The sequence below is a fragment of the Caryophanon tenue genome (assembly GCF_001700315.1).
In the GTDB taxonomy this organism is placed as follows: domain Bacteria; phylum Bacillota; class Bacilli; order Bacillales_A; family Planococcaceae; genus Caryophanon; species Caryophanon tenue.
Map to the genome: position 1 here is coordinate 173,014 of NZ_MASJ01000003.1, position 57,671 is coordinate 230,684.

54 protein-coding genes (2 of these 54 only partly in view) are annotated in these 57,671 nt (G+C 40.3%); 37 read left to right on the forward strand and 17 right to left on the reverse strand.

Annotated elements, in window-relative coordinates; all coding sequences use genetic code 11:
- From A6M13_RS03990 to A6M13_RS04055, 14 genes are all read left to right on the forward strand, one after another.
- Positions 1-56: the end of a Ppx/GppA family phosphatase gene (locus tag A6M13_RS03990; protein WP_066543068.1), read on the forward strand. Its footprint begins 1,468 nt before the window's first position; 56 of the gene's 1,524 nt are visible here — the last part of the coding sequence; the start codon falls outside the window, past its left edge; its stop codon occupies positions 54-56.
- 20 nt (positions 57-76) lie between these two features.
- Positions 77-2,257 carry an RNA degradosome polyphosphate kinase gene (locus A6M13_RS03995; protein WP_066543069.1) on the forward strand — a complete coding sequence of 727 codons (2,181 nt, stop codon included), beginning with the start codon at positions 77-79 and terminating at the stop codon, positions 2,255-2,257.
- Positions 2,258-2,611: 354 nt separating this feature from the next.
- Positions 2,612-3,067, forward strand: coding sequence for a cyclic-di-AMP-binding protein CbpB (gene cbpB / locus A6M13_RS04000; RefSeq protein WP_066543073.1), 456 nt, complete (start codon positions 2,612-2,614; stop codon positions 3,065-3,067).
- A 109-nt stretch (positions 3,068-3,176) separates the two neighbouring features.
- A complete protein-coding gene (locus A6M13_RS04005) occupies positions 3,177-4,064 on the forward strand; it encodes a transcriptional regulator CcpC (protein ID WP_066543075.1) in 888 nt (295 codons plus the stop codon).
- Positions 4,065-4,182: 118 nt separating this feature from the next.
- Positions 4,183-4,899, forward strand: a complete 717-nt coding sequence (dapD, locus tag A6M13_RS04010) for a 2,3,4,5-tetrahydropyridine-2,6-dicarboxylate N-acetyltransferase (protein WP_066543077.1) — start codon at positions 4,183-4,185, stop codon at positions 4,897-4,899.
- 59 nt (positions 4,900-4,958) lie between these two features.
- Positions 4,959-6,074 carry an N-acetyldiaminopimelate deacetylase gene (locus A6M13_RS04015; RefSeq protein WP_066543079.1) on the forward strand — a complete coding sequence of 372 codons (1,116 nt, stop codon included), beginning with the start codon at positions 4,959-4,961 and terminating at the stop codon, positions 6,072-6,074.
- Between the two features lie 141 nt (positions 6,075-6,215).
- Positions 6,216-8,567 carry a hypothetical protein gene (locus A6M13_RS04020; RefSeq protein ID WP_066543081.1) on the forward strand — a complete coding sequence of 784 codons (2,352 nt, stop codon included), beginning with the start codon at positions 6,216-6,218 and terminating at the stop codon, positions 8,565-8,567.
- A complete protein-coding gene (locus tag A6M13_RS04025; RefSeq protein ID WP_066543083.1) occupies positions 8,560-9,489 on the forward strand; it encodes an ABC transporter ATP-binding protein in 930 nt (309 codons plus the stop codon). The genes A6M13_RS04020 and A6M13_RS04025 overlap by 8 nt, the downstream gene beginning before the upstream one ends.
- Positions 9,486-10,310 (forward strand): ABC transporter permease, encoded by an 825-nt coding sequence (locus tag A6M13_RS04030; RefSeq protein ID WP_066543085.1) that lies wholly within the window; start codon positions 9,486-9,488, stop codon positions 10,308-10,310. The genes A6M13_RS04025 and A6M13_RS04030 overlap by 4 nt, the downstream gene beginning before the upstream one ends.
- Before the next feature lie 12 nt (positions 10,311-10,322).
- Entirely contained in the window at positions 10,323-11,636 is a 1,314-nt protein-coding gene (locus A6M13_RS04035; protein WP_066543087.1) for a hypothetical protein, read from the forward strand.
- Positions 11,629-12,609 carry an AAA family ATPase gene (locus tag A6M13_RS04040; protein WP_066543089.1) on the forward strand — a complete coding sequence of 327 codons (981 nt, stop codon included), beginning with the start codon at positions 11,629-11,631 and terminating at the stop codon, positions 12,607-12,609. The genes A6M13_RS04035 and A6M13_RS04040 overlap by 8 nt, the downstream gene beginning before the upstream one ends.
- Positions 12,606-13,460 (forward strand): DUF58 domain-containing protein, encoded by an 855-nt coding sequence (locus A6M13_RS04045; protein ID WP_066543091.1) that lies wholly within the window; start codon positions 12,606-12,608, stop codon positions 13,458-13,460. Before A6M13_RS04040 ends, A6M13_RS04045 begins: the two co-directional genes overlap by 4 nt.
- The gene (locus tag A6M13_RS04050; RefSeq protein ID WP_066543093.1) at positions 13,460-15,169 is read left to right on the forward strand and encodes a vWA domain-containing protein; all 1,710 of its coding nucleotides are present in this window, start codon (positions 13,460-13,462) and stop codon (positions 15,167-15,169) included. The genes A6M13_RS04045 and A6M13_RS04050 overlap by 1 nt, the downstream gene beginning before the upstream one ends.
- A complete protein-coding gene (locus tag A6M13_RS04055; RefSeq protein WP_066543095.1) occupies positions 15,150-17,714 on the forward strand; it encodes a VWA domain-containing protein in 2,565 nt (854 codons plus the stop codon). Before A6M13_RS04050 ends, A6M13_RS04055 begins: the two co-directional genes overlap by 20 nt.
- A 50-nt stretch (positions 17,715-17,764) precedes the next feature.
- Here the strand turns inward: A6M13_RS04055 and A6M13_RS04060 are convergent, their stop codons facing one another.
- The 6 genes from A6M13_RS04060 to A6M13_RS04085 form a co-directional block, all read right to left on the reverse strand.
- The gene (locus tag A6M13_RS04060; protein WP_066543097.1) at positions 17,765-18,946 is read right to left on the reverse strand and encodes an MFS transporter; all 1,182 of its coding nucleotides are present in this window, start codon (positions 18,944-18,946) and stop codon (positions 17,765-17,767) included.
- A 236-nt stretch (positions 18,947-19,182) separates the two neighbouring features.
- Positions 19,183-20,259, reverse strand: coding sequence for an ABC transporter substrate-binding protein (locus A6M13_RS04065; protein WP_066543099.1), 1,077 nt, complete (start codon positions 20,257-20,259; stop codon positions 19,183-19,185).
- Positions 20,260-20,264: 5 nt separating this feature from the next.
- Positions 20,265-21,059 (reverse strand): ABC transporter permease, encoded by a 795-nt coding sequence (locus A6M13_RS04070; protein WP_066543101.1) that lies wholly within the window; start codon positions 21,057-21,059, stop codon positions 20,265-20,267.
- Entirely contained in the window at positions 21,059-21,862 is an 804-nt protein-coding gene (locus tag A6M13_RS04075) for an ABC transporter permease (protein WP_066543103.1), read from the reverse strand. The genes A6M13_RS04070 and A6M13_RS04075 overlap by 1 nt, the downstream gene beginning before the upstream one ends.
- Positions 21,852-22,949 (reverse strand): ABC transporter ATP-binding protein, encoded by a 1,098-nt coding sequence (locus A6M13_RS04080; RefSeq protein ID WP_066543105.1) that lies wholly within the window; start codon positions 22,947-22,949, stop codon positions 21,852-21,854. Before A6M13_RS04080 ends, A6M13_RS04075 begins: the two co-directional genes overlap by 11 nt.
- A gap of 12 nt (positions 22,950-22,961) precedes the next feature.
- Entirely contained in the window at positions 22,962-23,504 is a 543-nt protein-coding gene (locus A6M13_RS04085; protein ID WP_066543107.1) for a helix-turn-helix domain-containing protein, read from the reverse strand.
- Between the two features lie 284 nt (positions 23,505-23,788).
- Here A6M13_RS04085 and A6M13_RS04090 point away from each other — a divergent pair, with 284 nt between their 5' ends.
- Complete coding sequence (locus tag A6M13_RS04090) at positions 23,789-24,448, forward strand: potassium channel family protein (protein WP_066543109.1); 660 nt, start codon at positions 23,789-23,791, stop codon at positions 24,446-24,448.
- Between the two features lie 39 nt (positions 24,449-24,487).
- Here the strand turns inward: A6M13_RS04090 and psiE are convergent, their stop codons facing one another.
- The 3 genes from psiE to A6M13_RS04105 form a co-directional block, all read right to left on the reverse strand.
- Complete coding sequence (psiE, locus tag A6M13_RS04095; RefSeq protein WP_066543112.1) at positions 24,488-24,946, reverse strand: phosphate-starvation-inducible protein PsiE; 459 nt, start codon at positions 24,944-24,946, stop codon at positions 24,488-24,490.
- Positions 24,947-25,106: 160 nt separating this feature from the next.
- The gene (gene rnjA, locus A6M13_RS04100; protein ID WP_066543115.1) at positions 25,107-26,774 is read right to left on the reverse strand and encodes a ribonuclease J1; all 1,668 of its coding nucleotides are present in this window, start codon (positions 26,772-26,774) and stop codon (positions 25,107-25,109) included.
- A 5-nt stretch (positions 26,775-26,779) separates the two neighbouring features.
- The gene (locus A6M13_RS04105) at positions 26,780-26,989 is read right to left on the reverse strand and encodes a DNA-dependent RNA polymerase subunit epsilon (protein WP_066543117.1); all 210 of its coding nucleotides are present in this window, start codon (positions 26,987-26,989) and stop codon (positions 26,780-26,782) included.
- A 367-nt stretch (positions 26,990-27,356) separates the two neighbouring features.
- Here A6M13_RS04105 and A6M13_RS04110 point away from each other — a divergent pair, with 367 nt between their 5' ends.
- Positions 27,357-28,130 (forward strand): Cof-type HAD-IIB family hydrolase, encoded by a 774-nt coding sequence (locus A6M13_RS04110; protein WP_066543119.1) that lies wholly within the window; start codon positions 27,357-27,359, stop codon positions 28,128-28,130.
- A gap of 136 nt (positions 28,131-28,266) precedes the next feature.
- Here the strand turns inward: A6M13_RS04110 and def are convergent, their stop codons facing one another.
- Positions 28,267-28,821: a peptide deformylase gene (gene def, locus A6M13_RS04115; RefSeq protein ID WP_066543121.1), complete on the reverse strand. Its 555-nt coding sequence runs from the start codon at positions 28,819-28,821 to the stop codon at positions 28,267-28,269.
- A 300-nt stretch (positions 28,822-29,121) separates the two neighbouring features.
- On the opposite strand from def, the gene pdhA reads away from it, so the two are divergent.
- From pdhA to A6M13_RS04165, 10 genes are all read left to right on the forward strand, one after another.
- A complete protein-coding gene (gene pdhA / locus A6M13_RS04120; protein WP_066543123.1) occupies positions 29,122-30,231 on the forward strand; it encodes a pyruvate dehydrogenase (acetyl-transferring) E1 component subunit alpha in 1,110 nt (369 codons plus the stop codon).
- Between the two features lie 3 nt (positions 30,232-30,234).
- A complete protein-coding gene (locus A6M13_RS04125; protein ID WP_066543125.1) occupies positions 30,235-31,212 on the forward strand; it encodes an alpha-ketoacid dehydrogenase subunit beta in 978 nt (325 codons plus the stop codon).
- A gap of 17 nt (positions 31,213-31,229) precedes the next feature.
- On the forward strand, positions 31,230-32,576 hold the full coding sequence (locus A6M13_RS04130) for a dihydrolipoamide acetyltransferase family protein (RefSeq protein ID WP_066543127.1): 1,347 nt from the start codon (positions 31,230-31,232) through the stop codon (positions 32,574-32,576).
- Positions 32,577-32,580: 4 nt separating this feature from the next.
- Complete coding sequence (gene lpdA, locus A6M13_RS04135; protein WP_066543129.1) at positions 32,581-33,990, forward strand: dihydrolipoyl dehydrogenase; 1,410 nt, start codon at positions 32,581-32,583, stop codon at positions 33,988-33,990.
- 353 nt (positions 33,991-34,343) lie between these two features.
- The gene (locus A6M13_RS04140; RefSeq protein ID WP_066543136.1) at positions 34,344-35,234 is read left to right on the forward strand and encodes a LysR family transcriptional regulator; all 891 of its coding nucleotides are present in this window, start codon (positions 34,344-34,346) and stop codon (positions 35,232-35,234) included.
- 105 nt (positions 35,235-35,339) lie between these two features.
- A complete protein-coding gene (locus A6M13_RS04145) occupies positions 35,340-35,915 on the forward strand; it encodes a DUF4126 domain-containing protein (RefSeq protein WP_066543139.1) in 576 nt (191 codons plus the stop codon).
- Positions 35,916-35,951: 36 nt separating this feature from the next.
- Positions 35,952-36,734, forward strand: coding sequence for an SDR family NAD(P)-dependent oxidoreductase (locus tag A6M13_RS04150; RefSeq protein ID WP_066543141.1), 783 nt, complete (start codon positions 35,952-35,954; stop codon positions 36,732-36,734).
- Between the two features lie 217 nt (positions 36,735-36,951).
- The gene (locus A6M13_RS04155) at positions 36,952-37,329 is read left to right on the forward strand and encodes a CidA/LrgA family protein (protein WP_066543143.1); all 378 of its coding nucleotides are present in this window, start codon (positions 36,952-36,954) and stop codon (positions 37,327-37,329) included.
- Positions 37,326-38,009 carry an LrgB family protein gene (locus tag A6M13_RS04160; RefSeq protein ID WP_066543144.1) on the forward strand — a complete coding sequence of 228 codons (684 nt, stop codon included), beginning with the start codon at positions 37,326-37,328 and terminating at the stop codon, positions 38,007-38,009. The genes A6M13_RS04155 and A6M13_RS04160 overlap by 4 nt, the downstream gene beginning before the upstream one ends.
- A 363-nt stretch (positions 38,010-38,372) precedes the next feature.
- Positions 38,373-38,792, forward strand: coding sequence for a hypothetical protein (locus A6M13_RS04165; protein WP_066543145.1), 420 nt, complete (start codon positions 38,373-38,375; stop codon positions 38,790-38,792).
- Between the two features lie 49 nt (positions 38,793-38,841).
- On the opposite strand, the gene A6M13_RS04170 is transcribed toward A6M13_RS04165, so the two are convergent.
- Positions 38,842-40,311, reverse strand: coding sequence for an aminotransferase class I/II-fold pyridoxal phosphate-dependent enzyme (locus A6M13_RS04170; RefSeq protein ID WP_066543146.1), 1,470 nt, complete (start codon positions 40,309-40,311; stop codon positions 38,842-38,844).
- Between the two features lie 146 nt (positions 40,312-40,457).
- Here A6M13_RS04170 and A6M13_RS04175 point away from each other — a divergent pair, with 146 nt between their 5' ends.
- Positions 40,458-41,429, forward strand: coding sequence for an NAD(P)H-dependent flavin oxidoreductase (locus A6M13_RS04175; RefSeq protein ID WP_066543147.1), 972 nt, complete (start codon positions 40,458-40,460; stop codon positions 41,427-41,429).
- An 8-nt stretch (positions 41,430-41,437) separates the two neighbouring features.
- Complete coding sequence (locus tag A6M13_RS04180) at positions 41,438-41,731, forward strand: UPF0223 family protein (protein WP_066543151.1); 294 nt, start codon at positions 41,438-41,440, stop codon at positions 41,729-41,731.
- Between the two features lie 47 nt (positions 41,732-41,778).
- Here A6M13_RS04180 and A6M13_RS04185 read toward each other — a convergent pair whose 3' ends face one another.
- Together A6M13_RS04185 and A6M13_RS04190 are read right to left on the reverse strand one after the other, a co-directional pair.
- Positions 41,779-42,690: a ferrochelatase gene (locus A6M13_RS04185; RefSeq protein ID WP_066543153.1), complete on the reverse strand. Its 912-nt coding sequence runs from the start codon at positions 42,688-42,690 to the stop codon at positions 41,779-41,781.
- A 132-nt stretch (positions 42,691-42,822) separates the two neighbouring features.
- Positions 42,823-43,452, reverse strand: a complete 630-nt coding sequence (locus A6M13_RS04190; protein WP_066543156.1) for a YktB family protein — start codon at positions 43,450-43,452, stop codon at positions 42,823-42,825.
- A gap of 143 nt (positions 43,453-43,595) precedes the next feature.
- On the opposite strand from A6M13_RS04190, the gene A6M13_RS04195 reads away from it, so the two are divergent.
- Positions 43,596-43,793: a hypothetical protein gene (locus tag A6M13_RS04195; protein ID WP_066543158.1), complete on the forward strand. Its 198-nt coding sequence runs from the start codon at positions 43,596-43,598 to the stop codon at positions 43,791-43,793.
- 135 nt (positions 43,794-43,928) lie between these two features.
- Positions 43,929-44,723, forward strand: a complete 795-nt coding sequence (locus A6M13_RS04200) for an inositol monophosphatase family protein (RefSeq protein ID WP_066543159.1) — start codon at positions 43,929-43,931, stop codon at positions 44,721-44,723.
- A gap of 112 nt (positions 44,724-44,835) precedes the next feature.
- Here the strand turns inward: A6M13_RS04200 and A6M13_RS04205 are convergent, their stop codons facing one another.
- A complete protein-coding gene (locus tag A6M13_RS04205; RefSeq protein ID WP_066543161.1) occupies positions 44,836-45,075 on the reverse strand; it encodes a DUF5325 family protein in 240 nt (79 codons plus the stop codon).
- Positions 45,076-45,211: 136 nt separating this feature from the next.
- On the opposite strand from A6M13_RS04205, the gene typA reads away from it, so the two are divergent.
- A complete protein-coding gene (typA, locus tag A6M13_RS04210; RefSeq protein ID WP_066543163.1) occupies positions 45,212-47,062 on the forward strand; it encodes a translational GTPase TypA in 1,851 nt (616 codons plus the stop codon).
- Positions 47,063-47,264: 202 nt separating this feature from the next.
- Positions 47,265-47,558, forward strand: a complete 294-nt coding sequence (locus A6M13_RS04215; RefSeq protein WP_083998236.1) for a YlaH-like family protein — start codon at positions 47,265-47,267, stop codon at positions 47,556-47,558.
- 74 nt (positions 47,559-47,632) lie between these two features.
- On the opposite strand, the gene A6M13_RS04220 is transcribed toward A6M13_RS04215, so the two are convergent.
- Both A6M13_RS04220 and A6M13_RS04225 read right to left on the reverse strand, forming a co-directional pair.
- On the reverse strand, positions 47,633-47,836 hold the full coding sequence (locus A6M13_RS04220) for a YlaI family protein (RefSeq protein ID WP_066543168.1): 204 nt from the start codon (positions 47,834-47,836) through the stop codon (positions 47,633-47,635).
- 14 nt (positions 47,837-47,850) lie between these two features.
- The gene (locus A6M13_RS04225) at positions 47,851-48,348 is read right to left on the reverse strand and encodes a hypothetical protein (RefSeq protein ID WP_066543170.1); all 498 of its coding nucleotides are present in this window, start codon (positions 48,346-48,348) and stop codon (positions 47,851-47,853) included.
- Positions 48,349-48,527: 179 nt separating this feature from the next.
- On the opposite strand from A6M13_RS04225, the gene A6M13_RS04230 reads away from it, so the two are divergent.
- Genes A6M13_RS04230 through A6M13_RS04240 form a run of 3 tightly spaced genes read left to right on the forward strand, consistent with a single transcriptional unit; the run spans position 48,528 to position 53,595 of the window.
- Positions 48,528-48,809, forward strand: a complete 282-nt coding sequence (locus A6M13_RS04230; protein ID WP_066543172.1) for an Fpa/YlaN family protein — start codon at positions 48,528-48,530, stop codon at positions 48,807-48,809.
- A 58-nt stretch (positions 48,810-48,867) separates the two neighbouring features.
- Positions 48,868-50,160, forward strand: coding sequence for an FtsW/RodA/SpoVE family cell cycle protein (locus tag A6M13_RS04235; protein ID WP_245669230.1), 1,293 nt, complete (start codon positions 48,868-48,870; stop codon positions 50,158-50,160).
- Positions 50,161-50,163: 3 nt separating this feature from the next.
- Positions 50,164-53,595: a pyruvate carboxylase gene (locus tag A6M13_RS04240; RefSeq protein WP_066543173.1), complete on the forward strand. Its 3,432-nt coding sequence runs from the start codon at positions 50,164-50,166 to the stop codon at positions 53,593-53,595.
- A 362-nt stretch (positions 53,596-53,957) separates the two neighbouring features.
- Here A6M13_RS04240 and A6M13_RS04245 read toward each other — a convergent pair whose 3' ends face one another.
- Positions 53,958-54,947: a COX15/CtaA family protein gene (locus tag A6M13_RS04245; RefSeq protein ID WP_066543178.1), complete on the reverse strand. Its 990-nt coding sequence runs from the start codon at positions 54,945-54,947 to the stop codon at positions 53,958-53,960.
- 691 nt (positions 54,948-55,638) lie between these two features.
- On the opposite strand from A6M13_RS04245, the gene coxB reads away from it, so the two are divergent.
- Positions 55,639-56,727 (forward strand): cytochrome c oxidase subunit II, encoded by a 1,089-nt coding sequence (coxB, locus tag A6M13_RS04250; protein WP_066543180.1) that lies wholly within the window; start codon positions 55,639-55,641, stop codon positions 56,725-56,727.
- A 45-nt stretch (positions 56,728-56,772) separates the two neighbouring features.
- Positions 56,773-57,671, forward strand: partial view of a cytochrome c oxidase subunit I gene (gene ctaD, locus A6M13_RS04255; protein WP_066543182.1) — the start only. Its footprint extends 994 nt past the window's final position; the window shows 899 of its 1,893 coding nt (coding positions 1-899); the start codon lies at positions 56,773-56,775; its stop codon lies beyond the right edge, outside the window.

The following is a 57,671-nucleotide window of genomic DNA, read 5'->3' on the forward strand; positions in this document are numbered from 1 at the left end:
AAAAAAAGCATATTGAGCGTGTCTTTAAAAAGCCTGTTACATTAGTATTTCAATGATAAAAAGGAGCGAAATTAGTATGACGACAGAACACGATGTATTTGACGAAAATACACAACAACTATCAACTTATCATTCTCCGTTAGCGGATTTACCATATGAAGAAATGTTAGAGGAAATTTCAAAGCCGATTTATTACAATAACCGTGAATTGAGCTGGCTTGCATTTAATGAGCGTGTGTTAGAGGAAGCGGAAGATGTTTCAAATCCTTTGCTAGAGCGTTTGAAGTTTTTAGCCATTTTTAGCTCAAACTTAGATGAGTTTTTTATGGTACGTGTTGCCGGTTTACAAGACCAAGTACGTATGGGCTTCCACAAACCTGAAAATAAATCTGGCTTAACGGCAAAAGAGCAACTTGCGAAAATTGCTGTGCGTACACAAGACCTTGTGAAGCGTCAGGCAGAAGTTTATGAAGGCTTAATGACAAATGAGTTAACGAAATCAAATGTCTTTATGCGCGGTATGAAAGATTTAACAGAGGAACAATTGACGTACGTCAATACGTATTTTGAAGAGACGATTTTCCCTGTACTCACACCGATTGCAGTTGATGCATATCGTCCGTTTCCGACATTACTAAGTCGTACATTAAATATTTTAGTTGTACTCGATCAAACAAATGATTATGAAAATTTAGAACGCGTAGCCATTGTACAAACACCATCTGTATTAGGTCGCTTTATTAAACTACCAAATGACGGCTCTACAAAAGAATATATTTTGTTGGAAGATGTTATTACAGCCAATATAGATAAATTATTTTTCGGTTATACGGTCAAAACGGCGCAAGCGTTCCGTTTAACACGTAATGCGGACTTAACGATTCACGAAGAAGGCGCACAAGATTTACTGGTAGAAATCGAAAAAGAATTAAAGAAACGTAAATGGGGTGCAGGTAGCCGCCTTGAAGTACGTGAAGGTGAAATTAGCGATGAAGTACTTGCTTATTTACTGGATGAATTTGAAATTAGTCGTGATGATGTTTATAAAATCGACGCACCGCTTGATTTAACGTTTTTATTTGGCTTTGTGAAAAAGATTTCAGAAGGGTTGGAGCATTTAGAGTATGAAAGCTTTATTTCACCGCCCCCTGCCGATTTAGCGTCGGATGAAGATTTATTTGAAAAGGCATTAGTACAAGATTTATTTTTCCATCATCCATATGAATCATTTGCACCGATTGTTGATTTTGTTGAAAAAGCGGCAACAGACCCTAGCGTATTAGCGATTAAACAAACATTGTATCGTGTAAGTGGCAACTCACCAATTATTCATGCACTGAAAACTGCCGCTGAAAACGGGAAGCAAGTAACGGTACTTGTTGAATTAAAAGCGCGTTTTGATGAGGAAAATAACGTACATTGGGCACGTGAGCTAGAGCAAGCAGGCTGCTTAGTGATTTACGGTATGAACAGCTTAAAAACGCATTCTAAAATTACTTTAGTAGTACGTCATCACCATGGTCAAATTGAGCGCTTCGTTCATTTAGGAACAGGAAATTATAATGATGCGACGGCAAAAATCTATACGGATATGGGCATCATTACATCGAATAAAGAGATTGGTATTGATGCGACAAACTTCTTTAACTATTTAAGTGGTTATACAGAGAAGCCCAAATTCCATCATTTAGTTGTTGCGCCGTTTGATATTCGCAACGAGTTTATTCGTTTAATTGATGAAGAAATTGAATGTCACAAACGTTATGGTAACGGGCATATTAAAGCGAAGATGAATTCCTTAACAGATAAGGAAATTATGGTGAAGCTTTACGAAGCATCGATTGCGGGTGTAAAAGTTGATTTAGTCATTCGTGGTATTTGTTGCTTACGTCCAGGTGTTCCAGGTGTGAGTGATAATATTACTGTCACAAGTATTGTTGGGCGCTTCCTTGAACATTCACGCATTTATTGTTTCCACCATAATGGTGAAGAAAAAATTTATTTATCAAGTGCGGATATGATGACGCGTAACATGATTAAGCGTGTGGAAATCTTATTCCCAATTTATCAGCAAGATATTAAAGAGCGTGTGATGTATTCGGTTGATTTACAATTAGAAGATACAGCAAAAGCACGTGTTCAAAATGCAGATGGCGTCTATAGCTATAAGCCAGCACGTGCAACGGATAAGCAATTAATCGGTAGCCAAGACATTTTACTAGCGCAAGTAGCGATTAGTGAAGATGAACGCGATTAAATGAGTAAATGCTAGCAGAAACGTTCGTTTTTGCTAGCATTTACTTTGTCATAAAAACAGTCATAAGTCGTATAGTTGTTCATAATTTTTTAGTAAATGACAAGTAGTAGAACGATACGTAATACTTTCGTCTATAATATGGCGAAATGGTGTCTAGTTTTTTTAAAAGCACTTCTATTTGTGCTATGATTAATATGTAACGACGAAATGAACTGGACGACAAAACGACAGTTTATTTAACATTAGGCACAAAATAAAGAGAGGTGCAGCTCGTATTCGTAAAGACGTATGTAAATGGGCGAATCCAGAAGCGGCCAATGGTTATGTTGTGCATCATAAAGGAGTAGGGGTAATATGATTTCACTCACGAAAAGGGAGTTCCTTGACCAACTAGTAATGGATTTTGTTATATCATCTGAAAAGGTAGCGCATGTACAAACGGGCAATAACGCCGAACATGCATTGCTTGTCTTAACAAAAACAGGATATTCATCGATACCGGTATTAGATGCGAAATATCGTTTACATGGTTTGTTAAGTACGAAGATGATTACAGAGTCAATTTTAGGTATGGAACGAATTGAATATGAACGTTTAGTTGATATTAAAGTCGATGATGTGATGTCGACGGATTTTGGGGTATTAAAAACGACAGACACGCTACAACGTGCATTAGACTTAGTCATTAACCATGCCTTTTTATGTGTGGTTGATGAAGATGGTACATTTGAGGGCATTTTGACGCGTCGTGTTATTTTAAAACAATTAAAGAAATATATTTATATGCAAGAAGCGAAAACACAATCATAAATTGATAATAAATAGCGAGGATGTATTGAAAGTAAGTGCTTTCGATACATCCTCGCTTACTTTTGCATTACAATAGAAGAAATGAAACGCATGAAAATGAGGGATATGTATGGCAACAGAAGTGGAGATTATTAAAGTGTTATCAGAAGAAGGTAATATGCGCCGAGCAGCCGAGCGTTTATTTTTAACGCAGCCAGCATTATCTCAACGTCTTCAAACGATTGAAAAAGAATGGGGCACACAATTATTTTTACGTTCGCAAAAAGGACTAACGGCAACGCCAGCAGGAGAAATTGTCATTCAACATGCCATTGAAACAATTGCACGTAAGGAAGAAACATTTGAAATGGTACAAGCATTAAACTCACGTGTTCATGGCACATTGAAAATTGCGTGCGCATCCATTGTTGGTCAAAATTGGCTGCCAAAAGTACTGAAAGATTTCGTGACGCAATACCCAGAAGCGAAAATTTCATTAATGACGGGCTGGAGCTCTGAAATTGTTAAAGCATTATATGAAGGGGAAGCGCATATTGGTATTGTGCGTGGGCAATCGGATTGGAAAGGCCCAAAACGCCATTTATTCCGCGATATGATGTATTTAGTCGATACAGAAATTACGTCACTTGAGGAAGTTGTAAATTCAGAACGACCATTTATTCAATTTAAAAGTGATTCGAACTATTACCAAGAAATTCAACAATGGTGGCAGCGTCAATTTAATGGTAATCCAAAACGTCAAATAATTGTTGACCAAATTGAAACATGTAAGCAAATGGCACTAAATGGTATCGGCTATGCCATTCTCCCATCAATTACGTTAAGTGACGAAGAAAAGGTCAACAAAATTCCGCTGACAAAAGGGGAGAGCGAATGCGAGCTAACCCGTGATACATGGCTGATTGGCTACGAAACATCATTTGAATTACCACAGGTTGATGCCTTTGTAAAAGTTGTCATGGACAGGTCAAGTTGCCTGTATGACTATACGAAATAAATTCGTGCAAAAATTCTCTTTTTTTAGTACAATGATTTCCTAAAAGAAAAACTTGGCAAAGGCTAGCGCTTGTTGGTCTTTACGAGAAATTAGCAGGGATAAAAGGAGAGGTTCAGTCGTGAGTTCAAAATTAGATGCACACCAAATCATTAACTTTATTGCCACATCAAAAAAGGTAACACCGGTGAAGGTTTACGTAAACGGAGACAATGTACTAGCTGCCAACTGGGGAGACAATGTACAAGTATTCGGTTCGGACCATTCAGTTGTATTATTTGGTGATTATGCAGATGTAGCACCTGCTTTAGAGGAAAATGCTGCGATTATTCGTGAGCAAGTTATCGAAAATGACCGCCGTAACTCAGGTGTGCCATTACTCGATTTAAAATATCAAAATGCGCGTATTGAGCCAGGCGCAATTATTCGTGATCAAGTAACAATTGGTGACAACGCCGTTATTATGATGGGGGCAATTATTAATATTGGCGCTGAAATTGGCGCAAAAACAATGATTGATATGGGCGCTGTATTAGGCGGTCGTGCAACGGTCGGTGAAAACTGCCATATCGGTGCAGGTGCAGTACTTGCAGGTGTTGTAGAACCACCATCAGCGACACCGGTAATCGTAGAAGACGACGTTGTGATGGGCGCAAATGCCGTTGTATTAGAAGGCGTACGTATCGGTAAAGGTGCGGTTGTTGCAGCGGGCGCAATCGTTATTAAAGATGTTGAGCCATATACAGTAGTCGGTGGCGTACCAGCGCGTGTATTAAAAGTGATGGATGAACAAACGAAATCAAAAACAGAACTGATTGACGCATTGCGTACACTATAATGTAGCTGGACAAACTTCGCTTTTGGCGATGTTTGTCCTTTTTCAAAGGAGTATTTAGTATGAATTTAATCGAGATTCGTCAGCAACTACATAAAATACCGGAGCTTGGCTTCCAAGAATTTAAAACACAGGCCTATTTACTAAACATGATTGCGACACTCCCTCAGCACACATTAGAAGTCGTAACGTGGCGTACAGGCATCGTTGTAAAAGTGATGGGCTATGCATCTGAAAAAAAGATAGGGTGGCGCACAGATATTGACGGTTTGCCGATTACAGAAAATACAGGCGTATCGTTCGCGTCTGAGCATGAAGGTTATATGCATGCATGTGGGCACGATTGTCATATGACGATAGCGCTTGGACTTTTGAAGAAGCTTGTTGCGGAACAACCGAAGCATGATACCATTTTATATTTCCAACCAGCTGAAGAAAATCCAGGTGGTGCTGAGCCGATGCTTGCGTGGTTAAAAGCAGAGCGACCGGATTTAGTACCGGATGTAATTTTTGCAGCGCACGTAGCGCCAGAATATCCAGTTGGCACAATTGCGACAAAGCCTGGCTTGTTGTTTGCGAATACGTCTGAATTATATATTGATATCACAAGCGTAGGAGGGCATGCGGCATTCCCGCACCAAACAAAAGATGCCTCTGTTATTGCAGCGAATGTATTATTGCAGCTACAAACGATTGTTGCACGTAATATGAATCCGCTTGATAGTGCTGTCGTGACGATTGGTAAGATGACATCTGGTACGGTACAAAATGTTATTTCAGGTGCGGCACGTCTAGAAGGCACGATTCGTACAACAACACCAGAAGCGATGACACGAATTAAAGCACGCATTGAAGCGATTTGTGCAGGCATTGCGACCGGTTTTGAATGCGATATTGAGATTGATTACGGCTCAAGCTATTACGAAGTTAATAACACGCCGTTATATGCCGAAAAGATTTTGGCGTTTGCTGAGCGTTTTTCACAAACGACAAGCTATGAATGTCCGGCTGCGATGACGGGAGAAGATTTTGGATATTTCTTAAAGGAAATTCCGGGGGCACTTTTTTGGACAGGTGCGAATACGGCGTATGGTCTACACCACGACAAAATGTGTCCAGACGAGGCGTTACTCGATGTAAATGCCGATTTTGTTCACGCTTTTCTACAAACACTTTAATAAAAAACACCGATGCAGACGAGCTGCTCGGTGTTTTTTGATTTCTGAAGATTTCCTTAAGAAACAATGAAGAATTGCGTAAAATGGCATCTTTTCAAAAAGGACTGCGTATAATAAAAGAATATGATAGGAGGGAATACGATGAGAAAGTGGGGCATCATGCTCGTTTTTATTTGTTTATTGTGTATCGTCGGGATGCCAAAAGTACAAGCAGCTGCGGATTTATATGTAGAAGCAGAAGCTGGTATTGATAATAAAGCGAAGTATAGCTTAGGTTTGCCGTTACAGCTAACCGTAACGAACAACGGCGATGATTTTAGTGGAGATTTGGTTCTGAATATTTCGCAATTTTATAATGCGGGAAATGGCCGCGTCATTAAATTTGATATTGCGAGCGGTGAGACGAAAACATTACATGTTTATTTAGATGGTTTTTCGGATCAATATAATAGTGGTTCGACACCGCCGCAAATGTTCTATTTCTATGAAGGTGATTGGAAAGATGGCGACATCGTTCCGTTTGAAGGAGACAAGTCCGTCATTCCACAATTTTATTCACCAGATACGTATATGATTTTTACATTAACGAAAGAAGCGGATCGTTTAAATGGTTTGTATCAATTAAATCAGCAATCAACGACGACTGTGGAAGTTTTCCCATTGCAAGACGTACATAATTTTACGTTCCCAAGCGACGTACGAGGCTTGCAAATGGCAAATGCTTTACTTATTGATGAAGTGAGCATTACAGATTTAGAGGAAACGCAGCAGCAAGCATTACTCAGTTGGGTACGCCAAGGTGGAACGGTTGTGTTTGGCAATCATCCTCAAGGTGATGTAGCAGCAGGTGTGTTACAGCCATACCTACCATTAGCAGTAACAGATGAAACTGCAACGATTTCAACGAAGGTGTTCGATAAATTATCAACGACGCCATTTAAAGACGAACCGTTAACGATTCATTACGGTCAGTTACAAGAGCAGGCACAAAGTGTATTAGCGAGCGAAGGGCAAGTGGTTATCGCTGAACGTGCAGTTGGTAGCGGTAAAATTATTCAAACGACATTTTCAATTGGTGCAGCACCGTTTGCGACAGCAGAAGGTTTTGACGATGTATTGTCAGCGATGCTAAAGCCTTCTGCCATTACACTGACAAATCCAGCAAGCGTAGGGCAAGGGCTACATAATTCATCGATTGTATCCCTAAACGAATTATTCCCATCGTTTGAAGTGTCGGTATCAAAAATTGTCTTAATTATTTTGTTATACATTATTATGATTGGCCCGGTACTGTACATCATTTTAAAACGTGCAGACCGTCGTGAGCAAGCATGGTGGATCATTCCAACTGTCGCGATTATCGTGTCTGTTGGCATTTTCGTTGTCAGTGCAAAGGACCGTATTATGCAGCCGCAAATGCAGCAATCCGCTGTGTATAAAGTGAATGAGGATGGTAGTGCGAGCGGACAATATGTACAAGCATTACTGACAAACCGCGCAGGAGACTTTACGTTTGAAACGGATAGCAATACGACGATTAATGCGGTTGGTTCACCGGGCAATTTAAGTGAAATTTATAAACATGCCATTGTCGAAGAATCGATTAGTAATTCGACGATGACGTTGCGCAATATGAATTATTGGTCTACGCAAACGGTCATGGGGCAAACGCAACTACAGCAAATTGGCTCGTTTGATTATGACTTAACATTTAAAGACGGTGTTGTCAGCGGTACAGTAACGAATAATTTTGATGTGACAATGCAAGATGTAGCATTACTTGTCGGTTTAAATCAATATACAGTCGGCACATTTGCACCAGGCGAAACGAAAGATGTAAACGAAAAGGTGAGCGAAAAGATTTTAACAGCACCATATATGAACCAAAATGCATATTATGATGCAGAGTCGAGTGAGGAGGTCGTGCAGTATCGCCGTGAAGCGTTAATCGACTATGCGCGCCAGCTTGCACAGGATGATAAAAAACCAATTTTAGTTGGTTGGTCAGATGTTGCAACTGTGCCATTAACATTAGCAGGGAACTCGGAGCAAGATGCCATTAACGTCTTTTCACAAAGTGTGAGCATTGAACAGTTAGCGACAGAAACGACGCAGCTTCAGTCAAAAGATATGATTGCTAATGTATATAGTGGTCATTCAAATAGTTGGTACGAGCTAATTGACCCAGCTAAACAGTTATATTATTTGGAGCAAGGCACATTTGATGTTGTATACACATTCCCAGAAATTGCGGATGATATGACATGGAAAAACTTAGTGATGACCGACATTCCTAAAGAATTACAAGTAAAGGTATATAACCATGAAAAAGGGATGTCTGAAGAAATTGATGAGACATTTACAGTGGAAGATTTAACGCCGTATATGTCGGATCATTCAACGATTCAATTTGAAGTAACGTTAGAGGAATCGACACAGTCAGAATACACATTACCGCAGTTTTCAGTGGAAGGAGTGCTAAATAATGATTGAGATAAAAGGACTAACGAAGCAATATGGGCAGTTTAAAGCACTGGACCACTTGAATTTAACATTAGATGCGGGTGTTGTATTTGGCTTTGTCGGTGCAAATGGTGCGGGGAAATCGACGACGTTTTCCATTTTAGCGACGTTGCTAGCACCGACAAGTGGGGATGCACTTATTGATGGTAAAAGCGTTGTACGCGAGCCGAAAGAGGTACGTCAATTAATCGGGTATATGCCAGACTTCTTCGGTGTATACGACCAATTAAAAGCGGAAGAGTATTTAGATTTTTACGGGGCAAGCTATGGCATTCCAGCGGCGGAGCGCAAAAAATTAATACCGGAATTACTGGAGCTTGTGAACTTAACGCATAAGCGTGATGCTTATGTTGATTTACTATCTCGCGGTATGAAGCAGCGCTTATGTTTAGCACGTTGTTTAATTCATGACCCGAAAGTGCTTATTTTAGATGAGCCAGCATCGGGACTTGACCCGCGTGCACGTGTGGAGATGCGTGATATTTTACGCAAGCTAAAAGAGCTTGGCAAAACGATTTTAATTTCATCGCATATTTTACCAGAGCTTGCCGAAATGTGTGATGAGATTGGTGTGATTGATGGTGGTAAGTTGATTGCGCATGGTAACGTCGCAACGATTCAAGCGCAATTACAGGGCGAGAAGCATATTACCGTAAAAGTACGTGCAGATTTAGCGAGTGCGCGCACATTCTTTGAGCAACAACCACATGTTGTCGATGTGCATATTGAGCGTGAAGCGGTGCACTTTATGTTTAAAGGCAATGATGAGGAACAACGCGCGCTGATGATAGCGGCATTGCAAAGCGATATTAACGTGTATTCATTTAGTGAAGATGAAAAGGATTTAGAAGATGTCTTTATGGCGATTACAAAGGGGGCTGACGCACGATGAGTAAATGGTCAAACCCAGTATTAATTAAAGAGCTGAAATTACGTTTTCGTTCGTTTAAAAGTATTTCAGGGCTACTATTTTATTTAGCGGCATTATTCGTGTCAGTCGTGGGCTTTTTAATGCTCGCAACGGAATTTACTGGAAAAGGATTTTTCCGACCAGACGAAAGTTTTATGATGTTTGCGATGCTATCTGGTTTACAAATGGTGCTTGTCTTATTTATGACGCCTGGTTTAACGGCAGGAGCTATTAGTACAGAGCGTGAAAAACAAACACTCAATATGTTGCTCACAACAACACAGAGCTCGTTTCAAATCATTTCAGGAAAGCTACTTGCATCGATCGCATTTTTAGTGCTTTTAATGTTAGCAGGTTTGCCGTTATACAGTTTAGTATTTTTATTCGGTGGCGTATCACCGGCACAAATTGTTAGCGTCTTTATGGCGTATTTAATTACGATGCTAGCGGTTGGTAGTCTAGGTATTATGTTTTCAACATTAATTCGCAGAACGATTGTGGCGATGATTACAACGTATGGCGTGATGATTTTTTTAAGTGGCTTTACAGCGTTTTTCTTCTTTATTACAACATCATTTACACAGTCGATGAATACGCCTGTACTTGAACCACTTGCGTATATATGGGCAGCCATTAACCCAGCAATGGTGATTGTGTCACTGCTTGCACCAGAAATCGAGCAGGAATTACTAGATGCGACGAACATTAGTATATCCCTGCCGCTTGTTTATTTTATCGTATACGGCTGTATATCGATTATTGCGTTATGGATTGCGACAAAACGTTTACGTGCTACAAAATAGGAGGCTGATGATGTGAATAAGCAATTACGTGCCATTATTAAAAAAGCAGCCGTTCATTTGACGATTGAGCGTAGTGTATATGATTTACAACGTTGGGTATGCGGTGTGCTCATAGTAATGGTTGTATTGCTCATTGTGTCACGCGTTGTTGTGTGGGCATACTATCAGCCGATTATGATTGCAATCGCACTTGTTTTGCTATGCATCGCAGTTGTGTGGCAAGTAGTGCGGCGTGTGCGTATGCAGCAAGCACTGCATCTATTAGACACGTATTATCCACATAATGAGCTCGTAACGAGTATGTCGGTGCAACAGCCGACAGCACTTGTTGCAACTTTACAACAACGTGCTGTTCAGCAAAAGGATGAAGCGTATGCAGTGTTTACAAAGCATCCGAAGCGTTATGTGCATAAGCCAGCACTTGTTGGGAGTGCGATATGTATGACCTTTATGACGTACAGTATGCTTGTACCTGCCTCGACGCAACAACAAGCAAGAGCTATTGAGCAGGAACAAGCGATTGTGAAGGAAATGGAAGAGGTTGTTGAGGTATTATTGCCGGAAACCACATCTGAAGAGCAACAAGCACTAGAGGCATTACAAGCGACATTACAGGAACAACAACTAGCTGAACAGGCATTAGCAGAGCTTGTCAAAAAGCAAAAGGAATTGCAACAAGCAGGTGCAAGTGAAGCAGTTGTTCAACAATTACAGCAAACTGCAAGTGATGCACAAAGCGCATTAAGTGCAATGGGTAAACCGATTCAACAGCAATTAGCGAGCGCGATTACAGGTGAGACGCTACAAGGAGCGTCAAGTCAATCGAGTACATCATCGACGTCGTCACAAAGTACAACGTCACAGCAAAATGGGCAAACAACAACGTCTAGCCAGCAACAGCAGCAAGCCGGCGCAGGTCAAGGTAATGGGAACGGGCAAGGAACCGGTCAAGCACAAGGACAAGGTGCTGGAAGTGGCAATGGTACTGGTACTGGTAAAACACCGAATACTTCAAATGGTGGACAAGGGCAAGGGGCAAGTTTAGGGAAAGGCGACCGTAATCTCATTACACCTGCCGATCGTTTTGGTGAACAGCAGCAAACAACTGTTGACGGAGGCGATACAGCAGAAGGTGAAGGGATTGATACGGAGCGGGGCAATGTAAATGCTATTGAGAATACACCCATTGCTTATGAAGCGGCAATGGCACAATACGAAGGACAATATTTACAGCAAGCTGAGCAATTGGAATTACCTGCTAATTTACAACAAGTTGTACAGCACTATTTTTCAACGATTCAGCAAGGGGGAGAAACAAATGAATGAACAGCCATATGAAGCCGTTGGACAGCGACTGCAAGCGGTGCGCCAAGAAATTCAACAATTTATTGTTGGGCAACAAGAAGCAGTTGATTTTACGCTATATGCGATGTTAGCAGACGGTCATGTGCTATTAGAAGGGTTACCAGGGCTTGGAAAAACAATGCTTATTCGTACAATTGCAGATGTGTTGGCTTTATCATTTGCGCGCATTCAATTTACACCAGATTTAATGCCTGCCGATATTACGGGAACGTCTTTATTACAAGCGGATGCACAAGGAAAGCAACAATTTGTATTTCAAGAAGGCCCAATCTTTCATCAAATGGTATTAGCGGATGAGATTAACCGTGCTACACCGAAAACACAAAGTGCGCTATTAGAGGCAATGGGTGAAAAGACCGTTACCATTTTAGGGGAAACACGAAATATGGCAGCACCGTTTTTCGTATTGGCAACACAAAACCCGATTGAAATGGAAGGCACATATCCATTACCGGAAGCGCAAATGGACCGATTTTTATGTAAAGTGGTCTTACCCTATCCGACGAAGCAAGAGTTAATGGAAATTATGAAACGTACGACAACATCGCAGGAAATTACACTAACGAAGCAAATGACGGCCGCACAATTAGTCGAAGCGCAGCGTCTCGTTAAAGATGTGCTACTCGCTGATGAAATTTTAGCATATGCAGTAGAACTTGTTTCACGTACGCATCCAGACAATGATGCGAATATGAAGCCACTTATTCAGTACGGTAGTGGTCCACGTGGTGTACAAAGTGTCATTAAATTAGCAAAAGCGCGCGCCGTTGTAGAAGGTCGTTTCCACGTATCGATTCACGATATTCATGCGGTGGCAAAGCCTGCACTGCGCCATCGCTTACTGTTAACATATGAAGCGGAGATGCAACAAATGACTGCAGATGACTGTATCGAGCAATTAATTGCGTCATTGCGCCAAGGTCAACATATATGATGCTGACTCAAGACATTATTGCGCGGTTACAGCATGTTCGCTTTGTGACACCGTCTAAAAAACGTGGACAGCATAAAGGTTCACATGTGTCGCTTCAATATGGTAGCTCGCTTGATTTTTCAGATTTCCGTACGTATACGCCAGGAGATGATGTGCGTCAAATTGATTGGCATGTATACGGACGTACACAAAAGCATTATATAAAGCGCTTTTTAGATGAACAGGAACTGCGTATTCATGTCGTACTGGATACGTCATTGTCGATGCGTGATGAAGCAAAGTGGCTGTTTGCACGTCAACTCGTTGTCGCACTTGGCTGTATAACACTAAGTCATGACGACCACTTTTCGTATAGCTATGTTGGACAAGGGATTCCATTTCGAGCGAAGGGGTCACGCTTTCGTCATCGTTTAAACGAGCAAGTTGCACAAGTTGTCGCACAAAGCAACGAGCCGTTTACGACAACGGCACATAAAGCGTTACCAAAAGACCGGACTGTATTATTCATCATTACGGACGGGCTAGAAGCGATATCACAGTGGGAACAATTTTTCCAACACGTACATCGAAGCGCAAAGGATATTCGCTTACTAGTTATTGGCACGGATGATGAGCAACAACCGAAATTGCGTGGCGATGTAGCGCTACGAGATATTGAAACGAATGAACACGTCCAAGTGTCTCTTACAGACGAGCAAGCGCGTAGCTATACGGCTCGTTACAATGCCCATCGTGAGCAATTGTCTGAATTATGCAGGAGACACCAGATTGGGTCGTTATTTTTAACGGTAGAGCAAGGGATTACGCAAGCGATTTTTCAAACGATGCGCCAAGCAAGGTGGGTGATGTAATGAGTTTTCAAACACCGTGGATGGCTGTGATGTTCGCATTACCAGCTATTGTCATCCTGTTTTATTTCTTTCGCAAAAAATATGAGCAGCATGATGTTTCGTCTACATTACTTTGGCAAGAGCATGTACGTGAAGTACAGGCATCGCCGTATTTAAAGCATTTGCAACATAATGCGCTTCTTTATTTACAGCTACTTGCGTTGCTGCTTGCTGTATTTGCCATGATGCAGCCTGTCACGACAACAATTGGTCAAAAGGGCGAACAAGCTATGTGGATTGTCGATACGTCTGCAACGATGCTTGCGGATGAATTATTCGAACAGCATCGAACACATATGCTTGAACAACTCGCGGAGCTTGAACAACCACTTACGTTAATTACGTCAGGTAAACAGCCAACTGTCATTTTACAGCAAGAAACGAATAAAGCACGTATACAAGAAACAATTGAAGCGCTACAAGTTACGTATGAGCATGAATATATAGTCGATACATTTGCGTTTGCGAATACATTTATTACGCCACAAACGGTGGTGCATGTATATAGTGAAGCAGTAGACCCACTGACATTACCGACAACCGAGCAAGAAGTAGAATGGCATGTTATCAATCGGACAAAGGAAGTCACAAATGCAGGCATTGAACAGTTTGCATTCGTGACAGAACAACAACAAACGGACTTTTTACTACAGCTATATAGTACAGAGGAACAGGCACTCACGTATGTGATACGTGATGAACAAGGAGAAACGCTTTATCGTGAAACGGTAACAGTGAAGGCAAATGACACAGAAACTATCACCGCAAAAATAGACGGTGCATTTACGTTGTTACAAGCAAGCATTGAGCCGGTCGATACGTATGTAGTCGATGATACGTATTGGGCGTATCAGCAACAAGCAACGGGTGCATTTCATGTGGATGCAACGATGCACACATTGCTACATAAAGCGGTAACAAGTTTACAAATACCAGCTGTTACGACACAGCCAGCGGATTTACAGCGCGCACAAAATGCGGTCATTACGAACGCTACTGCACTATTACCAACACACCGTGTGTTCCTTATTGGGCGTGACGATGCGACATTACAAGCGGTATCTGGTGCTGTCACAACGACAAATGACCGCTTATTTACATTTAGTCATCTAGAAGATGTGTATGTACAAGCAGTTTATCCAGCATTTGAAGGGTACGATACCATTGCTTCTGTTGGTGACCAGCCATTTATTCAGCGTTCACCAGATGGAGATATTGTCGTGCTGACTACTATTACTGAAACGGATTGGGCGTTGCAACCATCGTTTCCATTGTTTTTATGGACGGTACTCGACGAAATGGCTACGACCAATCAATTATTCGGTATGTTTACACCGAATGAGCAACGTGTCATGGCAACCCCGCAAGGCGATATCTTTTCACAAGCGGGAGAATATGTGATGACCGTGCCAGCAGGAAATCAACTGCGCGCACCGATGCAGCCAGGTGCATATACATTTAATGATGGTGAACAATCAAAAGCGATGTTTGTATTAGTGGAGGCACAAGAACGTAACATTGAGCATCGTGAGCACCAAATTGTTGGACAGGTGACTGCGACAACGGAACGTCTTGGACAGTCTTGGCTAACATGGCTTATATTTTTGATGCTCATTGTGCTCGTAATAGAATGGGAGGTGCAGCGACGACGTGGACTTTCAATTACATGAGCCAATATGGTTATTACTGTTAATTCCACTTGCGTTATATGCTGGATGGCAATGGCTAAAAAAGCGTACGTCATGGACGGGTGTATTAAAAATGGCTGCGGTTATGCGCAGTATAACGATTATGCTATGTGTGCTAGCACTTAGTGCACCGTATATACTTGTGCAAAATGACGAAGAGCATATTATATTTTTAGTAGACCGTTCCGCATCGATTGCATCACTTGAACACGAGGTCGAGCAGCAGTTAGCGGTAGCAGTCGACACGCAGCAAGCACATCAACAAACAACGGTGTATAGCTTTGCGCAAACACTTCAAACCGACCAGCGCTTGCAAGCTGGAGAGGCGCTACAGCCACTAGCAATGATTGAAAATCGTGAAGGTACAAATATCGAACAGGCACTACGTTTTGCAGTAGCTGCACAGCCGGAGAATCAAGCAGCACGTATAGTATTAGTATCAGACGGGCTTGAAACAACGGGGATCGCTCAACAAGCAATGTCAACATTGCAGATGAGTGATATGCAGCTAGATGTGTATCCGTTAACACGTCAAATTCAACAAGATGTGGCATTACAACAGTTAATGATGCCTCAATATGCAGTCGTTGGTGAGCAATTAAAGACGACTGTTAACATTTATGCATCACAGGACCAGCAAATCACACTACAGTTTATTGAAAATGATACGGAAATTGCAACGCAGCAAGTGGATGTTGTTGCAGGTTATAATGAGTTTTCATATGAGCTGATGGCGCAGCAGCAAGGGCTTGTGCGTTACACAGCGCGTGTGGTGGCAGAACAAGATACCGTATTAAACAATAATGAGCTCGTGAGTGTTACCGAAGTTGGCGATACACCACAAATACTGGTTGTTGAGCATGAACAAACATCGTCATTATCGACATTGTTACAACAATCAGGGGTCATCGTAAAAACGCTAGCAGCAAGTGCATTACCGCAACAGCTCGCAAGTTATTTACAATATGATGCGATTATTTTTGATAATGTACCAGGCTATGTTGTTGGTGAACAGAAAATGGCACTGATTCAACAAGCGGTTGAGAAATTTGCGGTTGGTTTTGCGATGATTGGCGGCGAGCGGAGCTTTGGTTTAGGTGGCTATTATGATACACCAATTGAAGATATTATTCCTGTCGATTTAGACGTAACAGGAGACCATCAATTGCCATCAATTGCGCTGATGCTTGTGTTAGACCGTTCTGGCAGTATGATGGATGGTAAGCTTGTGCTCGCAAAAGAAGCAGCTGCACGTTCTGTTGAATTATTACGCGACGAAGATGCATTTGGCTTTATTGCCTTTGATGACCGTCCGTGGGATATTATTCCACTTTCGCCACTTGCAGATAAACAACAAGCAATGGATAAAATTTTGAGCATCGGCGTTGGCGGTGGGACGGAAATCTATTCGTCACTGGCATTAGCGTATTCACAGCTTGCACTTGATGATGCGCAACGTAAACATATTATTTTATTAACGGATGGACAGGCAGCAACGAACAATTCCTATGATGCATTAATGGCGCAAGAAGAGCATGAAGGTATTACTTTATCAACAGTCGCAATTGGTGCGGATGCTGACCGCCGATTATTAGAACAGTTAAGTGAACTTGGTAAAGGACGTTTTTATGATGTCGTCGATGCTGACACGATTCCGTCTATTTTATCGCGTGAAACGGTGATGATGACCCGTACGTATATTGAAGATACACCGTTTATTCCAACTGTGTATCAGTCAGCGTGGAATGAAGTATTCGCACAAGGCGTCCCACAAATGAATGCGTATATTGCGACGTCACTCAAGCCAACTGCGCAGTTAGTCGTTGAAAGTGATAAGGAAGATCCGATTTTAGCAACGGGAACAGCAGGGCTAGGGAAAACATTAGCCTTTACATCTGATAGTAGTGGCGCATGGGCAGGCGATTGGGCAGCAAGTAATTTTTGGCCACAATTTTGGCAGCGTAATATAGCGGAGCTGTTGCCGAGTTATCAAACAGCTCCGTATACGATTACGCGTAATCAAGATGGTAGCTTTACACTGATTGACCCGTCCAATGAAGCGGCATTTTTAGAAGTAACAGCCGTCGCGGATAACGGAGAAGAGCAACCGTTAATGACGACATTGCAAGCACCAAATGAATTACGCATGACGACGGATGCGCAACCAGGCTTATTATTTTTCAGTGTGCGTAGTCGGGATAATGAACTAGTACGTATCGGTGTCACGATTCCATATAGTGAGGAATATAAAGTAGCACCAACAAATGAAGCATTACTCACACAACTCGCAACGGCGGGGAATGGAGAAGTGCTCGCTGATGTAACGCAAGCTTTCCGAGAAATTGACGATGTGAGTGCAGAAGAAACATCGTTACAGCTATTCTTCGTTATTGTTGCAACGGTGTTATTCTTTTTAGATATTGCATTGCGCCGATTTGGTTTACCAAAGCGTCGCCTGCGAAAAGAGCAAGCTGAGCAACAAGAAGCAAGCAATATTGAAGTGCTCGTGAAGCAGTTAAAACGTTAACTATAGAAAAAACCACGTGAAAACAAATCGTTTTCGCGTGGTTTTTTCGTTTACGATGATTGTGATAAGGCTGCGTTTGTTGTTTTCTTTTGCCATGCATAGGCAACGAAGAAGCAAAGTAGCAACACAACTGCGCCGAAAATATACGGGATATTCATATTCCAGTCATATAATATACCAGCGAGCGCAGGACCAAACATCGTCCCTAAACTCATAAAGGCATTGTTCATGCCTGAAGCATATCCTTGCTGTGCACCTGCCATTTTCGAAATGAGGGTGTTCACGGCAGGACGGATAAATGTTGTCGCAATCGAGAATAATGTTGCTATTAGCGTAATCATGAAGAAGCCACTTACAACAACCGTTAATACAGTCATAATTGCAGCTAACACTAAATTGACTAAAATGACGTTCATTTCACCGAAACGTTTAAACAGTTTTCCGATAACGAATGTTTGTAAGATTACGCCGATAAACCCACCGATTGTTAAAATAATGGCAATATCGGTCGCCGTATAATTGAATTTATCTGCCAGTAACAGTGATAATGTCCCTTGAAAGTTTGAAATACCAAAACTGAACGTAAACACGACAATGAGCAGTACAAAATACGGTGTTTCGACAGAACGTGCCATTTGTTTGAAAATATTTTCACGTACGGCGTGTGGATTTGCTTTCGGTTTAATATTTGGTAGTGCGAAAAAGGCGATAACAGCTGTTAATACAGCAAGTGACCCAGATAATAAAAACGGGAAGTGTAAATTAACATTGGATAAAAAACCACCAAAGCCAGGCCCTACCATAAAGCCAAGAGACATCGAAGCCCCGATTAAGCCCATGCCTTTCCCACGTTCTTCAGGCAGTGTAATATCGGCAACATACGCCATAACGGGTGCAGCAATAAACGCAGAGCCAACGCCACTTAAAAAGCGAGATGCGAACATCATCCATACTTCCGTTGCATAGCCGAAAATATATTGAGCAATGCCGTATACAAGTAAACCGAAGACGATGAAAATCTTGCGTCCATGTCGGTCAGATAGATCACCTGCAGCAGGTGAGAATAAAAATTGTGCAAACGCAAACGCTGCAATTAAAAAGCCAAGCACGGTGCCGCCAACACCGAATACTTCTAAATATGTAGGCATTACCGGGACCATAATCCCGACGCCCGCCATCGTAATAAACATGGCAAACATTAATACACCAAATACAAATTTATGTTGTCCCATAGATTTCCTACTTTCTTTCATACAGTTGAAAACGAGCTTTTTTTTGACGTGAAAAGGTCAAAAAAGCTCGTGTGAAAAACATGTTATGAATGCATAATCTTGTTAGTAGTTAGTCTACCATAAATGTAGATGCATATCGACAATCACTACATGTATTAGCTCGAATTCAGACTTTTGGACGAACGTAAAAAACACGATTGAACAATACTATTTCTTCGTTCAATCGTGTTTTCATATTAGTTTAATGACATTTTAAATTCTAAAAACAGTTCGTTATATGTGCCAAGAAATTCTAAGCCTAGGTTTTCATACACTTCTAAGTTATCGCGCATATCAATAGGTGGATAAAAGCGCTCGTCACTAATCACTTCTTCATCTAAAAGCGCCATTGCTGCTTCGTTCGGTGTTGAATACCCAACGTAGTCTGCGTTTTGTGCGGCAACTTCCGCATCTAGCATAAAGTTAATAAACGCATGTGCGCCGTCAATATTGCTGGATGTTTTAGGAATAACCATATTATCAAACCATAAGTTTGAGCCCTCACTTGGAACAGCGAAGTCTAAGTCTTCATTTTCCCACATCATATCTGCTGCTTGACCAGAGAATGTTAAGGCAACGGTTGCTTCATTGTTGACCATGAGTGGCGTAATTTCATCACCAATAATCGCTTTCACATTGCCGTTTAATTCTTTTAAGTGGTCTGTTGCTTCACGTAGCTCTTGCTCGTCGCGTGAGTTTAGTGAATAGCCAAGGCTGTTTAAGCCCATGCCCATTACTTCACGTGAACCATCAACTAAAAAAACTTTATTTTTTAACGCAGGGTCCCATAAATGTTCCCACGTATCGAATGTTAAATGTTCAGGAATTTCGTTCGGGTTAAATACAACACCGACCGTTCCCCAGAAATAAGGAATCGAATATTTATTTTTCGGGTCAAAGGCTAAATCTAAAAAGTACGGGTCGATATTTTGTAAGTTCGTTAATTTTGAATGGTCGATTTCAATAAGTAAATCTTCTTCAATCATTGTTTCAATTGCATATTCAGAAGGGACAGCGATATCATATGCTGAACCACCTTGTTTTACTTTTGTTAACATCGCTTCATTTGAATCAAATGTTTCATAAATAACGGTAATGCCTGTTTGTTCTTCAAACTGATCAATGAGCTCAGGGTCAATATATTCGCCCCAGTTATAAATCGTTAATACACCTTCACCACCGGCAGAGCCTGATGCTTCTAATTTAGAAGCAGCGAACCACAGAAGGGCACAAACAACAATGATTGAAAGCGTTGCGTTAATTAATGATTTCATTTTGTTTAAACCTCCTCTGCTTTTTTACTGCGGCTTGTAATGAAGTAGTAAATCGCGACAACTCCAACCGTAATCACAAACACTAAACCAGAAATGGCGTTCACCGTTAAGGAAATACCTGCACGTGCCATTGAGTAAATTTCTACTGATAATGTACTAAAGCCATTACCCGTTACAAAAAATGTTACAGCAAAGTCGTCTAGTGAATACGTTAATGCCATAAAGAAACCAGCGAAAATACCTGGCTTAATATACGGTAAAATAACGCGCATTAACACATCTCGCTTTGAGGCACCAAGGTCAAGTGCTGCATCAATTAAGTTCGTGTTCATTTCTAGCATTTTTGGTAAAACCATTAAGACAACAATTGGAATTGAGAAGGCAATGTGTGAAATTAACACAGATGCGAACCCTAGTTTCACACCAATCATCGTGAATAAAATTAAGAAACTTGCCCCGATAACAACGTCAGGACTAACGATTAAAATATTGTTCAGTGATAAAAAGACATTGCGCATTTTTTTATTGCGCAGTGATACGATACCGACAGCACCTAATGTACCGATAATTGTTGCAAATAAGCCTGTTAGTAGCGCAACAATAATCGTATTAATTAAAATAACGATTAAACGATTATCATCAAAGACAGCTTGGTAATGTTCTAGCGTGAACCCTTCAAATGAGTTCATCGTGCCGCCACTATTAAATGAATAGAAAATTAAATAGAAGATCGGTGCATAAAGCACAACAAACACAATCGCTAAATAAATTTTCGCAGCGGGAGATAATTTAGAGCGCATTATACACGACCTCCTTTTTTACTTGTACGTGTAAATAACATACTTGCAAACATAATTAAAATTAAGAATACCGCGATTGTTGAACCCATACCCCAGTTTTGTGCGACAAGGAATTGTTGCTCAATCGCTGTACCGAGTGTAATCACTTTATTCCCTGCAATTAAGCGCGTAATCATGAATAATGAGAGAGCAGGGATAAACGTTACTTGAATCCCTGATTTTACACCGTCGATAGTTAGGGGGAAGATAACGCGTCGGAATGTTGTCCATGCTGATGCCCCTAAATCACGTGATGCATAAATAAGTGACGGATTCATTTTATCTAATGAGTTGAAAATTGGTAAAATCATAAACGGAATAAAGACATATACCGCTACAAATACGAAACTGAAATCCGTAAATAAAATTTGTGTCGGGTCAAAGCCAAACACTTCTAAAAAGGCATTAATAGGCCCGTATAAGCCGAAAATCCCGATAAAGGCATATGTTTTTAAGAGTAAGTTAATCCAAGATGGAATAATAATGAGCATTAACCATAAATGTTTATGCTTCGTTTTTGTTAAGAAATACGCAGTTGGGTACGCAATTAATAGCGTAAAGAATGTGATTAAAAACGCGTACCAAAAGCTTGTCAGTGTCATTGTTAAATACGCAGACGTAAAGAAATTTTGATAGTTGGCGAATGTGAAGTCTCCGTTTAAATCAAGCAGCGAATAATACGCAATTAGCCCGATTGGTGCGATAACGAAGAGAGCAATCCATATAATATATGGAATGAGTGAAGCTTTTGACTTAATCTTCATCGTGGTACGCCTCTAAACGTGCGTCAAATTCTTCTTCTGTTTCATTTAGACGCATAATATGAATTGCTTCTGGTTCAAAATCCAGACCTACTTGTGCACCTACTTCGGCCTGCTTTAATGAATGGACAAGCCATTCGTTCCCATCTTGGTCATATGTCGATAGCTCATAGTGAACGCCGCGGAATAGTTGTGTATCAACACGCACGCTAATTTTGCCAGCTTCTTGTGTTGTCACATGTAAATCTTCTGGACGAATAACAACATCAATTTTCTCATTTGGCTTCATACCGCCATCGACACATTCAAATGTGCGTCCAGCGAATTGTACTTTATAGTCTTCAATCATCGTACCGCTAACGATATTTGATTCGCCAATAAAGTCTGCAACGAAGCGGTTAATCGGCTCGTCATAAATATCTACAGGTGTACCTGATTGTTGAATATTGCCTTCGTTTAATACGAAAATTTCATCACTCATTGCCAATGCTTCCTCTTGGTCATGCGTAACGAAAATGAATGTTTTGCCTAAACGTTGTTGTAATTCACGTAGTTCATATTGCATTTCTGTACGTAATTTTAAATCAAGTGCTGATAATGGCTCATCAAGTAAAATAACTTCTGGGTCATTGACAATGGCACGAGCAATCGCTACACGTTGGCGTTGCCCACCTGACATTTCTGTAATTTCACGCATTTCATAGCCCGCTAAGTTGACGAATTTTAAGGCTTCCGCGACACGCTCTTTAATTTCAGCTTCTTTTACCTTCTTAATGCGTAAACCGAATGCGACATTTTCAAACACATTTAAGTGTGGAAATAAGGCATAGTCTTGGAATACTGTATTGACTTGGCGTTCATTTGCGGGCACATCATTTACGCGTTTTCCATTCATAAACACATCGCCTGTAGATGGTGTTTCAAAGCCTGCGATAATGCGTAAAATGGTTGTTTTTCCGCAACCTGAAGGACCTAATAATGTGTAGAACTTTCCTCGCTCAAGCTCGAAGCTTACACCTTTTAAAACAGTTGTATTACTATTATATGATTTTGTAACATTGTCAAATCGAATAATTGTATCATTTGTCATCCGAAATGCCTCCTATAAGTATGAATGTGTCGTAACTAATAAAATTTTTGTTCGTCCATTGGCGGCGTTTGTAATTTGATGTGTTGTTTTGCAATCAAAATATACAGAATTGCGTTCACTGGCAATGAATTGTTCTTTGCCAAGTGTTAGTCGGATTTTTCCTTCTAAGACGTGGACGAATGTTTCGGCTAATGAAGGCGGGAATGTTTTAAATTCACCGTGTGCATCAAATGTAATGATGACCGGCTCCATTTCTTTTTCATTCGACGTAGGGATTAACCAACGAATATCATATTTTTTATCTTCATCAATGAAACTTGTTTGGTCTTCCTCTGTGTAAACAACCTTTTCTTCTTTTATATCATCATCAAAGAAATCTTTTGGTGTCGAGCCTAGCACTTCTAGAATCGAAAAAAGTGTTTCAATAGAAGGAGAATTTAAATCACGTTCAAGTTGTGAAATATAACCTTTACTTAAATCTGTTCGCTCACCAAGCTCTTCTTGTGTCAGCCCTTTTTGAAGGCGGAGCGATTTAATTTTACTACCAATTTGCAACGGGTGTGCCTCCTTTACGATAAAGGTTTGGTAAAAATAAACATAAAGTAGTGATAGTTTACTTTAACAAAACAAATAGTTTACAAATACGCTATTTATTATACAGACATGGAAGCTATTTGCAACTATTTTCATTGACGAAAATGTGACAGACGAATAATTAAAGCGAAAAAAAGAGTAATGTAGCCAAAAATTGGCGTGATGTAGCATCATATTTTACGGATGCTTGAAAAAATAAGGTGTGCTACACTGAAAATAGAGTAAAAAGGAGAAGGGGAATCGTTGTGAGAAAAGAATTTGCCGTCATTGGCCTTGGACGTTTTGGCAGCAGCATTGTGCGAGAACTTATTCAGCAGGGTGCAAATGTTATGGCGATTGATTTAGATGCTGAGCGTATTGATGATTTTATGCATATCGCGACCAATGCCGTTATTGCGGATACAACGGATGAAGCAGTGTTAAAATCCATTGGTATTCATGAATTTGAGCATGTCATTGTTGCAATTGGTGAAGACATTCAAGCGAGCATTTTAACGACATTAATGTTAAAGGAAATTGGTGTCCAAAAAATTACGGTGAAAGCACAAGATGAATACCATGAAAAAGTACTACGTAAAATTGGAGCAGACATTGTCGTACATCCGGAACGAGATATGGGTATCCGTATTGCCAATAATTTAATGTCAAATACGGTGCTTGATTATTTAGAGCTATCGGATGAACATTCGATTATGGAGCTGCGCGCAAATGACCGTATTGCGGGGTATTCAATTATCGACCTTGATATTCGTGCTAAATATGGTATCAATATTATTGGCATTAAACGTGAGTCACAAATTGTGATTTCACCAAACCCAACCGATAAGATTTTACGCGACGATATTTTATTAGTAATTGGTGCAGACGCGGATATTAACCGCTTTGTACAACGAGCAATGCATTAAATATAAAAAATGCCACCCATTTAGTATGGGGGCATTTTTTTATTCAATCTGCTGTTCTTCGCGTTGCTTTGGGCTAAAGCCAATTTGGGTAGGGCGTTCACGCGGCGTCATATTAATAATAAAGTAGCCGACAATTAATACTAAAATGACAAATGCAAAAATAAGGGTGTGCTGCGGGTTATCGTGCTCGACAATAATTAGGCGAATCATGGCTGTAATGCCTATGTAAATAAAGTAACGCAGCGGGAAATGATAATCCTCTTTAAAGTATTTGACAATCATCGTAATGAACTCGAAGTATAAGAAGAATACTAAAATTTTCGCTAAAAATACCGTATAGTCTGTTTCTGGCGTATTAAATAATAACACGATGAATTTTAAAAGCTCCCGCATCATTAAAAATGACAACACGAGCGCTAAAATAACGAGTGCCGTATTTAAAATAGCTTGTAACACTTTCGAGATGATTTTTTTGATTGGAATGACGTCTTTTGCCATATGTATCAATCCTCCTTTTATTAAGTATACGCTACGTTGCGCATTCTAAAAATAGCTATACAACTGTTGTATTCGTTTTCATAAAAATAAATATGTGTAAAAACGTAAAAAAAGCGTCCACCCAAGAATATTTTCTCGGATGAACGCTTTCGATATAGGCTTACACTTCCATAATGATTGGTAAAATCATTGGACGACGTTTTGTTTTTTCATATAAATATGGTCCAAGAACGTCTGTAATGTCATTTTTCAGCTCTGTCCATTGTACATCTTTTGCTTGTACAGTGGCTTGTAAGTGCTGGTTTAACATTTTTTGTGCTTCATTAATCATTGTGCCTGATTCGCGCATATAAACGAAGCCACGAGAAATAATATCAGGACCTGATACGATTTTTTGTTTCTTCATATCAACGCTTACGACAACAATGACTAAACCTTCTTCTGAAAGAATGCGACGGTCACGTAAAACGATATTACCAATATCGCCAATACCGCTACCATCAATGTATACATCGCCTGAAGGAATGCGGCCTGCAACGTGTGCTTCTTTCGCACTTAACGCTAACACATCACCATTTTCCATAACGAATGTATTTTCTTCTAGTACGTCACAGTCAACCGCTAGCTTCGTATGCATTTTTAACATGCGGTACTCACCGTGGATTGGCATGAAGAATTTAGGCTTCATTAAACGAAGCATTAATTTTTGTTCTTCTTGTGAACCGTGACCAGAAGTGTGGATATTGTTTAATTTGCCGTGAATAACGTCAGCGCCTGCACGGTAAAGTAAGTTAATAATTTTGTTTACGCTACCTGTGTTACCAGGGATTGGTGAAGATGAGAAGACAACTGTATCACCAGGCTGAATTTGAATTTGACGGTGAGTGCCGTTTGCGATACGTGAAAGTGCCGCCATTGGTTCACCTTGAGAGCCTGTACATAAAATCATCACTTCATTTGCTGGTAAGCGATTAATGCTTTGCGCATCAATAAACGTTTCACGTGGTGCTGTAATATAGCCTAAATCACGCCCGATTGTAATGGCATTATCCATTGAACGACCGAATACAGCAATTTTACGACCATGTTTTACAGCAGCGTCTGTTACTTGTTGAAGACGATCGATATTTGATGCGAACGATGCAAAAATAATACGACCTTCGACTGTGCGGAAAATATCGTTGATGCTTTCGCCAACTTTGCGTTCCGACATTGTGAAGTTCGGCACTTCTGCATTTGTACTATCCGATAATAAACATAGTACGCCGTCGCGTCCGATTTCAGCCATTTTCGTTAAGTTTGCTGGTTGTCCAACTGGTGTAAAGTCAAATTTGAAGTCACCTGTGTGCACGATGTTTCCAGGTGGTGTTTTAACAACAACACCGTATGCGTCTGGAATACTATGTGTCGTACGGAAAAAACTCACAGATGTTTTACGGAACTTAATGACATCTTCTTCTTGAATCTCAATTAACTTTGTCGTACGTAATAAACCATGCTCATCTAACTTGTTACGTAATAAGCCTAATGCTAGTTTACCACCGTATACGGGTACATTAATTTGACGTAATAAGTAAGGAATACCACCGATGTGATCTTCATGTCCGTGCGTAATAAATAAACCTTTAATTTTGTCTACATTGCGCTGTAAGTACGTGTAATCTGGAATCACGTAGTCAATGCCTAGAAGGTCATCTTCTGGGAATTTAATACCGGCATCAATTAAAACGATTTCGTCTTGAAATTGAACACCGTACGTATTTTTACCGATTTCGCCTAGTCCGCCGAGTGCGAAAACAGCAGCCTGATCATTTTTTACAAATTTCATCAGGATTAAATGTTCTCCAATTTGAAGTTCGGGCTATTTTGCTCGTACTCTAAGTAGTTGCCTTCAAGTAATTGAATGAACTCGATGTTATAGTTGCGGTCTTTTAGTTTTGTACGAACATCGCGCTCGTTTGTTGCCTCTAGGTATAGCGATTTTGTGTTTTCACGAACAGGTACTTCTAGCGCATCTTCTTGATAATAAACTTTGTAAATCATGTTTTGCTCTCCTTTAAAACGTTCAGTATTATTGCATTATGGCAAGTATATGCCGAAAAATTAATGCATTTCCTTTATATTATCACGCGGCTACTCTAAAATAAAGAAAGGAGTTGCTTTTTTCATTAGCAACTCCGTAAAAGAAAGAAGAAAATGGTGCAGTTTTTTTGTCTGGCGACGGCTTTACAAGCGCTCCCTAGACACTATGCAATCGTTTTTTTATTAAGGATGCCATTTAGCCGTCTCAAAATTTTGCGTTTGATTCGTTTTAACATGGCACATCACTCCTTACATTCATTATAATCTAAATTTTCTAATAAGTAAATTATAATACTTTCTAATATTAAAAGATAGGGGACCAAGTACTATGCAGCAAAAATTATTATTTTTCGATGTGGATGGCACATTATATAATAGCGATAAACAACTACCAGCCTCGGCGAAACAAGCAATCACGCAAGCAAAACAAAACGGACATATCGTAGCGATTGCGACAGGTCGAGGGCCATTTATGATTGACCATATACGTCAAGAGTTAGATGTGCAGACTTTTGTCTCATATAACGGTCAATATGTTGTGCACCAAAATGAAGTTATTTTTACAGATGGTTTAACGAAGGAAGAGCTGTCAGCGATTATTGCATTTGCGAAAAAACGTCACGAGCCAGTGGTGTTTATGACAGCAACAGAAATGATTGCGTCTGTGCCGGAGCATGCACACATCGGACAATCTCTGGCAACGCTGAAATATGACTATCCACGAGTGGACGCGACATATTTTGAGCATAGCCCAGTCTACCAATTATTATTGTATGTAACAGCGGCAGAGGAAGCGGTATATAAAGAAGCATTTCCGCATGTGCAACTTGTGCGCTGGCATCCATATTCATGTGATGTTTTACCAAAGGAAGGATCGAAAGCACGCGGTATTCAAAAACTGGCAACTGCGCTTGGCTTTTCAATGGAAGATGTCATTGCATTTGGCGATGGTTTAAATGACGTACAAATGTTGCAAGCAGCAGGTGTTGGTGTTTGTATGGGCAACGGACACCCTGAAGCAAAACGTGTCGCAGATATCGTCGTTGGTCATGTCGATGAAGATGGGTTAGCAAAAGCGATGCAGCAATTACAATTAATTTGAATCGTAAACCGGTGAAAGGGCGACAACCTTTTCGCCGGTTTTGTTGTTTTTTGACATGTTTTAGTGCGCTTTCGTTGTGGAATGGACAAAGGTGTATAAAAAATGCTACCTGCAATATGCAGATAGCAAATAACGATTAACGTTCGAATGGCGTACCGTTTTCAACTGGACCAAAAGGCTCTTTTTTATTGATGCGGTCATAGAACATCACACCGTTTAAATGGTCAAGCTCATGCTGGAAGGCAATCGCTGGCAATCCTTTTAAACGTACTTTATGTTCTTGCCCATCAAGGTTTTTATATTTAACCGTAATACGTGCGTGACGAGGCACATAACCCGGTACATCACGGTCAACTGATAAACAGCCTTCACCTGATGTAATATATGTTTGTTCAACAGAGTGGCTAACGATTTTAGGGTTGATCGCAACGAAGCTTACGAACTCATCATCTTCACCTGGTAAATGTAGGGCAAACATGCGCTTAGGTACGTTAATTTGGTTTGCAGCTAAGCCAATACCACCACGTAAATTATATTTTTCAGCGATTTCAGGGTCTTGACTATTTTTAAGAAACTGCAACATATCCTCCGCGATTTGGCGTTCTTCGGCTGTTAATGGAAAGGTCATCTCTATCGCTTTTGTACGTAGCGTTTCGTGACCTTCGCGGATAATGTCATCCATTGTAATCATTTTACATACTTCCTTTCAATGCGTGTGTCTTTAGTATACATCACGAACGGTGGCATGTTAGTGAAAAACTTTCGAAAACTGCAATGGGAAAACTTGTTATAATACAGAAAAAATAGAAAAATAGTACAGTATAGTACAGTTTTTGTGAACGGACAAAGCAACAAGAAATGTGTATTTTATTTGAAATTTATTGATTGACCGATACAGTTTTATAACGTATACTGCTGAATATAGCTTAGTTGTACTAATATTAAATTTAAAAATTATAATACAGATGATAAACAAAGGAGATGGAATACGATGGCTGAAAACAAAAAATTCGATCCACAAGCATTAGTCGAGGAAATCGAAAGCAAGTTTGAATTGTTCCAAATTTTAAATGAAGAAGGCGAAATCGTTAATGAAGCAGAAATGCCAGAGCTTTCTAACGAGGAATTAGTGGAGTTAATGACACGTATGGTATACACGCGTGTACTTGACCAACGTTCGATTTCACTAAACCGTCAAGGTCGTTTAGGTTTCTATGCACCAACTGCAGGACAAGAAGCATCGCAAATTGCGTCGCATTTCGCACTTGAAAAACAAGACTGGATTTTACCGGGTTACCGTGACGTACCACAAATTATTTGGCACGGCTTACCACTTGCGAAAGCATTTTTATTCTCTCGCGGTCACTTTGCGGGTAACCAAGCTCCTGAAGGCGTAAATGTGTTATCACCGCAAATTATTATCGGTGCACAATACATTCAAGCAGCAGGTGTTGCACTTGGTCTTAAAAAACGTAAAGCAGATGCAGTTGCAGTCACATACACAGGTGACGGTGGTTCTTCACAAGGGGACTTCTATGAAGGGATTACATTTGCAGGTGCACAAAAATCACCAGCCATCTTCTTCATTCAAAACAACCAATTTGCGATTTCAACGCCTCGTAGCGTGCAATCAGTTGGTAAAACATTAGCACAAAAAGGGATTGCAGCAGGTATACCATCTGTTTATGTAGATGGTATGGACCCATTAGCTGTTTATAAAGTAACAAAAGATGCTCGTGAGCGCGCAGTTGCAGGTGAAGGGCCAACATTAATCGAAACATTATGTTACCGTTACGGGCCACATACAATGGCAGGGGATGACCCAACACGCTACCGTACAACAGACACAGATAATGAATGGGTAGCAAAAGACCCATTAGTACGCTTCCGCAAATTCTTAGAAGCAAAAGGTTTATGGGATGAAGCGAAAGAAGAAGCAGTAATTGAGCGTGCAAAAGAAGAAATTAAAGAAGCAATCAAAGAAGCAGATAAAGCACCGAAGCAAAAAGTGTCAGAGTTAATTAACAACATGCACCGCGGTGACTTACCATATAACTTAAAAGAGCAATTAGAAATTTACTTAGAGAAGGAGTCGAAATAAGCCATGGCACAAATGACGATGATTCAAGCAATTACAGACGCGCTACGTTGCGAATTACGAGATGACGAAAACGTTCTTGTATTCGGGGAAGACGTAGGTGTAAACGGTGGGGTATTCCGTGCAACTGACGGATTACAAAAAGAATTTGGTGAAGACCGCGTATTTGATACACCATTAGCAGAGTCAGGTATCGGTGGTTTAGCAATCGGTTTATCATTAACAGGTTTCCGCCCTGTTCCTGAAATCCAATTCTTCGGCTTCGTCTATGAAGTAATGGACTCAATTAGCGGACAATTAGCACGTATGAGCTATCGTTCAGGCGGCGTGTATAACGCACCAGTGACAATCCGTTCACCATTTGGTGGCGGAGTACACACGCCAGAAATGCACTCAGATTCATTAGAAGGTTTAATGGCGCAGCAACCAGGTTTAAAGGTTGTTATTCCATCAACACCGTATGATGCCAAAGGGTTATTAATTTCATCAATTCGTGATAACGACCCAGTTATTTTCTTAGAGCACTTAAAATTATACCGTTCATTCCGTGAAGAAGTACCGGAAGAATCATACACAATTCCATTAGGTAAAGCAGATGTAAAACGTGAAGGTTCAGATTTAACGATTATTGCATACGGCTTAATGGTACATGAAAGCTTAAAAGCGGCAGAAGAATTAGAAAAAGAAGGTCACTCAGTAGAAGTAATCGACTTACGTACAATTCAGCCATTAGATATCGAAACAATTATTGCATCTGTTGAAAAAACAAACCGTGCAATCGTTGTACAAGAAGCACAAAAGCAAGCGGGTATTGCAGCGAACGTTGTAGCAGAAATTACAGAGCGCGCTATTTTATCGTTAGAGGCACCAGTACTACGCGTAGCAGCACCAGATACAGTGTATCCATTCCCACAAGCAGAGGGCGTTTGGTTACCGACACATAAAGATGTATACGAAACAGCGAAAAAAGTTTTAACATTCTAATAAACGAGGTGAGCATTGTGGCATTTGAATTCAGATTACCGGATATCGGCGAGGGTATCCATGAGGGCGAAATCGTAAAATGGTTCGTAAAAGCAGGCGATAAAGTTCAAGAAGATGATATTTTATGCGAAGTACAAAATGATAAAGCGGTCGTAGAAATTCCATCTCCGGTTGAAGGTACGGTAGAAGAAGTACTTGTAGCAGAAGGCACAGTCGCAGTTGTAGGCGACGTATTAATTCGCTTAGATGCACCTGGTTATGAAGATTTAAAACTAAAAGGTGATGACCACGCAAGTACAGAGACGACAGAAGCACAAGTACAAGCAACAGCTGAAGCGGGTCAAGATGTGAAAAAAGAAGAAACACCAAAAGCTGAAAAAGCAGAAGCGGCAGCTCCAGTAGCGACAGAAGCAGTAGATGCTGACCCAACGAAGCGCGTTATTGCGATGCCATCTGTACGTAAGTTTGCACGTGAGCAAGGTGTGGATATTAAAGCGGTAGCAGGTACAGGTAAAAACGGTCGCATTATCAAAGATGATATCGAAGCGTTTTTAAATGGTGGACAAGCGCAAACTGAGGAAGTAGCTGTCGAAACACAAGAAGTAGCAACAGAAGAAACAGCAGCACCACAAGCAGCAGCTCCAGTCGCGCTTGAAGGTGAATTCCCAGAAACACGCGAAAAAATGTCTGGTATGCGTAAAGCGATTGCTAAAGCAATGGTACACTCGAAGCAAACGGCACCACACGTAACATTAATGGATGAAGTGGATGTAACAGCACTTGTCGCACATCGTAAAAAATTCAAAGAGCTTGCAGCAGAGCAGGGCGTGAAATTAACGTATTTACCATACGTTGTGAAAGCATTAGTGGCAACTTTACGCAAGTTCCCAGAATTTAATCGCTCATTAGATGACGAAACACAAGAAATTATTCAGAAACACTATTATAATGTAGGTATCGCGGCTGATACGGACCGAGGTTTATTAGTACCAGTAATTAAGCACGCTGATCGTAAATCAGTATTTAGCTTATCAAATGATATTAATGACTTAGCGACAAAAGCGCGTGACGGCAAATTAGCACCACATGAGATGAAGGGCGCATCGATGTCGATTACAAATATCGGCTCTGCTGGCGGTCAATGGTTTACACCAGTAATTAACCATCCAGAGGTTGCAATTTTAGGAATTGGACGAATTTCTGACAAACCTGTAATAAAAAATGGTGAAATTGTAGGTGCACCTGTGTTAGCATTATCATTGAGCTTTGATCATCGAATGATCGATGGTGCCACTGCACAAAATGCTTTAAATTATTTAAAGCGTTTGTTAGGTGAGCCAGAACTTTTATTAATGGAGGCATAATAAAATGGTAGTTGGAGATTTCCCAATCGAGTTAGATACTCTAGTAGTTGGATCAGGCCCTGGTGGTTATGTAGCGGCAATCCGCGCAGCACAAACAGGTCAAAAAGTAACAGTTGTTGAACGTGGTACAGTTGGGGGCGTATGTTTAAACGTAGGTTGTATCCCATCAAAAGCGTTAATTTCAGTAGGTCACCGTTATGAGCACGCAAAACATTCAGATGATATGGGTGTTATTGCAGATGTGAAACTTGACTGGTCAAAAGCACAAGCATTCAAAGATGGCGTAGTTAAGAAATTAACTGGCGGCGTAAGTTCTTTATTAAAAGGCAACAAAGTTGATTATATCGAAGGTGAAGCATACTTCGTAGATGCTAACACTGTACGTGTAATTAATGGCGACAATGCACAAACTTACACATTCAAAAATGCGATTATTGCGACTGGTTCTCGTCCAATCGAGATTCCAACTTTCAAATTCACTGATCGCGTAGTTTCTTCTACAGGTGCTTTATCATTCCCAGAAGTACCAGAGAAATTAGTTGTAATCGGTGGTGGTTACATCGGTACTGAGTTAGGTTCTGCTTACGCTAACCTAGGTTCTCAAGTAACGATTATTGAAGGCGGCAAAGACATCTTAGCTGGTTTCGAAAAACAAATGACTCAAGTCGTTAAAAAAGGTCTTAAAGCAAAAGGCGTTGAAGTAATCGTTGGCGCATCAGCAAAAGGCGTTGAAGAAACAGAAAACGGCGTAATCGTATCATACGAAGCTGGTGGCGAAGAGAAAACAGTAGAAGCTAACTATGTGTTAGTAACTGTAGGCCGTCGTCCAAACACAGATGAAATGGGTCTTGAAGAAGTAGGGATTAAATTCGCTGAGCGTGGTTTATTAGAAGTTGATAACCAATGCCGTACGAATATTCCAAACATCTATGCAATCGGTGATATCGTTGCTGGTCCACAACTTGCACACAAAGCATCATACGAAGGTAAAGTTGCTGCAGAAGCAATTGCTGGTGAACCATCAGTAGTTGATTACTTAGCAATTCCAGCTGTATGCTTCACAGATCCAGAAATGGCTACTGTTGGTTACAACGAAGAGCAAGCGAAAGCTGAAGGCTTCGAAGTAAAAGCTGCGAAATTCCCATTCGCTGCAAACGGTCGTGCATTAGCGTTAAACCAAACAGAAGGTTTCGTGAAACTTGTTGCGCGTAAAGAAGATGGCTTATTAATTGGCGCTCAAATCGTAGGTGCTGGTGCATCTGATATGATCGCTGAAATGGGTCTAGCTATCGAAGCTGGTATGACAGCTGAAGATATCGCGTTAACTATCCATGCTCACCCAACATTAGGTGAAATTACAATGGAAACTGCTGAAGTATTATTAGGCAACCCAATCCATATCGTTTCTAAATAATTAATTTGTCATAAAACTCGCTAGAAGCTTGTCTTCTAGCGGGTTTTTTTGTCATGTTTCATTAAAAATATCACAAAAATATTTCATTTTATTTAAGAATGTAATAAAAGCGTCATTGACCGTGCTTTTTCTGATAGGATATAAGCAGATTACTCGAAATTACTCATTAATAATGGCATATTAAGTAGTAGAAGTAAGACGTCTGTACAAATGTAAGCGTATACCATTTGTGGCGTTTTGATGAAAATTTTCTACGGTGATGATGATCGACAGTAGCGGAATTGTTAGAGAGGTAGATGATGATGTGCACGTAAATGTTTTTTACGCACAATGATTAAAGAGGGGAGACACGTATGACGGATCGTTATAGGACTTTTATGATTTTAGCTGAATGTAAATCATTCACTGAAACAGCAAAGCGATTATTTTGTTCACAGCCGACTGTATCACAACATATTCAGCAGTTGGAAAATGAATATAATTGTAAATTAATTAAACGTCATAAACGTGCTATTGAATTAACAGATAAAGGACAGCTTTTATTGCAATATGTTGAGCGTATGCATCATTTATCGCAAGAACTTAAACATAAAATGGATTCATTAATTGCAACAGAATCTCATGTCAGTTTGTACATGAGTCATTATATTGCCAGCCATTATTTTGAACAGTTATTTCAAGGTGCACAGGCGTTAACATCGACATATCCATGTGAAATGAATAGTATGGAATACGAAAAATTAAAAAAGAGCTTATTTGAAAAGCATGCGAAATTTGCAGTGATGTCGATCTATGAAGATGATCCGATTATTGAGGAGCAATTTCATATAGACATTTTATTTGAGGAAAACTTTGTACTTGTTGTCGCGCCGGAACATCCATTAGCATCACGTAAAGTTGTTTATGTAAAAGATTTAGAAGAACAAGCTGTACTGCTGCCACATAGCACACATATCGCTGAGGATATTAAGCAAGTCATTCAAGCGAAGGAAGTGTCTGTTTATTATATGAACATGACAAACTTTGATTTAATTCATAAAGCAGTTCAACAAGGATTAGGTTTAGCATTTTTACCAGAGAAAATGGTGGAGAATGACCCGGCTGTAAAAATAAAGCATGTAAAAGGATTGAATATTCGTAGGAAGGTAGCGATTGTAAAAGATAAAGAGCAATTGCTAACAGCTGGCGAAGAAGCATATTATGCACATATAAAAGAACGTTTATCGACACAAGTCGCCATTTAATCGTTTTTGGAGTATACATCCACACAGTGTATACTTCTTTTTTGCGCTTATATTGTAACGGAACTGGGAAAAGGTATGTAGTAATATGTAGAAAGGAAGAAGCGTATGGAATATATATTAGCCGTTTTTATCGGCATTGGTTTAAGTATTTCAGCAGGTTTTCGTGTCTTTACACCGATGTTATTAGCATCGATTGCAGCGAAGTTTGGATGGCTACCATTAGCAGCAGGCTTTGAGTGGCTTGGCAGTACGCCCGCACTAATTGCTTTAGCGTTAGCGACATTGTTAGAGGTCATTAGTTATTATGTGCCAGCCTTTGATAACTTTATGCGTGGCTTGTCAGCGCCGTTAGCAGCGATTGCTGGGACATTGATGACCGTGTCTGTAATTGGCGTGGAAGATTCTGCGTTTTTATCATGGGGCTTAGCCTTCGTAACAGGTGGTGGCGCAGCGACGCTTACGAGTTTAACAAATACAGCGGTGCGTGGAACGTCTACCGTTACGACAGCTGGTTTAGCGAACCCGCTTGTATCAATTATAGAAGATATTTCGGCAGTAGTATTACCGATTGTATCGATTATATTTCCACTAGTCGTTATTGTCATGCTTATTATTGTGATGATACTATTTGTAAAATTTTTCAATAAAATAAAAAACACCCGTCAACATCGTTTAAATTAAGTATAATGAAAGTACAATCGATAAAGGGGTGTCGGTATGGATTTACAATTGGATGGGAAAGTAGCAGTCGTAACAGGTGGTAGTAAAGGCATTGGCTTTTATACAGCAAAAACGTTATTACTGGAAGGGTGTCATGTGGTGATTTGTGCGCGTGGCGAAAAGCAATTGCAAATTGCAGCCAGCTTATTACAAGAAGAAACGGGCAAAGCAGTCAGCATCGTACGTGCCGATATTACGAAAAAAGAGGATTGTGAAGCAGTTATTGCAGAAGCCATTAAACAATATGGACAACTTGATATTGTGATAAACAATGCGGGTACATCATGTGCCACGAATTTTGAAATGGTAACAGATGAGCTATGGCAAGATGACTTGAATTTAAAGCTATTTGGTGCTATCCGCATTGCACGCGCAGCATTATCACATTTAAAAGAGCGTACGGAAAGTGCTATTGTGAATATCGTATCGTCAATGGCTAAAACACCACCAGCGAATAGCCTGCCAACGACGGTTAGTAGGGGCGCTGGTTTAGCAATGACGAATGCGATGAGTAAAGATTTAGCACAGTATAATATTCGTGTGAACGCAGTTTGCGTTGGCTTAGTACGAAGCGAACAAATTGAGCAGTCATGGCAAAAGCATTATCCGAAACATTCATGGGAACAGTATTCTGCGATGCAAGGAGAAAACATTCCATTAGGGCGTATTGGCGAAGCGCAAGAAGCAGCTAATGTCATTGCATTTTTAGCGTCTCCAGCTGCTTCTTATGTAACAGGGACAGCGGTTAATGTTGACGGCGGCTCAGCACCGGCGTTATAACATACATACTTTATGTATATTCAACTCTATGACTTGAGCAATAGCGATTATAGAATTTGGTAGGAGAAATGATTGGGTTTCTCCTACCTTTTTATATTGTTCTGCGCTTTTTGATCGGGGATAGATTTTGCTATAGAAAATCAGCGCTTTTAATGGAAAGCGCCACGTAATGGCTAGAACTTTGATATATTAGAATAAAGGGGGGAGGATGTAGTACATGCGAAAATTTATAAAAATTATCGTTCAGATTGCTGTGTTATGTGTATTTAATGAACTGGGACAACTAATCGTTAATACATTCAATCTTGTTTTGCCAGGCAGTATTATGGGACTTATTTTATTATGGCTTTGTTTATACACAAAATTAATCAAGGTGGAATGGATTGAAACAGGGGCTGGTTTTTTATTGATGTATTTGACGTTGTTTTTCATTCCAACGACGATTGGTGTTATTGAATATCCAGAGCTTTTATCAGCGCCTGGTTTATATTTAATGGCAGCGGTTATTGTGAGTACGATGGTGACAATTGCCATTGCGGGTATCGTTAGTAAATGGCTCGAAAAGAAAGAAGTACATAGAGAGGAGTCGCAATGATGTTAGTAGCTGTTATAAGTTTAGTGGGAACGGTGTTGTTATTTTTAGCGATGATGACCTTACATAAAAAATATCCAACACCATTTTTATTGCCCGTATTAACAACGACGTTTATTATTTGTATACTCTTAGTCATGTTTAACATCCCGTATGCGTCTTATATGGAAGGAGCGGACTGGATTTCGAAATTGCTAGGTCCAGCAATTGTTGGTTTAGCATTCCCGTTGTATAACCAACGTGCGCTTATTTTCCGCTATAAAGTAACGATTATTAGTGGGCTTGTTGTGGCAATGATTGCGGGTCTTGTTAGTGTGTTTGCATTTTTAAAACTAGGAAATGCGTCAGAAACGTATATATTAACAGCTATTCCTAAGTCGATTACGACACCCGTAGCGATGGAAATTAGTGGTTCTTTAGGTGGCATTAGTCCGATGACGGTCGTATTAGTGATGGTTGCTGGTTTTACAGGTGCATTTAGCGCGCCACTTATTTTTAAAATTTGTCGTATTGATTCAGCAATTAGTAGAGGACTCTCTGTAGGAGCGGCTAGTCACGGAGTAGGTATTTCTAAACTGGTCGATTACGGAGAGCAAGAAGTGTCAATTGGCTCGTTATCAATGGGAATTAGTGCTGTTATCGGCGCGTTTTTATGTCCGTTATTTGTTAATCTGTTTATGTGAAGTAGGTTTAAAGTAATGTGTAATAGAGAATTTGAAACGTAAAAATCTTTTTTCCTGAAAAAGATTTTTACGTTTTTTTTATCTATTTTTTTGTATGTTTTTGATTTCCTTTAATTCCCTTTGTATAGGGTTTTGGATGCTAAAATGCTTGTTTTTAGTTTTGAATTTTCTGGAAAATATTCTTTTGAATTGATTCTTTGGAACTGAAAATTGTATATATATGATTTTTTTATAGAGATATTATAAGTAATCGCATGTTTCTAAAGTTTAAGGACGGGAAAGTCAATTGTAAGCATTTGTAGTTACGAAGATCAAAAAGATGATACAAATGTATTGATTTCCTTACTGGGAGGTACAAAGAAGATGGCTAAAAAGAATAAAAATCGTAGTATTTTTATTGCTACCTCTGTAGCAATGTCTTTAACTGCAGTCGCTCCAATAGGCGTACAAGGTAAAATGATTAACGGGAAGTTTACTGATGTACAAGATAACTATACACATGCTGAAGCGATCTATGGTTTAGCAGACCGTGATGTGTTTACGTATATGTTAATTGATGTACATGGTAATGTATCAGATGCTGAAACGATTACAATCAATATAACAGGCGGCGGAACGTATATGATTCCGAATCCTACACAAGGAACAACGTACTCAATTCCATCGTCAAGTAGTGGTAGCGGTGGTATTAGTAGTAACATCGCACCACTTGAATACTATATCTCTGAACAAGAGCCAGAGCTTGCAAGTGACATTGATCCAACGCAATTTGGTTTAGCGTAAACAACTAAAAAATCTCCGTCAGCAATTTGCTGGCGGAGGTTTTTTCTGTTTAATAAATGGCGCGGCGCTCTTGGATGACGCGAATGTTTTGAAGCGTGTCATCTTCTAAGCCTTGAACAGGTAAGCCGGCCTCAATGTTTTCTTGAATGAAGTCAATCGTTTCTTGTGTGATGACCTCACCAGGGATAAAGATGGGAATGCCTGGTGGGTACACCATGATGAATTCAGCAGAAATGCGGTCGTGTGCGTCTTTTAGCGGAATGATTTCTGTTTCAGCATAAAAAGCATCACGTGGTGACATTGAAAGTGCTGGAATTTCTGGTACGTTGACATTCGTTTCGGTAATAACAGCTTCAGAATCGAACGCTTGTGACATGCGTTGTAGCGCGTTAACAAGCAAGTTCATTTCTTTTTTCGTGTCGCCCATTGTTACTAAACATAAAATATTGTAAAGGTCTGATAATTCGACTTCTAAGTTGGCGTTATAGCGTAGCCATTCTTCAGCTTGATGTCCGGTAATGCCTAAATCTTTAACGCTAATTAACAGCTTTAACGGATCCATATCAAATGTAGCGGAAGAATGTAGCTTTTCACGTCCGACACAGTATAAATGTGGAATGTTATTAATACGTTTACGTGTGTCTTGTGCTAAGCGAATAGCTTCGTCAATTAAATCGTAACCATGTACGGCTAATTGACGACGTGCTGTGTCAAGAGAAGCAAGTAACGGATATGATGTTGACGTTGTCGTTAGCATCGATAAAACGGTTTGTACACGCTTAGCGGATACTAAACCTTCACGTACATTGAGTACAGAACTTTGCGTCATTGAGCCACCGAGCTTATGTACGCTCGTTGCAGCCATATCTGCCCCTGCTTGCATCGCTGATAACGGAAGGTCGTCATGGAATTTCATTAGCACACCATGCGCTTCGTCTACGATAACAGGAATGTTACGCGCATGAACGATGTCGACAATGCGCTTTAAATCGGCTACAAAGCCAAAGTACGTAGGGTTGATAACAAGTACTGCTTTTGCATCTGGATACGTCTCTAGAGCCCTTTCTACAGACTCTGGCGTAATGCCATGTGAGATACCAAGCTCCGTATCCACTTCAGGGTGGATGAAGATTGGAATCGCTCCAGAAAATACAATTGCAGACATGATCGATTTGTGCACATTACGTGGCACAAGGATTTTGTCTCCTTGCCCAACAACAGACATAATCATCGTCATAATGGCACCACTAGTACCTTGAATCGAGAAAAATGTATGGTCAGCACCAAAGGCCTCAGCAGCTAATTGCTGTGCTTGCTTAATTGCGCCTTTTGGTGAATGTAAATCATCTAATGGAGCAATATTGATTAAATCGATTGATAAAACGTTGTCCCCGACAAATTCGCGGAAAGCTGGGTCGATTCCAGCGCCTTTCTTATGACCTGGAATATGGAATTGAATCGGATGTCTATTACGATGTTTCAGTAAAACATCAAATAACGGAGTCTCTAATTGTGACAACGCAGGTACCACCTCACTTATAAAATAGTAGAAAAATTTTAAAAACAAATGCATTATAGCATTTACTGTAACATGTGACCACAAAAATATTTTTGAAGGAATTCCTTGCATTCATGCAGAATATACATGCAAAAGGGGGAATGTTCATGAATTGGTCTACAAAGGTAACTGAATTACTAGGGATTCAATACCCGATTATTCAAGGTGGACTTGCATATTTAGCATATTCTGAGCTTGCAGCAGCCGTAAGTAATGCTGGGGGGCTAGGGCAAATTACGGCGATGAGTTTACGCACACCAGAGGAATTACGCGAAGAAATTCGAAAAACACGTGCATTAACTGACAAGCCGTTTGGGGTGAACTTTGCGATTGGTATGCATGGACAAGGGTATGAGCCAATGGTCGAAGTAGCGGCAGAAGAAAACGTCGCAGTTGTCACAATGACTGGCGGCAACCCAGCGCCTATTTTTGATATTTTAAAACAGAGCGATGCTAAAAAGCTTGTACTCGTTGCCGCGCGTCGCCAAGCGCAAAAGGCGGAGGAGTTAGGGGCAGATGCTGTCATGGTAGTTGGGCAAGAAGGTGGCGGTCATTTAGGGCGTGATGATGTTGGAACGATGGTTTTAATTCCACAAGTCGTCGATAGCGTATCCATTCCAGTTATTGCGTCAGGTGGTATTGGTGATGGGCGTGGCTGGATGGCAGCGCAAGCTTTAGGTGCAGAAGGAATTGAAATGGGTACACGTTTTATTGCCACGCAAGAATGTGTACACGCCATTGACCGTTATAAGCAAGCGTTAATTGATGCGTCTGAAAATGATACGGTCGTCATTAAACGTTCAATTGGTGGACCCGCGCGTGCGTTACGTAATGCGTTTATCGACGAGATTTTAAATATCGAAGCAACGACACCTACGTATGAGGCATTACGTGACTATATTAGCGGTGAGGCGAATACACGTTATATTTACGAAGGGTTAGACAATGGTTTCGGCTGGGCTGGGCAAGTAACAGGTTTAATTAAAGATATACCGACTGTAGATACACTTATTCGCCGTATGGTTGCAGAAGCAGAGGCAATTCGTTTAAAATGGGGAGAAGTTGAAATAAGAAAGTAGGTTTTGTAATGGAATATTCATATCCATTATCACCAGATTGGTCGACGCAAGAAATGATTGACGTTGTAAAGTTTTTTGAGTGTGTCGAAGCAGCATATGAAAAGGGCATTATTGCGGAAGATTTTATGAAAGCGTACCGTCGTTTTAAAGAAGTTGTGCCATCACAAGCAGCTGAAAAAACAATTTGTCGTGAATATGAAGAAGCAAGTTCATATATTCCGTACCAAGTTGTGAAAGCGGCAAAAGAAGCGGCACCAACACAAAAAATTCGTGTGGAAGTGCAACAAAAACGTCGTAAATAAAAGAAGGACTTACGGGAGTGTTTCATCTCCTGTAAGTCTTTTTTTGTTTAGGCTGTTACAAATACATGCTCTTTGACGATTTGTGCTAACGCCATGACTGTATCAAAACTATCGCCAGGGAATTCTGCACGTACAAATTCTACATTTAATTCCTTCGCTACAGCTTCACAATCAGGACCAATTTCAATAAATGATTCTACATCTGCGGCTAGTGATAATAATTCACATGTTACAAATGCTTGTGTACCTTCTGAAGCTTGTGCGCGGATGGCATCCTTTACATCAGGAGCTAACCAGTTTGCTTTGCCACCAGAAGAACGATAAACAGCCGCGTAATTATCAACGCCGACTTTTTGAGCAATCGCATCGGCTAATGCTTGGAATTCACCTACGTATGGCTCATTGCCTTCAGGTTTAATTGGTTGGCTATGCACTGTAAAGTACACATACGCGTTGTCACGTACAGCAGCAGGTAGCCAATGAATGGCACGTGATACACGGTCAGCATAAATGTCGACAATCGCAGGGTGTGTGTTCCACCCTTTAATGGCAATATGCTCGATATTTTTTCCTTCTAACAGTGCGGCTGTTTCATCGTGGAAAGCGCCAGCGCCCGACGGAGAGAAGATTGGATTAATAGGTAATGTTACAACTGTTGTTGCGCCATCTTTAATTGCTGTTGTTACAGCGTCTTCTAAAAATGGTGCGGTATGTTTATAAGCGTTATATACTTTGACGTCTTGTTGCAAAGTAGTTGGTAAAACGTGTTGTAACCCTTGCGCAATGCGTTGCGTAGCAGATGCGATAAAGTCTGCTTGTGCAGGTTGTTTAAATTGTGCCACAATCTTTTCAAGCATTGGTGGTGGTACTTCACGCCCGCCAATAATATGGCTGAAATATGTAGGGATATCGTCGATAGAAGCGGGTGCGCCGTATGCAAAATGAATAACTGCAATCATGAAAAATCTCTCCTTTAAATTGTATTTCGTCTTTATTGTAAGTTAATTGATATTAATTCTCAATGGATTTTTGTCACAAGTGTCGACAATAAAAAAAGATGCCGAAAAGGAAATTTCGGCATCTGTCTATATTTATGAAATGTTTGCTAATGTTTTGTAAATCGGTAGTAACTTTGTAAAAGTTTCTTCTGTTAATTGATAAAATTCATCGCTAGACAATTGAACAGCTTCTTCAGCTGGAATATGAACGCCGACTAAAAATTCACCTTTTTTCACATCGCGTAAACGTGTCAGTAATTTTTCAGTGCCAGCTGTGCCTGCGTCCGCAAGTGAAATCGCAGCAGGTGACATATGGTCGCCTGATAGCATGTAGTGAGCAGGAAGTGCTGTAATTTGTTGCATATTTTGTAGTAAACGTTCGGCCATTTGTTGTTTATTTGGCGATTCATAAATCACACCAACCATCATAAATAAATGGCTTTCCCATAAACCGATTTGGAAATGAGGGAGTGACTTATAGCCACGCTTATAGGGCGCAAAGGCTACCCAAGAATCTTTTGGGGGATTGACGGTACGTCGTGCGTGTTTCGCTACATGCGCAAAAAATTCATCGCCCAAATGCGTGCTGAAAAATTGTGAGAAAGCATCACCTAACGCATAAAACTTAGGACGGACATGTGTTGTTAGTGCCTCCATACGTTGTTCTAAGCCATCAATTGTAAAAACAGCGAAATCTTCGTTTGTCCATTTATATTGTGTCAAAATTATTAACTCCTTTCAGAAAATAAGGTTTATATTGTGAATTATTTGGGAACATTTTTTATAACAAAACAAACTCCATCGTAAACCAACATAGATGTTTTGTAAATTTACCTTCCATAATGGATGAAAGGCGTTGATAGGTTATGAAACAAATCGTTAAAATTATACGCAAAGTTGACATTGAAAAGCAATACGAACAAGTTTTACGTCTGGAATTAGATTATGAATTAGCTTCGTTATATGATGCGATGAACCAACAGGATGAGATTCAAAAAGCAAAAAGTAAAAAACGTTTAGCTGAAATTCAACGTGAGTTAGAAGGAATGCGCGCATATGCTTAAAAAAATTTTACAAAGTCCATAAAAACACTTGCTGAATATTCCGACAGCAGGTGTTTTTTTGTTATACTACTATTTAACAGACGATAAAAGCTAAAGGTTGATAGAGCTTTTAGAGGTGAGAGGTGGCAATCGCTGATGGATATAAATGAACTCAATCAATTTGCACAACAATTAATTCGCGAAGCGGGGCAACGTATTCGCGATGCCTTTTCATATGATTTAGAAATTGAAACGAAATCAAACCCCAACGATTTAGTAACCAATATTGACCGCGAGACCGAGCTTTTCTTTATTGAACGTATTCAAGCATTTAATGCCGAGCATCGTATTCTTGGTGAAGAGGGCATGGGTGAGACGGTGACAGATTTAAATGGCGTTGTTTGGATTTTAGATCCGATTGACGGCACGATGAACTTTGTAAAGCAACATCGTCACTTTATGATTTCAGTTGGTATTTTAGTCGATGGTGTTGGGAAGCTCGGATACATATTTGATGTGATGCGTGAAGATTTATTTTATGCGATTGCCGGACAAGGTGCTTGGTATAATGATTCACCATTACGTCAGCTCCAGTCGCTACCGATTGAAGAAGCGGTTATTGGTGTGAATGCACGCTGGGTTATGCAAAATGAACAAGTGAACCATGAAAAAATTAGTGATTTAGTGCGCACAGTACGCGGGACACGTTCGTACGGGTCTGCTGCAATGGAAATTGCGTTTGTTGTAACAGGTAAGCTAGATGCGTACATGTCGATGCGTTTAGCACCGTGGGATATCGCAGGAGGCGTAATTATTGCGAATGAAGTTGGAGCAGTTACATCTACGCTAACGGGTGGTCCGATTGATTTCTTATCATCTAATCATTTTATTATTGCGAATCCATCCATTCACGACGTTATTTTACGAGATTATATTGAAGTCTTATGTTAAAAAGCAGGGGTTGTCACAGATTTTTCGAATTTGTGATGCTATAAGAATAGAAAAATATCCTTCAGCAGTTGTCATTGCTGAAGGATATTTCTTTTTGTCCCAAACTGTTTGTTTATTGTTGTTCTGGCTCTGGATCGCCTAATAAGCCTGCTGCAATAAATTTTTTCTTTTGTTTCATACCTTGCATAAAAATGACACAAAGTGCCACAATGCTTAAGAAGATACCGATAAAGCCAATCGTGTTGTATTGTGTACCTGTAGCGCCTACAACTGAGACGAATAAACCGATTGAAATCATTGACGCGATGGCACTTAGTGCGTAGAAGAACATCGTAATTTTTGCTTTATTCATATGCTCACAACCCCTATCATCTAAAATGTACGACGTGAAAAGCCGTTAATTGTAAAAATCTTTGAAAAGACAACTTGCCTTTCATGTGCTATAATATCACAGTTAAACAATTGAAAAAAGAATATGGAGTGGAATAATGACAAATTTACGTCAAGATATTCGTAATATCGCAATTATTGCCCACGTTGACCATGGTAAAACAACGTTGGTAGATGAATTATTAAAACAATCAGGTACTTTCCGTACGAATGAGCGCGTTGAAGAACGTGCAATGGACTCAGGTGATATCGAGCGTGAGCGCGGAATTACAATTTTAGCGAAAAATACAGCAGTAAACTATAATGGGACACGTATCAACATCCTTGATACGCCTGGACACGCAGACTTCGGTGGAGAAGTAGAACGTATCTTAAAAATGGTAGATGGCGTTTGTTTAGTTGTCGATGCGTATGAAGGTTGTATGCCTCAAACACGTTTCGTTTTAAAGAAAGCTTTAGAACAAAAAATTACGCCAATCGTTGTTGTTAACAAAATCGATAAACCTTCAGCTCGTCCATTAGAAGTAGTAGACGAAGTATTAGAATTATTTATCGAATTAGGTGCAGAAGACGATCAATTAGATTTCCCAGTAGTATATGCTTCTGGTGTAAACGGTACTTCTTCTTTAGATCCAGACCCAGCAGCTCAAGAAGATACATTAGTACCTTTATTTGAAAAAATTATTGAAACAATCCCAGCGCCAGTGGATAACTCAGACGAGCCATTACAGTTCCAAGTATCATTACTTGACTACAATGATTTCGTAGGTCGTATCGGTATCGGTCGCGTATTCCGTGGAACGATTTCAGTAGGTCAACAAGTATCATTAATGAAATTAGACGGCAAAGTGAAAAACTTCCGTGTAACGAAAATTTTCGGTTTCTTCGGCTTAAAACGTGAGGAAGTTCAAACAGCTAAAGCTGGTGACTTAATCGCCGTTTCAGGTATGGAAGACATCAACGTAGGTGAAACAGTTTGTCCAACTGACCACCAAGAAGCATTAACGCCATTACGTATTGATGAGCCAACATTACAAATGACTTTCTTAGTAAACAACTCTCCATTTGCAGGCCGCGAAGGGAAATGGGTAACATCATCTAAGATTGAAGAGCGTTTACGTTCACAATTACAAACAGACGTATCTTTACGCGTTGAAGATACGGATTCTCCAGATGCTTGGACAGTTTCAGGTCGTGGTGAGCTTCACTTATCGATCTTAATCGAAAACATGCGTCGTGAAGGTTATGAATTACAAGTGTCTAAGCCACAAGTAATCATTAAAAACATCGATGGCGTAAAATCAGAGCCAATCGAGCGCGTTCAAATCGACATTCCTGAAGAAAACACTGGTGCGATTATCGAGTCTATCGGTACACGTAAAGGTGAAATGTTAGATATGATCAACAACGGTTCTGGTCAAGTACGTTTAATCTTCAACGTACCAGCACGTGGTTTAATCGGTTACACAACCGAGTTCATGTCATTAACAAAAGGTTTCGGTATGATGAACCATACATTCGATCACTACGCACCAGTTGTTCCTGGTAAAGTAGGCGGACGTCACCAAGGTGTATTAGTATCAATGGAGAACGGTAAAGCAACGACTTACGGTATGATGGGTGTTGAGGACCGCGGTACATTATTTATCGAGCCAGGTACTGAAGTATATGAAGGTATGATCGTTGGTGAAAACACACGTGATGCAGATATTACTGTAAACATTACGAAACAAAAACAAAAAACTAACATCCGTTCAGCGAACAAAGACCAAACGAATGTTATTAAAAAGCCACGTATCCTTTCTTTAGAGGAAGCGTTAGAGTACTTATCAGATGACGAGTACTTAGAAGTAACACCAGAATCAATTCGTCTACGTAAGCAGATCCTTGACAAAGGTGAGCGTGAGCGTGTAGCGAAGAAAAAGAAAAACGCTGAATTAGAAGCTTAATTTTTGCGAGCCCTTCTCTAACATTTGTTAGGGGAGGGTTTTTCTTTTTAAAGAAAATTATACGTAAACGAGCAATTATGGTAATGTAATATATAATAGAAGCTTTTTTACATAAAGGGGTGGGACTGTGGAGTTATGGTTAACAAACGGGACGCTATTAGCAGCGACCATTGAAGAAGAAAATGCTTTTGTATTTGGTCGAATGTCCGGGGTGACGCGTTATCTTTATGAAAATCTACCGACGTATGATATCGCAGGCTATGTCGTATTTGTTTTAGTATTTTTACTCAGTGCACTTGTGTATAAATTAGGCTTTGCGAAACAGCTACGCCTTGGGCAAAATATGATTATTTACAGCTTCTTATTTGTCGGGTGTATAATTTTAACGTTTTTAGCATTATTTTTACCAATGGTCGAAGGTTTGCTTGTGGCAGCGCTCATTTTAATCGTTTATAAAATGCGCCTGAAGCGGGAGAAAAACGAGCAAGCTGCGTAAATGGCATAGAGCCAAACACAGAAAAAAGACCGTCCGACAAAATCGGGCGGTCTTTTTAATGATTCATCTAGTCGTTAAAATTCATTATCTACTGGATGAGAGGAACGGAAAAAGCGGAATTGTCCTGTAGCAAGACGTGCTTCTGTTTTTTCCGTAATACGTTCGCGACAATCGATGCACATAAATGTGTGAATCGGACGGTTGCGAAGTTTTTTTGCTTCAGGCAAATTATCATCTAAATCAATGACATTATCACAAATAACACATTGTACGCGCATAATGATTGTGCCTCCTATTGAATGCGAATTGCTGTCACATGCGTAATTGGGTTGTCAACATTCGAGCCATCGTCAAATAAAACATGCACAGGGCCATCCTCATTTAATGGCTTTCCTTCATGTGAGAACTTTAAAATCAGTGAGCTAGCATCGGCTAATGAGAAATCATATGTACCATTTGCTGTTTCAAGCGTTACGGTTGTCGCATCTTCTAGTGGCTCTGCATTTTTAATAAATGTACCAAGTACCATACCGAATGTACCTGTTTGCATGCCTTTACGGTCGAATTTACGCTCTGTTTTTAATGTCGGTGGGTAAACTGCGCCTTCCATAATTTCACGAGACCAGTGTTTACCAACTGCATCTAAATATTTTTCATCTGCATCTTCAACGATTTTTTCATCGACGAAATATGTTTTTAAGTCGATTTTACGATCGTCAAAAATCCAAACTGTAGGATCTAATGTTAACGAATATTTTGTTTTGCCGTTTAGTGGAAGTATAAATTCCATGGGTATTTCCTCCTTCAATCCTGCTTTACGTTTACAGTATAACGCTTATTGACGCGACGTACAAAGATTAATTCTTCAAAAGATTGAGGATTCACGTAACAATACTTGCAATTTTGTACACTAAACGATAAAATTTATAAAGATAGAATTGAAGAAATATAGGTAATGGGGGCGTCCTCATGGATACTACACAACACACTTCCTATCAGGAGAAAGCGTTACAGTTGTTAAATGCTGATGCTGAAAAAATAGCACGTTTAATAAAAGTGCAGATGGATCACTTAACAATGCCGCAATGCCCGTTGTATGAGGAAGTATTAGATACACAAATGTTCGGCTTATCTCGCGAAATTGAATTTGCCGTTAAATTAGGGTTAATTGAGCGTGAGAAAGGGAAAGAGATTCTAGATTCACTTGAAAAAGAACTTTCTGTTTTGCATGATGCATTTACAGACAAATAACATGGAAAACTCAAACTCCACTGCGGCGTTTGAGTTTTTTTTCTAACGAGGTATGAACATGGAAGAAACAACGAATAAAAGACGTCGATCTTCGGCGAAAAAAAATAGTGCGCCAACATCTTCTGTTGATAAACCGACATCAACGAGAGGCGAAATGCTGAAGGTGGTTGGCACTGCGTTTAAACGTAATTTGCGCAATATGGATTGGTACATAGTAATTCCGTATATTATTTTATGCGTATTTGGCACCGTGATGATTTACAGTGCGAGTGTATGGTGGGCGATTGTGCAATATGATTCACCGCCTGACCATTATTATATAAGGCAGCTGCGTTTTTTAGTGATGGGCTTCGTGCTCGCGAGTTTTGCAGCGTTAATTTCGTATCGTATTTACCGTGAAAAAACAATAATGTGGCTCATTGCAGGGGGGACATTGTTGCTACTAGGGCTTGTTCACATTATTGGATACGGTAAAGACACAGTAGGTTCTCAAAGTTGGATTTCGTTTGGCTTCTTTAGCTTACAACCGTCTGAAATGGCGAAGTTAGGGATTATTTTAATTTTAAGTGGCTTAATTGCCAATCGTATGCGTGTTCAAAGCATTCAAGATATTTCATATAAACGTTATATTTTATATTTAGTGTTCCCAGTTTTATGTTTATTTTCGATTGGGAATGAGACGGATTTAGGTGCAGTCATTATTGTCGCGGGTATTACGGTGTCGATTTATATGTTAAGTGGCATACCGTTTAAAAAGTTTGCGATTTTTACAGGCGGTATGGGCTTAGCAATGGGACTAGCCATTGCGTTTATGGCACTTGCGACAGATATTTTCAATGGCAGCCGTTTAGGACGCTTTGAGGCATGGTTTAATCCATTTGAGCATGCAAGAGACACAGGCTATCAAATTGTTCAAGGTTATTTAGCCATTGGTGCAGGTGGTCTTGAAGGAGTCGGCTTAGGGCAGTCATCTCAGAAGCTGGGCTTTATTCCAGAACCGCAAACCGATTTTATTATGGCGGTTATTTCTGAGGAAATGGGCTTTATCGGCGTATTACTTGTCGTTGGGTTACTTTATCTGATTGTTTGTCGTGCATTATTTATTGCATTAACAACAAAAGACCCGTTCGCACGTATGGTTGCAGGCGCTATTGGCGTATGGATTGGCTTACAAACATGTATTAATTTAGGTGGGATGGTCGGCTTCCTTCCACTAACTGGTGTAACATTACCTTTTATTAGCTATGGCGGTTCTTCACTTATTTTGTTATCTTTAGCTATAGGGATACTTATTAACATTTCAATTAATGAGAAAATCCGAAAACGAAAGAAGCACAAGGGGGAAGGTTAATACATGTCAGTCATTAACAAAGTGTTGGTTGCCAATCGTGGTGAGATTGCAATCCGAGTATTTCGTGCGCTAACGGAAATGAAAATTAAAACGGTAGCGATTTATTCAAGAGAGGATAGCGGCTCATACCACCGTTATAAAGCGGATGAGTCGTATCTTGTCGGTGCAGGGAAAAAGCCAATCGATGCGTACTTAGACATCGAAGGGATTATCGCCATCGCTAAAGAATGCGGGGCGGATGCGATTCATCCCGGCTATGGTTTTTTATCTGAAAATTTGCAATTCGCAGAGCGTTGTGAACAAGAAGGGATTATCTTTATCGGTCCTGAATCACGTCACCTGAATATGTTTGGTGATAAAGTAAAAGCGCGTGAGCAAGCAATTGCAGCAGATATTCCCGTAATTCCAGGTACGGACGGCCCCGTGGCGGATTTAGCAGAAGTCGAACGCTTTGCGGCAAGTCACGGCTATCCGGTGATGATTAAGGCAGCACTGGGCGGCGGTGGTCGCGGTATGCGTCTTGTTGAATCAGCAGATGCACTATCAGAAGCCTATGACCGTGCAAAATCAGAAGCAAAAGCAGCATTTGGTTCAGATGAAGTGTACGTTGAAAAAGCAATTATTCAACCAAAACATATCGAAGTACAAATTATCGGAGATATACATGGTAATATCGTGCATCTATATGAGCGTGATTGCTCGATTCAACGTCGTCACCAAAAGGTTGTCGAAATTGCACCGTCGATTTCAGTAACGGAAGATTTACGTCACCGCATTTGTGATGCAGCTGTCAAACTGATGAAAAATGTCGGCTATGTCAATGCCGGTACGGTCGAGTTTTTAGTGGCAGGCGATGAGTTCTACTTTATCGAAGTGAATCCACGTGTCCAAGTTGAGCATACGATTACCGAGATGATTACAGGTATTGACATCGTGCAAACGCAAATTCGCGTTGCAGCGGGGGAAAATTTATTTACGGAAGTTGGTTTACCACAGCAACAAGATATTCCGTTATTCGGTTATGCGATTCAATCACGTGTCACGACGGAAGACCCGTTAAATAACTTCATGCCTGATACAGGGAAGCTACAAGTGTACCGCTCGTCAGGTGGCTTCGGTGTCCGTTTAGATGCCGGCAATGGTTTCCAAGGGGCAGTTGTTACACCGTATTATGATTCGTTACTTGTAAAAATTTCGACATGGGGTACGACATTTAAACAAGCAGCGGAGAAAATGGACCGTAACTTACGCGAATTCCGTATCCGTGGTGTGAAAACGAATATTTCATTTTTAGAAAATGTCGTGGCACATCCAAAGTTTTTAGCAGGGGATTTCAATACAAGCTTTATTGATACAACAACGGAGTTATTTGATTTCCAATTACCGCGTAACCGTGGTTCGAAATTACTGAATTATATTGGGAATGTAACAGTCAATGGCTTCCCAGGTGTTGACGTAAAATCGAAACCAATTTTAGCGCAACCGCGTCAACCACAAATCATCGTACCAAGCGATTTAACAGGTACTAAAACGATTTTAGATGCGCAGGGCGTTGATGGTTTAGTATCATGGATTAAAGCGCAACAAGACGTGTTAATTACGGATACAACGATGCGTGACGCACACCAATCATTACTTGCAACACGTATGCGTACAGCAGATATGTTGGCGGTAGCGCAAGAAACAGCGGCAGGTATGAAAGACCACTTCTCACTTGAGATGTGGGGCGGTGCAACATTTGATGTGGCGTACCGTTTCTTAAAAGAAGACCCATGGAAACGTTTAGCACAGTTACGTGAAGCGATTCCGAATGTGTTATTCCAAATGCTTGTACGTGGTGCGAACGCCGTTGGTTATAAAAACTACCCAGACAATGTTATTCGTGAGTTTATCGCGGAGTCAGCAGCAACAGGTATTGATGTGTTCCGTATTTTCGATTCATTGAACTGGTTACCATCGATGAATGTATCGATTGAAGCAGTGCGTGATGCAGGGAAGGTAGCAGAAGTAGCTGTATGTTATACAGGCGATATTTTAAATGACGGTCGCGATAAATATACGGTGCAATATTACAAAGATATGGCACGTGAGGTAGAGCAAGCTGGTGCCCATATTTTAGCGATTAAAGATATGGCAGGGTTATTAAAGCCGGAAGCTGCATATCGTTTAGTATCCGAGTTAAAAGAAGCAACAGAGTTACCGATTCACTTACATACACACGATACGAGTGGAAATGGTATTTACACATATGCACGTGCAATTGAAGCGGGTGTAGACATTATTGATACAGCACTTGGTGCGATGTCAGGTTTAACATCACAGCCATCTGTGAACTCGCTTGCTTATGCGTTAGATGGTGCACAGCGTCAAGCACGTGTCGATATTGAATCGCTTGAGAAGTTATCGTATTACTACGAGGATGTACGCAAGTTTTATAGTGAATTTGAAAGCGGTATGGTCAGCCCGCATTCAGAAGTGTACGTTCACGAAATGCCAGGTGGTCAATATAGTAACCTACAGCAGCAAGCAAAAGGTGTAGGACTTGGCGACCGTTGGGAAGAAGTAAAAGATATGTATGGTCGTGTAAACTTATTATTTGGTGATATTGTGAAGGTAACACCATCGTCAAAAGTTGTTGGCGATATGGCATTATTTATGGTCCAAAATGATTTAGACGAAGAGACAGTCATTACACGCGGTATGTCGCTTGATTTCCCAGCATCTGTTATCGAGCTATTCCAAGGATACTTAGGGCAGCCACACGGTGGATTCCCGAAAGATTTACAACGTGTCATTTTAAAAGACCGTGAAGCGATTGCAGTTCGTCCAGGTGAGCTATTACCAGCTGTAGAATTTGATGCATTACAAGCGATGCTAGAAGAGAAATTCCCGAACCGTACAATTACAAAACAAGACTGCTTAGCACATGCGCTATATGATAAAGTGTTTGAAGAATATGTCACAGCTGAAGGGCAGTTTGGTGATATTTCGGTGCTCGACACACCAACCTTTATTTACGGTATGAAAATTGGCGAGGAAATTGACGTTGAAATCGAAACAGGGAAAACGTTAATTATTAAACTTGTATCGATTGGTGAAGCACAGCACGATGGTACACGTGTATTATACTTCGAGCTGAATGGTCAATCACGTGAGCTTGTTATTCAAGATATGACAATTGATACGACTGGTAATACGGCATTAAAAGCGAATCCAACAAATCCAAATGAAATTGGTGCGACAATGCCAGGGACAGTATTAAAAGTTGTTGTATCAAAAGGTAGCCCAGTAAAACGCGGCGACCATTTACTTATCACAGAAGCGATGAAAATGGAAACAACGGTACAAGCGCCAAAAGATGGCGTTATTAAAGAGGTCCATGTGAAAGCTGGTTCAGCCATCTCAACAGGTGATTTACTCATTGAGTTTGAGTAAAAATAAGTAATTACAACATATCATGCTTAAGAGCGCTGCCAAAAACGCCATATTGTGTGACAAATATCGTGTTTACGCCAAGCCGTATCCACGGAAAGCGTCGCTATGTGGCGTAGCACTAAAAGCAGAAAAATGAGTTTGAGACAAAATAAAGTGTTAGGAGAAATGATGAAATTTCTCCTAACACTTTTCTGCTTTCATCGTCGTACACTTTCGAGCAGGCTTTTCTGCGTGTAGTCTCTCGCTCGTACTGTTCCGCCAGAAGTCCGTTCTTCGTTTAATGACGACGTATACAATTTTTATCATTGAACATCGTTGGTGTTTATTTGAATTATGCTGCTGTCCAATTGTGTTCTTTTTTACTATTTATTAAACGATGAAGCTTCAGATTCTTCAAGATAAACATTTTTTTCAAGGGATGCAACGGTTTCCGGTTTCGTCACTTCCGTACTTCGTGAAACGAGCATAACGGAGTAACAAAGCAAGCCAAAAAGCATCGAAATAAATAAGGAATGCCCGAGTGCTACGAATAATTGAAGGCGTGTCAAAACGACAAGCATACCCGTAATCATTTGTGCACCAACGAGACAAGCAGCACCTACCCATGTGTAAAGAAGTGCTTTTTGTTGGCGTTCATGGCGAATGACATGAATCGCAATTGAAAAAATCCAAATAATTAAAATGAGTACAGCAAAGCGATGTCCCATTTGAATCCATTCGTATTGATTAGCAGGTAATAGATTCCAGCCGCGTTCAAAATGACACACTGGCCAATCAAGACAGGCTAAGCTAGATTCCGTATGACGAACAAGAGCGCCGGTATAAATTGCTATGTATGAATAAAGCGTAACTGCGATTGTTTGTCGGCGGAGTTTTTTAGTTACTTTTACATGGTCAGCATCAAATTTTCGGTCTACTTCAAAGACGATAAGTGTTAGTAATAAAACAGACGCAAAGGAAATAAGAGAAATGCCAAAATGCAGTGCTAAAATAAAGTCGCCTTGTCCCCATTTTACCTGAGCAGCACCAATTAAGGCTTGCGTAAATAAGAAAATAACGGACACAGCAGAAAGAAACTTTACTTCACGAATATGTCCAAGTTTTCGCCAACATGCAACTGCTAGTAATACGATGAAAATCGAAACGAACGCGGTCACAGCACGATGTGAAAATTCAATTAATACTTCGGCTGTAATTTCCTTTGGGATTAGCGAGCCATTACAATCTGGCCAGTTACGTCCACAACCTAAGCCACTATCTGTCTTTGTAACGAGCGCTCCTCCAAGTAAAATACATAACATGCCAACAGAGGAGGCAACTGCAATCCATTTGAGCCAAGTTTGTTGCTTCATATGCGTCACCTACTTTATGAGTAACGAACGTCCAAAAGAACGTGCCTGCTCCTTTATGTTATCGGAAGTAGAAAAAAAATACAACTTTTAGAATATATGATGCGTAAAATAGATAAAAAATATTTTTCAGTCAATTAAGGGGCGTTTGGCACGCGAGGTACTTTCAAACAATAGTAATTTTTAGCGATTTTTTCTGAAAATAATAGAGAGAGTATGAAATATATAAACATTGGACGGTATTGTGAAAAAGCAAAATACCGTCCTTTTTATTTCTCCTTTATGCTATTTTGTAGTAGTCGCTTTTTAGCAGTTTGTGTAATTTTTCGATAATATATAGAAATAAAAGGAGAAGTTCGATATAGTTATGGTAGCGGAATATGCTTACAAAAATGAAAGACACTCGCTAAAAAAGCTACAAAAATAAAGCGGACTCGGTAAATATGTACATGGAGAACGAGGAAGCAAGCGTGTTTGTTCTTTGCCTTGTAAGTGAATTTTTGATGTTCGGTTGAAATATACCGAAATTGTGGAGACGAGCGGGAATCTTTGTGTCAAATGTGCTGAGATCCAGATGAGTGATTGTGGATGTATAATTTTCTGAAGGTTGGAAATATTGCACGTGTGCAGCGTTCATCGATATACCGTTGTCACCACAGGACAATACAACACGAAAGAGGGGTTGAATGTAGCTATGATGAAAGGATTAAAGAAATGGCGTCTGTTTGGTTTATTGGCGACACTCACAGTCTTTTTATCAGCATGTGGTGAAGAGTATTTATCAACATTGACACCTGCTGGTAAAGTCGGCGAACAGCAATTTAATTTATTAATACTTTCAACGGCAATTATGGCATTTGTAATTATCGTTGTTTGCGCGATTTACCTCATTTCATTCTTTAAATTCCGTCGATCTGTTGTCGGTGAAAACGTCATTCCAAAGCAAGTAGAAGGAAGCCATACATTAGAAGTAATTTGGACGGTTATTCCTGTTATTTTACTGCTTATTTTAGCAGTGCCGACTGTAACGGCTACGTACAAATTAGGCGATACATCAGGCATGGATGCAGTTGACGAAAATGGCGATAAACAGGCATTGACGGTAAATGTAACAGCTAAGTTATATTGGTGGGAGTTTGAATATCCAGACTTAGGTATTGTTACGGCGCAAGAATTAGTTGTACCAACGGGTGAGAATGTATATTTCAATTTGATTGCGGCAGATGTGAAGCACTCATTTTGGATTCCAGCAGTTGGCGGTAAAATGGATACCAATGTAGAAAACTTAAATAAATTTTATCTAGAATTTGGTGAAGAGTCAGCAGATTTACAAGAAGGTGTATTTTACGGGAAGTGTGCCGAGCTTTGTGGCCCATCGCACGCACTGATGGACTTCAAAGTAAAAACATTAGCGCGTGATGATTTCGATACATGGGTAAGCGCGATGCAAAATACAGCGGACCGTCCTGTTGCAACGGATGTGCAAGCAGGGGAGCAAGCGTTTGTCGATAATGCCTGTATTTCTTGTCATGCGACAGATGCCACCGCTGTAACACCTGATAATCCATATGCGTCAAATGCAGTTGGTCCAAACTTAGCAACCTTTGGTGATCGTAGTCGTGTTGCAGGCATTTTAGAGCATACGGAAGAGGAAGTCGTAAATTGGCTGAAACACTCAGATGACATTAAACCAGGAAATTTAATGCCCGTATATGAGGATGTACCGGAGGAAGAATTAGAGGCGATTGCCGCTTACTTAATGAGCCTATCGGTAGAAGAGTAACGAGATAAGACGAACTGCAATACGTACTTGAGGGAGGTAGACATTGTGAGCTCAATCGCTAAGAAAAAAGGGTTTGGCGCAACCGTTTGGGACTATATGACAACGGTTGACCATAAAAAAATCGCAGTAATGTACTTAGTGGCTGGTACGTTGTTCTTCGTGTTAGGTGGTATTGAAGCGCTATTAATGCGTATTCAATTAGTGCAGCCGAACAATGATTTTGTATCAGCTGGGTTTTTCAATCAGTTAATGACGATGCACGGCACAACAATGATTTTCTTAGCCGCCATGCCGTTGTTATTTGCGTTTATGAATGCGGTTGTTCCATTGCAAATCGGGGCGCGTGACGTAGCATTCCCATTTTTAAATTCATTAGGTTTTTGGTTGTTCTTCTTCGGTGGTGTGTTCTTAAACTTATCATGGTTTTTAGGGGGAGCCCCCGATGCAGGATGGACGTCGTATGCGTCATTATCTTTATACTCGGAAGGACATGGTATCGACTTTTATGTACTAGGTCTACAAGTATCAGGCGCAGGGACATTGATTTCAGGTATTAACTTTTTAGTAACGATTATTAATATGCGTGCACCTGGGATGACGTATATGCGTATGCCACTGTTCACGTGGACAACGTTTGTAGCAAGTGCATTAATTTTATTCGCTTTCCCACCATTAACAATCGGTTTAGCGTTGATGTTATTTGACCGAATGTTTGGTGCGAATTTCTTTGACCACACAATGGGTGGTAATACTATTATTTGGGAGCATTTATTCTGGATTTTCGGTCACCCTGAAGTATACATTTTAGTGTTGCCGGCATTTGGTTTATTCTCAGAAATATTCGCGACGTTCTCACGTAAACGATTATTCGGTTATTCGTCGATGGTATTTGCCACAATTTTAATTGGTTTCTTAGGTTTCATGGTATGGGCGCACCATATGTT

Coding starts and splice junctions, on each gene's coding strand:
- A6M13_RS03995 (WP_066543069.1), top strand. CDS start 77: ATGACGACAGAACACGATGTATTTGACGAAAATACACAACAACTATCA.
- cbpB (WP_066543073.1), top strand. CDS start 2,612: ATGATTTCACTCACGAAAAGGGAGTTCCTTGACCAACTAGTAATGGAT.
- A6M13_RS04005 (WP_066543075.1), top strand. CDS start 3,177: ATGGCAACAGAAGTGGAGATTATTAAAGTGTTATCAGAAGAAGGTAAT.
- A6M13_RS04015 (WP_066543079.1), top strand. CDS start 4,959: ATGAATTTAATCGAGATTCGTCAGCAACTACATAAAATACCGGAGCTT.
- A6M13_RS04020 (WP_066543081.1), top strand. CDS start 6,216: ATGAGAAAGTGGGGCATCATGCTCGTTTTTATTTGTTTATTGTGTATC.
- A6M13_RS04025 (WP_066543083.1), top strand. CDS start 8,560: ATGATTGAGATAAAAGGACTAACGAAGCAATATGGGCAGTTTAAAGCA.
- A6M13_RS04030 (WP_066543085.1), top strand. CDS start 9,486: ATGAGTAAATGGTCAAACCCAGTATTAATTAAAGAGCTGAAATTACGT.
- A6M13_RS04040 (WP_066543089.1), top strand. CDS start 11,629: ATGAATGAACAGCCATATGAAGCCGTTGGACAGCGACTGCAAGCGGTG.
- A6M13_RS04045 (WP_066543091.1), top strand. CDS start 12,606: ATGATGCTGACTCAAGACATTATTGCGCGGTTACAGCATGTTCGCTTT.
- A6M13_RS04050 (WP_066543093.1), top strand. CDS start 13,460: ATGAGTTTTCAAACACCGTGGATGGCTGTGATGTTCGCATTACCAGCT.
- A6M13_RS04060 (WP_066543097.1), bottom strand. CDS start 18,946: ATGGGACAACATAAATTTGTATTTGGTGTATTAATGTTTGCCATGTTT.
- A6M13_RS04065 (WP_066543099.1), bottom strand. CDS start 20,259: ATGAAATCATTAATTAACGCAACGCTTTCAATCATTGTTGTTTGTGCC.
- A6M13_RS04070 (WP_066543101.1), bottom strand. CDS start 21,059: ATGCGCTCTAAATTATCTCCCGCTGCGAAAATTTATTTAGCGATTGTG.
- A6M13_RS04075 (WP_066543103.1), bottom strand. CDS start 21,862: ATGAAGATTAAGTCAAAAGCTTCACTCATTCCATATATTATATGGATT.
- A6M13_RS04080 (WP_066543105.1), bottom strand. CDS start 22,949: ATGACAAATGATACAATTATTCGATTTGACAATGTTACAAAATCATAT.
- psiE (WP_066543112.1), bottom strand. CDS start 24,946: ATGGCAAAAGACGTCATTCCAATCAAAAAAATCATCTCGAAAGTGTTA.
- rnjA (WP_066543115.1), bottom strand. CDS start 26,774: ATGAAATTTGTAAAAAATGATCAGGCTGCTGTTTTCGCACTCGGCGGA.
- A6M13_RS04105 (WP_066543117.1), bottom strand. CDS start 26,989: ATGATTTACAAAGTTTATTATCAAGAAGATGCGCTAGAAGTACCTGTT.
- A6M13_RS04110 (WP_066543119.1), top strand. CDS start 27,357: ATGCAGCAAAAATTATTATTTTTCGATGTGGATGGCACATTATATAAT.
- def (WP_066543121.1), bottom strand. CDS start 28,821: ATGATTACAATGGATGACATTATCCGCGAAGGTCACGAAACGCTACGT.
- pdhA (WP_066543123.1), top strand. CDS start 29,122: ATGGCTGAAAACAAAAAATTCGATCCACAAGCATTAGTCGAGGAAATC.
- A6M13_RS04125 (WP_066543125.1), top strand. CDS start 30,235: ATGGCACAAATGACGATGATTCAAGCAATTACAGACGCGCTACGTTGC.
- lpdA (WP_066543129.1), top strand. CDS start 32,581: ATGGTAGTTGGAGATTTCCCAATCGAGTTAGATACTCTAGTAGTTGGA.
- A6M13_RS04140 (WP_066543136.1), top strand. CDS start 34,344: ATGACGGATCGTTATAGGACTTTTATGATTTTAGCTGAATGTAAATCA.
- A6M13_RS04145 (WP_066543139.1), top strand. CDS start 35,340: ATGGAATATATATTAGCCGTTTTTATCGGCATTGGTTTAAGTATTTCA.
- A6M13_RS04150 (WP_066543141.1), top strand. CDS start 35,952: ATGGATTTACAATTGGATGGGAAAGTAGCAGTCGTAACAGGTGGTAGT.
- A6M13_RS04155 (WP_066543143.1), top strand. CDS start 36,952: ATGCGAAAATTTATAAAAATTATCGTTCAGATTGCTGTGTTATGTGTA.
- A6M13_RS04160 (WP_066543144.1), top strand. CDS start 37,326: ATGATGTTAGTAGCTGTTATAAGTTTAGTGGGAACGGTGTTGTTATTT.
- A6M13_RS04165 (WP_066543145.1), top strand. CDS start 38,373: ATGGCTAAAAAGAATAAAAATCGTAGTATTTTTATTGCTACCTCTGTA.
- A6M13_RS04175 (WP_066543147.1), top strand. CDS start 40,458: ATGAATTGGTCTACAAAGGTAACTGAATTACTAGGGATTCAATACCCG.
- A6M13_RS04180 (WP_066543151.1), top strand. CDS start 41,438: ATGGAATATTCATATCCATTATCACCAGATTGGTCGACGCAAGAAATG.
- A6M13_RS04185 (WP_066543153.1), bottom strand. CDS start 42,690: ATGATTGCAGTTATTCATTTTGCATACGGCGCACCCGCTTCTATCGAC.
- A6M13_RS04195 (WP_066543158.1), top strand. CDS start 43,596: ATGAAACAAATCGTTAAAATTATACGCAAAGTTGACATTGAAAAGCAA.
- A6M13_RS04200 (WP_066543159.1), top strand. CDS start 43,929: ATGGATATAAATGAACTCAATCAATTTGCACAACAATTAATTCGCGAA.
- A6M13_RS04205 (WP_066543161.1), bottom strand. CDS start 45,075: ATGAATAAAGCAAAAATTACGATGTTCTTCTACGCACTAAGTGCCATC.
- typA (WP_066543163.1), top strand. CDS start 45,212: ATGACAAATTTACGTCAAGATATTCGTAATATCGCAATTATTGCCCAC.
- A6M13_RS04215 (WP_083998236.1), top strand. CDS start 47,265: ATGTCCGGGGTGACGCGTTATCTTTATGAAAATCTACCGACGTATGAT.
- A6M13_RS04220 (WP_066543168.1), bottom strand. CDS start 47,836: ATGCGCGTACAATGTGTTATTTGTGATAATGTCATTGATTTAGATGAT.
- A6M13_RS04225 (WP_066543170.1), bottom strand. CDS start 48,348: ATGGAATTTATACTTCCACTAAACGGCAAAACAAAATATTCGTTAACA.
- A6M13_RS04230 (WP_066543172.1), top strand. CDS start 48,528: ATGGATACTACACAACACACTTCCTATCAGGAGAAAGCGTTACAGTTG.
- A6M13_RS04235 (WP_245669230.1), top strand. CDS start 48,868: ATGGAAGAAACAACGAATAAAAGACGTCGATCTTCGGCGAAAAAAAAT.
- A6M13_RS04240 (WP_066543173.1), top strand. CDS start 50,164: ATGTCAGTCATTAACAAAGTGTTGGTTGCCAATCGTGGTGAGATTGCA.
- A6M13_RS04245 (WP_066543178.1), bottom strand. CDS start 54,947: ATGAAGCAACAAACTTGGCTCAAATGGATTGCAGTTGCCTCCTCTGTT.
- coxB (WP_066543180.1), top strand. CDS start 55,639: ATGATGAAAGGATTAAAGAAATGGCGTCTGTTTGGTTTATTGGCGACA.